Below are 55626 nucleotides of genomic sequence, written 5' to 3'. Positions count from 1 at the left end.
GCTCCCCCATCTCTCCTATCAAGCCATCACCATTCCTCCATCCACATTAAACACCTGCCCAGTAATGTAAGCTGCCGCTTCATCTGCTGCCAAAAATCGCACCATTCCAGCAATGTCCTCTGGCTTACCGTAACGACCCAAAGGAATATACTTAACAATGTCATCGGACTTGAGATCGCTGGTCATATCTGTTTCAATAAATCCCGGTGCTACAGCATTGACGGTAATGCCTCGAGACGCCAACTCCTTTGCCACCGTTTTGGTAAACCCGATTACCCCTGCTTTAGCCGCACTGTAATTTGCCTGACCGGGATTGCCCATCTGTCCTGCTACGGAAGCAATATTGATAATGCGACCTGACTTTTGCTTGAGCATCACCTTACTAGCGGCTCTAGTGCATAAAAATACGCCAGTTAGGTTTAGGTCAATGACTGCCTGCCAATCCTCAGGTTTCATCCGCAACAGCAGAGTATCACGAGTTATACCTGCATTGTTCACCAGCACGTCAATTCGCCCAAAATGTTCCAAGGTTTGATTAACCAGGGCTTCGACTTGTTCTAATTTAGAGACATCTGCCTGAGATGCGATCGCATTTCCCCCAGCATCCGTGATTGCCGCGACTACCTGTTCGGCGGCACCACTAGAACTAGCGTAATTAACAACCACCTTGGCTCCTTCTGCTGCCAGTGCTAAGGCAATAGCACGACCAATGCCTCGCGAAGCTCCGGTAACGATGGCAACGCGATCGCTTAAGCGATCTCGAGGTATCTGCAATACGTCCATAAAACATCCTCTTTCAATGGTTTGCGAATAGCCAGTCATTATCAAATCACAGAGATTATCTGCTCTAAAGGCAGTAACAGCTCTATTGGTAACTTGGGTATGAGGTCAGCTCTAAGCATTTTGCACTAGAATCGAGCAAAACGAACTAACCAGTGTTATTTTTATGGCAGTTAAAAAGCAGTTCTCCAGCTTTCAAGAGTTAATCTCTGGCTCTGATTTACCCGTGTTGGTTGATTTTTACGCGACATGGTGTGGTCCGTGTCAAATGATGGCTCCTATTCTCGAGCAAGTGGGTAATCAGCTCAAGGGTCGCCTGCAAGTGGTAAAAATTGACACCGATAAATATCCCCAGCTTGCATCTCAGTATCAGATTCAAGCCTTACCAACCCTGGTTCTTTTCAAGAATGGTCAACCCATGGAGCGCCTGGAGGGAGCCCTATCTGCCGATCGACTCATCCAGCGGTTGCAAATGTTGCTTTAAAGGGTTTTAAAAGAAAAAAGCGACCGGATCTAGCGGAGAGGGGCTAGAGGTAATACTGCCCCTCGACTGAACCCTAAAACGATATGCTACAGCTAGGTGAAAGGGTAAAACGTTGATTGTACAGAACATCATTAGGGTGGCTGATTAATACTGACTGCAATGGTGCAGCAAATATAGCCAGAAAAGTAGCCACTTAGAATCCCTTCTTTTCAAAGAGGGGAGATGTCAAATTCTGAAAGTACAACTTCCCTATTCCGGTTTTGATTCAGCCTGATTAATTATGCAAGTTTATCTTGATTACAGTGCAACTACACCGCCTCGCCCAGAAGTTATTGCTACCCTGCAAGAGGTTCTCACCTCCTCGTGGGGAAATCCTTCCAGTCTGCATGAGTGGGGACAGCGTTCGGCAACCGTTGTGGAACAGGCGAGAATGCAGGTAGCGGCGTTGATTAACGCCCCAGCCGAGTCTGTAATTTTTACGTCGGGTGGTACAGAGGCAGATAATCTGGCAGTGATGGGAGTAGCGCAAGGGTACAAATTACCCCATCATATTGTTATTTCTAGTATAGAGCATTCTGCCGTTGCCGAACCTGTGCGGTTATTGGAAACCTGGGGGTGGCAGGTGACACGGTTGCCTGTGAATAGTCAGGGACAAATAAGTCTCTGTGACTTAGAGGATGCGTTGCAACCGAATACGGTGTTGGTGTCAGTGATCTACGGTCAAAGCGAAGTGGGTACGCTACAACCGATTCAGGCGTTGGGTCAGATAGTGCGGGAACGGGGTGTCTTGTTCCATACGGATGCAGTACAGGTTGCGGGACGCTTACCGATTGATGTGCGGCAGTTGCCTGTGGACTTGCTTTCGGTATCGAGTCATAAAATTTACGGACCTCAAGGGGCGGGGGCGCTATATGTTCGTCCGGGTGTGGAGTTGGTGTCCCTGCTGTCCGGTGGGGGGCAAGAATTGCGACTGCGATCAGGGACACAGGCAGTGCCAGCGATCGCGGGATTTGGTGTGGCGGCGGAATTGGCGGCGGCAGAGATGGCAGTGGAGACGCCTCGGTTAATGGGATTACGCGATCGCTTATTTGACTTGTTGGCAGATACACCTTACTTAAAGCCTACGGGTTCTCGGTTACACCGTTTGCCTCATCATGTCAGTTTTTGCGTGATTGCGAGTGGAAAGAGAGTCACGGGTAAGACGTTAGTCCGGCAGTTAAATCTGGCAGGGATTGGGATTAGTGCGGGTTCAGCTTGCCACAGTGGGAAGCTGAGTCCTAGTCCGATTTTGTTAGCCATGGGTTATGGCGAGTCGGAAGCGTTAGGGGGGATTCGTCTGACATTAGGGCGGGAGACGACGGAGGCAGATGTGGATTGGACGGCGATGGTGCTGAAGCAGGTGTTGGGGAGGTTAATGCCGGAACGGGTATTATCGGGAGTTTGATTGAGGAAACTTTCCTAAAAAAGGCAGGTTTAGTAACGTTATCTATGTTTCTCCCGAAAGGTGATCTATCAAACCTGCCCCTACAACCTTGCTCCTTTATCCCCCCGTACGAGTTGGGACAGTTACTGCTACGATTTGCTATGCTAATTGATAGTTGCTGGTGTAGCTCAGTGGTAGAGCAGCTGATTTGTAATCAGCCGGTCGCAAGTTCAAATCTTGTCACCAGCTTGTTAGACTACCTTTTTTAGCTTTCTTCGCCGAAAGCGCGACACCATAGCGGTACTCGGCTTGGTGTCGGGATGGATAGGCTCCGAAGCCGACACTGACTCTTCGAGTACAGTGTCGGAGCTGTCACTTAAGCCAGGTATTATAAATGATCAAGGCACACAGACTGGGAGAAAAATCACGGTATACACACGCCCCCTAGCTCGTCTGATTGAGCAACTGCAACGCTTACCCGGAGTTGGTCCTAAAACAGCCCAACGACTGGCGCTGCATATCCTCAAACGCTCAGAGGAAGAAGTCAAAGCCCTCGCACAAGCCTTAATTGAAGCTAAACGGCAAGTAGGCTTGTGTCAGGTTTGCTTTCATCTGTCTGCTGAACCAGTTTGCGAAATCTGCCGCAACACCAATCGAGACAATAGCACGATCTGTGTCGTCGCCGACTCCCGCGATGTGATTGCCCTGGAAAAAACCCGCGAGTATCGCGGTAAGTATCACGTTCTCGGCGGCGTCATCTCTCCTATGGAGGGGATAGGACCGGATCAACTGCATATTGAATCTCTGGTGCGCCGAGTTAGCCAAAATAAGACTGGGGAGGTTATTTTAGCGATTAGCCCCAGTGTCGAAGGTGAGACAACAACTCTGTATATCGGTCAATTGCTGAAGCCTTTTACGAAAGTGACTCGAATTGCTTTTGGTTTACCCATGGGTGGCGATTTGGAATACGCCGATGAGGTGACATTAGCACGGGCATTGGAAGGACGGCGAGAGTTGGATTAAGGAGTGGGGAGTTGGGAGGAAAACTTAGTGTACCTCACGACACGAGGAAACGCTATATGAAGGCGATCGCTCCTTTGGGTTTAGGGCAATAAGTCCCGCACATTTAAGCGACTCACTTCACGTCCTTCAATGACAACCGCAACTTCATCCGATAGGCTGTAATTTTGGCACTGCTGATAGGTTGGTTCTGAAGCTAACTCGATAGGTTCTGTATAAACTTCTAGTTGTTGTTCAGGAAGGTTTATGATCCAATAAACCTGAATGCCTGCACGGGCATAGATGCGTTTTTTAAAGGTGCGATCGCGCTCTAGGGTAGAGTCTGCAATTTCAACAACCAAGGCTATATCTTGCGAACCGGGATGGCGATCAAGATAATCACGAGTATTGCCTCGAACAATGACAACATCCGGCTCTGGCTCACTATTGTCTAGAGTAATGGGTTCTTGGGCATCGACGTACCACCCTAAAGGCACAATGTCTTCCAACGCATTTCGAGTCAGTTTTGTCGCGGCACGGTGGGGGGGATTTTTGGGCATTTTGTAAATTATCCACCCTTCGAGCAGTTCCACTGGATCGTCTTCGGTTAAGATACCAGAGCGAATCATCTGGTGGTACTGAGCAACACTGAAGCGCCAAACGGGTTCGGTTGGTACAGTTGGAGTTTGTCTAAAGTTTGGTGCGTTGGATGGAGTGGAGACAGACATGAAGTTACTGCCTGCTACTTTTGCTCTTTATCGTAGCACTGAGGGGTGATCAAGTTATTGCTTCAGTTGCTTTGTGAGTTTCCCGCCTTTAAACTAAACAACAAAAACTGTGTCACCTGAGCGTTGCTAAAATTATTATCGCTAACTAACACTAAACTCTGACTGCCATCCGGCAGGCGAGGTCCGAGGGTCATACCCTCCAGGTTATCTAGATAAATACCCAGTTCACTTAAATCCAATAGCAACTTTTTCTTCACCGGATCAACTCTAGAAATGTCACCCTTGAGACTAGCAATATTAGACGTATCTGTTGCTCCACTCATCACAACTTGAAAAATCTTGGCACCAGCACCAAATAAACCATAGCTGCGCTCTAAACTGAGAAAGCGCCCCTCCGTATCTAAGGTAACTAATTCAGTTAACCCATTATCAATCGCACCCTTGGGAGCTGGATTCAGTAAGTAAAGATGTTCGGCAACTAGCGTCGGCGGCGCGATATTGCCAATTAAATAGTGCATCAAACGAAGGCGGGGAACGTTTTCAGAATCCGGTGGCAAGCTATCTTGAAATAGGGCTGATTCCGTAGCGGTAAACAAACGAAAAGGATCACCACTCGCTGCTGCCAAGCTGAGAGGTTCAAAGGTCAAGGACTCGAAGCCCAAGTTCTCCTGAATTCCACGAGGCGGTTGTTCCTCCTGCGTAGTATCATTGGGCAGATACCGCTCAGGAATTCTTAAGCTTTCCTGCTGCTGTCCAGTTTGGCGGTCAAACTCCCGGATAAAGGGCGTAATTTCCTGACTGGGAACCCCTTCACTAGAGACAAATACTGTTCCCCTCGGTGATAGGGCAATGCCTTCCGGGTCAATGCTTCCTTTTGTATAGGTTTCGCCATTCTCGTTTTTAAGAAAAGTAACGTTTTCAACCTCTACATTTTCAATGCCAATTTCTCCAGTATCCCGGTGGTCGATGGAAAGCTTGAGCGTGTAAAATCGAGCCGGGGCTAACGATGAGCGGTCATCAGAAAGAGCCAAGAAGCGATCGCTTTTTCGGTCATAACTCAACGCCGACAATCCCCCAACCTGCGTATCCTCGAATGTCATCTTGGGTAACTGGTACTCCCCCAAGAAATTGAGGGAAAGGTCGAGAAAGGTGCGCTGTTCTGCGGTTCTGGCTTGGGAGGAGCCACAGCTAGTAGTCAGAAACGTTAAAAAAGCGATCGCAGCAACCAATAATAGGGAAAATAACAGGCGAGATGCTTGTAACCTGGAGCGGTTAGGATTTATCAGTTGAGTCATGAGTTCTGTAGAGGGGTCGAGTTTGGGTCGGTAAGCTGTTCCACCTCTAGTTTGCATTATTGTTGCTGTTAAAACTCTTGTGGAATAGATATCTTGCCTATCCTAATCGGTGCAAGTTCAATGGGGAAGGCTGATTGACTGACAAAAGTCCTTTGCCCTCACCCTAAATCCCTCTTCCGCCCCAGATAACAGAAACTTTGAAGCGAATTCAATCGTCAATTTGGGTCTGAATACTACCTAAACTACTATTGAAATTTGTAATGAAATCAATTCAGGAAGCTGTGCATTTCAAACAACCCAAACTTCTGAGATGGGGACAGGTAGCATTTTGGACTACCGCACTCTTGCTGTGCTTCAATGCTGTAGCACTGGCACAATCCAATGAAACGGATAAACCCAATCCCCTAGAACTAGATGCCACCTCTGATCCCCTGCTACCCAACCCGCCAGTCGAGCGCCCCCTAAGCCCCTTAGAACGCCGTAATCTAAGGGAAGATTTAGATGAACTCAACGCTCAAGCCGCAGCCGAACTCAGAGCTGGCAATCGGGAAACAGCCTTTGACATCTGGTATCGAGAAATTCGACTGCGGCGAGTACTAGAAGGTTCAATTGGAGAAGTGAAAGCCTTGGGGCGTGTTGGGGAAATTGCTTGGAGCAAAAATTATAAGCCAGAGGTACAGCTTATTACAGCACGCCTGGAAACCATTCAGCAGGAAGAACAGACCCAGGGAACTCTTGATCAGCCCCTTTTAAATGCGTTGGGTGAAGCTTACCGACAAATGCGCGTTCCAGGACAAGCCCTGGCAGTCTACGAGCAAATTCTAGCAGATGCGCGTCAGCAGGGCGACACCACAGCCCAAGAAGAAACCCTTAACACGATCGCTCAATTGCACTTGGCTTGGTTCGACTACCCGAAAGCTGCCGCCACCTATGAGGAACTGCTAACAATGGCTCAGGCGCGGCGCGATCGGGTTGCTGAAGTTGAGTACCTACAGGAGTTAATTAATGTCTACAACCAAGCTAAGGAACCAGAGAATGCTCTGCGGATGAAAGAAAGACTGATAGAAAGTTACATCAACCAGCAAAACTACATTCAGATACCTGCATTAAAAATCTCCATTGGTGCCGACTATGAAGTGCTAGATCGAGTCGATGAAGCATCTCAAAGTTATCAAGAAGCCTATGCCCTAGCTTGGTCTGTCCAACAGTTTGCCTATGCCAGCGATGCTTTAGAAAAACTAGCATTACTCTATGTAGCTGATGATCAGCCGGAGTACGCCCTACAAGTTTACGAAACTCTAATCACCGTAGACCAGTATTCCTACGATTTCTATGGTTTGATGAATACTTACGACCAAATGGGTCAGATTTATCTGAATCAAGAAAACTATGCCAAAGCCTTAGCATCCTTTCAAAAAGGATTGGAACTCGCCCAATCTTTGAAGTACCGCGAAACTCATTTTGCTCGTCAAATTGAGCGAGTGAATCAGCAAACTTTACAGTGAATTTAATTCTTTTTTAGCCCTTTTTTCAGGATGGGCGTCCCGCCCATTCCACAATTTACAGTATAAAGATTTTCTTTGTAGGGTAGGAATTTTGCCTGCCCGGTGGTAGTTTTGCTATCATGACTAACTTCCATTTAAATATCTCTTCCTTACCTTGCTGACTATACTCTTCACTCTTAATTTTGTAAGCCGTATATTCGTTAAGCTTTTGATAGGGAATGGACACTGTTTTTTGTGGTTAAAGAAGTTGTTGATATCATCCAAAATGACTTGCAACCGTTTAACAATAGTCTCAGCCCGATACTCTGCAATACACTCTTCAGTTATTGTCAAAAATGCTGAATTGTCAAGCACTTTCAAGATGCGTTGAATATCATACTCTTTTGAATATCCAGCAATTTTATAGCAATTAAATCCGGGGTCTAAGTAATCAGAGAGTCCACCATTGACGCTAGAAAAAACTTGACAACCACAGGCAATGGCTTCCATCGGTTGCAAACCAAACCCCTCACTAACTCTCTGTTGCGCCCAGTACTCTGCGGAATCGTAGAGATAAACCTGAGCCCGATTGAAGAGTCCTGGCAAATCATCTACATAAGAATCAATAACTCTAACGTTACAATGGTTTTGTAATGCTGGAATCAATTCCTGAATTAAATACTCCGACGATTTTCGATTTTGAACTAAAACATCAATATCTCGTTCACACTTTAAATTTTTAAAGTCATCAGAAATTTGATTGGGTAAATGATAAATAAGGGAATGGGGTGATTTTTGTCCCCAGTATCCCATAGTATTTCGACTCACTGTAATAATAGGAATACTGGCAGGCAGATTGAATCGATAGCCTGCGCTATGGGCGTGGTAAACAACATTATAGGGCTTTAGTTTAGCAACCAGTTTGGGAATATCGAATCCCCAGCTAATCACAAAAATAACATCATCTAAATTTTTAGTTTTGAGCAGGTCATTGAGAAACAGAGTGTCCTTTTCTCGGTGGCGGTACGTCACGACATCAGCACTACAGACTTGTTTGGCAAGATTGAGTGTTTTTAGCTCTGCCCATAAACCACCACAGGCGAATTGACCAACTGTTCCGGGGACTAGGAAGTAAAGTTTTCTCAATATAACTCTCCTAAATAGACTTGTTACGGGAATGGGGAGTGGGGAGTGGGGAGTTGGGAGTGGGGAGTTGGGAGTGGTGATTAAAACTGGACATTTGCAAGGAGTATAATGTTTCCTTTGTCCTTACCTATCATTCTTAACTGTTTGTTTCTGCGATCGCTAACGAGACGATAAAGGTTGTTCCCTTGGTGGAGTTACTGTCAAGAGTACCCATTGCTATTTGCCTATTTTGTTGAATCCAGGTTGATTGGGCGGGACTCAGCACTTTGATTTCACCGTGCATTTGTTCGATGAGTTCTTTGGCAATTGCCAAACCCAAACCACTACCGGGAATGCTCGTGAATGCTTGAACTCCCCGATAATGTCGCTCAAACAGATGTTCTAAGTCTTGGGGCGCAATACCAGGACCGGTGTCGCTAATCGCGATCGCTATCCTTTCAGTATCAGTGATTTGTCTGCCGATACTGACTTGGATATCAATCTGTCCGCCTGCTGGCGTGTATTTGAGGGCGTTCTCGATTAAATTATTCAAAACTTCCCGTAACCCTCTAGCATTGCCGCGCACGGGGGGTAAATCAGTAGGGATTGAGATGTGCAATTCTAGATCCCGTTCTTGAGCGATCGCTGTGGCAGACAAAAGCAGGGGTTCTAAAACATCGTTGATGGAAAAGGACTCTATATTTAAGCTTTTGCCAGCCAGGAGGGGTAATCCTGACTGGGTTGTTTCTGCTCGATGGGGACTATCTTCTCGTGAGTGTTCTAAGTCAGGGGTTAGAGGCATTTTTCTGGCTTCAACGGGGACTGGGGTAGCTTCAGCCGTCGCTTCCGGGGGGAGTGCCAGTGGCTCTATATCGGTTTGAGTCATGTCCAGACATTCGTCAAACTCTTGCAGCAACTCTTGCAGGCGATCGCTCTCTCGCACGATACTAGAGGCAACTTCACGGTTGTTATCTTCAGGTAACAGGCGCTTGATCAGCAACTTGCCGAATGTCCGCAAGGCAGTTAGGGGGTTACGAAATTGATGCAAGATATCGTCAAGGACATCTCGTTGTCGTGCTTGCAGGTTTTTAGTTTGAGTGAACTGCTGCTCATACCATACTCGCCGACGCTCTAGAAGGTAAGCGATCGTTAGGGTCCGAGCAATGCGTTCAATGGTTGTCTGTTCTCTCTCGTTCCACGGTCGGTCTTCACGAGCTGTCACTAGCACCCCCATCACCACACCTTCATGCATGAGGGGCAAAACCATTTGGCGCTGTCGGCGATCTAATGGATCACCATCCCACTCCGCTGACGTTGAATCCACCTCGGGTTTATTTGCAGATATCTGAGGAAGCAGTCGGGGAACTGGTTTCGACAATCGGGGTAGGGTGTCAATGTTACCCATTTGTTCGGGTAGCACCAAATCACTCTCATCTTCTTCCCACACACTAGCGGCTTCAGGATGTACCACAATCGGAATTAGTTTGGGTTGCGCTCCCTCTACCAGTTCTTCGGTGGTTAAATACACAGCACTCAAGGCAGCTCCTAAACCTTGGGTGAGTACTGTCACCTGCGACTGACACAGGGCTACAAATTCCGAGCTAGCAGGAGTGAACATGAAAACGTTTAATGCAGGACAGGATTCTTGCTGGGAAACCACAATGGCTTCTTTCTACTATAATGTCGGAATTGTTACAAAACTGACCATGATGCAGGTGTCTTCAATTATTGAGCTTGTCAATCAACCTGTACCGTGAGAATGAGACGACTTTACCAAAGTTTACGGTAAGATAGGTGAGTTTGCTTCAACAATTTTCGATGAAATGCTTTCAGAGCATCCATTTCAAGCCATAGAATGAGTTAAAAGCGGCTGGTATCTTTTATGAATTTATGTTAAGTTAATTAAAAGTTTGTGTTGCAAAATCTGGACTTATCAAGTGGGGAAATTACTTTTGTGTTTACCTTTGAGGCACTTTAGAACTGTGTAACAAACCCTGAAAATAAGTTGATATTTTGGAGTCAAGCCGATATACTTACGACGGCTTTTGTAACTATCATTACAACTGTCAGCAGAAAGAGGAGGTAAAGAGGTTGGCAAGAAGACGCAAGCGCAAGAGTCGCCGCCGCCAAGAGGGGCGCAAGATCCTGGAGCACGTGCCTCAGTATAATATAGAGAGCGGTGAAGATAAACCGGTGACAGCAGCACGGAAGTATATTCAATCAGCAGGAATTATTCCACCTGCTTTGCTGCTAGTTAAGCGAAATGAGCATACCACAGACCGTTATTTCTGGGCAGAGAAAGGTTTATTTGGAGCTCAATATGTCGAAGAAAATCATTTTCTTTTCCCGAGTCTGCGGATACTTGACTCTCCTGGGGAAAAGACTGCAGTCGCTGCTGGTAGCCGCTTATAGATAGCTGAACTTACTGACAGGCGCTTTTTATAGATATAGGCAATTCATCTCACTCCCGCAAGGGGGCGATGGATTGCCTAAATGCTATGTGGGGGAGTGGAGGAGCCGCCGATTTTAGGTAGGGTGGGCAAAATTTCTAAGGCTGAAATGCTTAGGCTATCTTTAGTTACTTTTGCCCACCTTACAGTATCTTGGGGTTCATTGTCAGTGCTGCAAGATTTGACTCAATTAACTCTGACTAGCAAGGGATTCTCTAGCTACAGCAGGAACCTCTACTGACGGATTTTTTCCGCTCAACCGATCTAAAATCTCTATCACTTCGCGCTCAAAGGCAACTTGAGCACGGTTAGTTCTGCCACCAGCATAAAAGCGATCGCCTTTTTGCAATGCCCAAATCTGAGAATGGGAAACATAGCTCATAATTACCCCCACCATCAACAAACCAAAGCCTGTATAAACCATCGGAATACCTGGGTCAGCTTTGATTTGTAAGCCCGTGCTACCAATAATATCCTTAATGCGCAGAGTAATACCATTGACTTGGGTTGCCATTCCTGGACGCACAGTAGAAACCAACTTACCCGTGGTATCGTACACTAGTAGAATTCCCTGCAAGTCTTTTGCCAGCACCGAGACTCCTTCACTCAAATCCGGTTTTATCGGCACCCACGTTCCCCAAATACGCCCTTTACCCCCCGTATCGAGTTGTGCCATGGGTAGCTGGAAAATAGGACTGTTGTTCAACTGCACTTGCACGCCAGCAATTCCCCAGTCCGTTTGGTAGAACGTAACCCCTTTATAACGCAGGGGTTTGTTAACGTAGATGGTTTGTTTGTCAACTTCCTGTTCTTGATCATCCAGAACCGATAAGTCGGAGTAAAATTGGTCAATTCCTCCTTCTGGCGTGTAATCAATCCAGAAGCGATTCACTCGTACTGACCAATCTTTAAGAATTTTCGGCTTTGCCCAAGGACCTGCATCAATAATATTTTGCACTTGAAAGGTTTCGCCACTAGGAACCAGTTCTTGAGCGATAAATCCAGTCATGGCTCCCAAAATTGCTCCTGCCAGGATAATCAGCATACTGGCATGGACAACAATCGGACCAATACGCCCGATAATTCCCTTACGGGCATAGAGGGTATCTCCTTCTCGAAACACACGATAGCGGCGTTCTTGCAGCAATTTAGATAAGGAATCAATAGAACCCGTTTCCAGTTCAGCACTAAGGGCAAGTTTCTGAAACTGGCGGGGTTCGGTGTAATACTTCCAGCGGCGTGCCGCTTTGAGGGCGGGAAACTGACGGGTGAAGGTACAGGCAGTGAGGCTACTGCCAAACAAGATAAGAATTGACAAAAACCACCAAGTGCGGTATACGTGGTCTAGTCCCAGCACTACGATAACTTTCCAGCTTAGGAAACCAAAGAGGGCTGGATGTTCTGGATAATTCCCTTGATAGAACGCCAGGGATTGACCTTGTTCAAGTACCGTACCGCTGATGCTAAAAAGAGCGATCGCCAACAACAGCACGATCGCTAGTCGCAAATCCGCTAGTACTGACAGCAGTTTACGTCGGAACAGACGTCCCATCTGGGTTAAAGAAGAATCTTCTAAAGTCATTTTATTTTTTAAAAAATTCCGGCAGGAATTCGAGACAGTAAAGAAAAAACACCAAATCCCACTAATAAAGCACCACTAGCGGGAGTAATCCAACTCGACCACTGGCGCAACTCCAATAACTTCTTGATTGAAGCCGTAAAGGTTCCTGCCACAATCAAAGGGACAACATAACCTGCTGTGTAGGATAGCAGCAAAATGCCACCTAAAAGCAAATCCTGCGTGGTAGCAACCCAACTTAGAATCGCCGCTAAAACCGGAGTACTGCAAGGGGAAGCGACTAAACCAAATGTCAAACCCAACAGATAAGAACGCACTCCTTGGGGCCAGTCTTGGGAAATCCACTCCATCCCCCCAAAGGAAGGTAATTGTAAGGGCAAGGCTTCCAGCAAGTTCAGCCCCATAATAATCGCAATCAAGCTGACGACTATAGGTAAACCGAGTCCAATTTGACCATAAACTCGCCCCACCGATGCCGCTAGAATTCCTAACCCTGCTAGTGTTGTTGCTAATCCCAGTGCAAACCAAGTGGACTGAGTCGCCGCTTCTTTACGGTTTTGGGTTTCGTAGCCGCCGATATAGCCAATGGTGATTGGCAGCATGGATAGCATACAAGGGGTCAGGCTAGTCAGCAACCCAGCCGCAAAAATAATGCCGATACTCAATCCGCTGAGGTGTGTTAGTTGATTGTCTACAAGGTGCTTGGCAAATTGTTCGAGTTCGTAAATTTGAATTTGCAGTGTTTCGATCATGCGGCTGGTAAATCCTGGAATGCCCGTTTTGCTTGCATTTTAACGCAATAGGGACTTGCTTTCAGGAATGGGGGATCGGTGCGGAACTTTATCAGCCAATAACCCCAGACTGTAATCTATCCGTCTGGTGCCGTTCTCGTATTTCACTTTAAGTATGGTACAGATTAAAACATAAACTTTTATCGTTAAATCCCTGATATGTCTGGTGTCCTAAAAATCAACATTACCGAATCCCCCGAAACACTGCATACTCTACTCGCTAAACAAAAAACGGCTCAGGGCAAGGAACGAATTCAAGCCTTGTATCTTCTCAAAACAGGACAAGTTGAAACCATACAACACCTAGCCCTAGTTTTGGGCAGGGCGCGGACAACTGTGCAGCGATGGTTGCGACACTACCGTCAGGAGGGTTTAACGGGTTTGCTGCGTGTGCAAAAGAGCCCCGGACGTCCTCCATCTCTACCAGATTGGGCTGTGGAACGTCTGCGTCAAGAACTCACTTCAACGCAGTTTACCAGTTACAACGATATTAAAATCTGGTTGGAAACTAATCTGGGAGTTGAAGCCTCTTACAAGGTTGTACACTCGGTCGTTCGTTATCAACTACAATTTAATTTGAAACTTGATAATATGTCCCCTGGCAGTAAAATTAAGTCGTGATGCAGTCACTCTAGCTGTTTTGCAACCGCGCCACCAATTCAGCACGCGCTGACACATTCAACTTCCTAAACATCCGTTTCAATGCTTGCTTCACGGAATTTTGAGTAATCCAGAGTTCAGCACCAATTTGTGCATTTGTCAAGCCCTTGGCAACTAACTCAGCAATTTCCCGTTCCCGTGGAGTCAGGCAACTTCCTGCCAGGGACTTCGGTTTTGGGGGTTGCGATCGCAAGGTTGCTAAACGGGATGATAAATGTAGGCACAGTCCCGTCAAGTCAGCTAAGTCCTTGTAATCAAAGGCGGGTTCCTCACTGGCACGAGCAAAATAAACACCACCCATCAGACGACCCCCACTAATAATTGGACCCATCATGATATGCTCGTGGTCATAGTGAGCGTAACAATTCTGGTACAGTTCCGATTGTTTCCAAACTTCTGGAGAGAGTACTAGGGCTTCATGTGCCGGAGCATGGTGTTCAATAACATAGCGCAGTACTGGATCGATTCGGCGACCGAGTTTATTGTAGCGCTCGACAAACCCATCAGAATCCGATCCCCCTTGCATTTGCACTTCAGCCGATTGGGATTCCTCATTCAGCAAACACAACCCCCAATACTGCGCGTCAAAATGCTTACCTAATGCATCCATCAGGTGCAGGCGGAGTTCCTGCTCATCACGAGCATCTGCGATCGCTTGAAAGAGGGTATGTAGAGAATTGGTCATTAACCGATTAAGCACCATGAACTACGAAAATCTTTTTTCCCACTCCCCACTCCCTAGTTTCAAGACGGTAGTGTACCCACTTGGGGTCTATACGGGTTTAAGTACTCCCTACTATGCTAGTTTACAGCAACGAAAAAGCTCACCAAAACAATAGGAGAGACCCATGGTAGCCATACAAACATCCGCTCGTGATTTCTTTCGGGCAGCTTATGAAAACCGCTACACCTGGGATAAGAACTTCCCTGGCTACACCGCAGACATTACGTTTAAGCAGGATGAGCAAGTTTTCACAGGCAAAGTTCGCGTCAACCCAGATATGAAGGCTGAAGTCTTTGAGGTAGACGACGAAGAAGCCAAGCAAGCCATTCACTCTCAGCTATGGGAAACCTCAATTCACCGCGTCCGTCGCACCTTTGAAGAAACCCACGGCAAGAACACCTTTTCCTTTGGGGAAACCGATGAAACCGGTGCTGTGGAAATCTTAATGGGGGGTAAAGCTGAAGGTGATAACTACAAAGTCCGGGATAATGAAGTATGCCATGTCCACCGTCATATTCATGGCGTTGTAGTCACCATTGATACCTTTAGCTCTCACAAAACAGGGGAAGGTTATCTCTCTCACCGTTACGATTCTGTCTACCACGACCCCAAAACGGGCGAACAAAAGGGGGGTAAGAGTGTGTTTGAGGATGATTATGAGAAGGTAGGGGATTATGTAATCCTGACACGCCGAGAAGTTCGCACTGAGACAGAAGGGAAAACGTCTGTTCAGGAGTTTATCTTCTCGAATGTGGAACTCTTAGAGTCTGCCAAAAAATAAATGATGGGGTTGGCAAGAAAGGAAAACCTAACTCCCCAGCCTGCTTCCTACTTCTCCCTAACCCTCTCCTACTCTTGAGAGGGAAAAGGAAAAACTTTGGTTCTTGGAAGGGGGAGCATTCGATCTTACACCCCTCTCCTGTTAGGGGAGGGGTAGGGGTCAAACAGCTAATTGCAACTGGCTTCTGCCGTGAGCGTAAGCGTTACCCAACGAAGCTATTTTTTGATACACTTAAGGATTAGCAGCAAAATTCCGCAGTACCCACTCAACATCTTTACTCATTTTGCCCCATAAAAAGCCGATTCACTCGTCTCAGGTTTGACTAGGGCTGTTTTTGGAATGGAGTAGGGTAAGTTTAATCGAATATATTCAAAAAAATGGGGTTTTGTTTTCGTGAAACATCTTTGGTTGGTGGGTATTGCGAAGGTTGATTGGGGGAGGGTTGGTGTGTGGAGTAGGTAATGTCTATTCTACAAGAGGAGCGATCGCACTCGGATTTATGAAGTGATCTAAATCACAAGATGCTCGCAACTCTGTCACGGTATCCCTGTGAGTTTTGAGGAATATTAAGAAAAGCGAGTTTAGTGACAGTAGTGTATGCGGTGTCCAATTCTTCTTCCTGGCGCTCTCTCGGAACTATTTGCCCAAGCCACCAGTTCTGGCTACATGACTAAAGCTGATCGCTACGGACTGATGGCAGCGTTATTAGAGGACGAATTAGGTAACGAAGAGAGATTTATTATCGATAGACTACTGCGGGCGGTAAAGCGAGGGCGGTTGAGGCTAGCTGATGAATTATCCGCTGTGACAATGGAGACGGCTATATCCTTTTCGGCAATAGTCTTAGCAGGGGGACAGAGTTCTCGCATGGGGCAGGACAAAGCTTTAATACCGTTTCAGGGTGTGCCGTTACTACGACAGGTTTGCGACGTTGCCCTCAACTGCACCGATGAGGTATTTGTAGTTACCCCCTGGCTGGAACGATATCAGGACGTTATCCCAACTCGGTGTCAAGTTATTCGGGAAGTTCCTCCTCTTGGAGAAACCCCATCCCAAGGTCCTCTGTTAGGATTTGCAGAGGGACTAAAACGGGTAAAAACCCATTGGGTGCTTCTGTTGGCTTGCGATATGCCTCACTTGCAAACCAAGGTTTTGCAAACTTGGGCGAAGGAATTACCCAAGACATCTAACGATACTATTGCTGTGTTGCCGCGACACCCAAAAGGATGGGAACCCCTGTGTGGGTTTTACCGACGCCAATCTCAGCCCCTGTTGACTCAGTATATTAATCAGGGGGGGCGCTCGTTTCAGGATTGGTTGGCGCAGCATCGAGTCAGGGAACTGTCTGTGAGCGATCGCAAAATCTTGTTTAACTGCAATACTCCAGAGGAGTTGGGTGCCTCTCTTTGACTCACTAAATAGATAGGCGGGAATAAGCCGAACTAAGTTGCCAAACGCAAAGATGCCCCAAACCCTGACTAAGGACAAATGACGACCTTTACCCGTTAACTTTAACCCGTGCCGATCTACTCATTAAAACTGATAGCTTACACTAAAGTGAAACCCCTCATCTTGAGCATTTTCGCCGCGATCATCCAAATCTACAAAGGGAATCCCATAGTCGAGGCGGAGATTTAAGTTGGGGATAGGTTCCCAAAGTAATCCTAATCCTACACTGGCTAAGAATGTCTGATCGGGTTGGTCATTGGGATTATCGGGATGATTCCAAACCGCGCCTAAATCGACAAAGGGCGCAAGTTGAAACGTAGGTAGTCCGTTTTGATTGCGTTCCAGTGTAATCCGATCTTCAACAGAGAAGCGAAAACCGTTGTCCCCAGAACGGGCGTTTTGCCTGTACCCTCGCAGCGTTTGTCCGCCACCGATTACAAATTGTTCAGAAGCGAGGAGAGAATCTGGGGTGAGTTGCAAGTTGGCATCAATAATTAATAGATGATTCTCGCCCAGAATTTGTACCCGTTGCACTTGACCCAACCAACTAAAAAAGCGACTATCTGGAATGGGTGAATCATTAGTCGTGGCGTCAAATAAGCCAGTGCCGATGCTAAATTGCGATCGCAAACTCCATGCACCCTGGATATCCCGTTTCAAATAGTCTTGTCCAAAGCGGAAGACACTGGTGCGACTCACCCCATCTTCATCGGGTCCAATCCCAAAGGGAGTGGGTAGGCGGTCAAAAATAAAGGTTTGACCATCTCGGTAACTAAACCCTAAAGATAGGGCAAATTCTTCTCGTAGGGTACGAATTAACGGTTGACGAAAACTAACTTCATAAAGTTCGGTTTCCCCTTCGATATTGAGAGCATCAAAGGGTTCTTCGGTAATTTCATTTCTGTCAATAACGGTACGCAGTTGCAGAGTGCCGTCTTTCGCATTCAGGGGAACCCGATAGCTGAAGTCAAATAAATCAGAACCGCCTGTGGTGGAACGGTAATAAGCACCAGAAAGCGTATCGCCAATTCCGATAAGATTGCGATAACCGAGTTGAAACCCTAAGCGTTCTGAACCAATACTAGGGGGGGAATAGTTATCAATACTGACGTTTCCATAGAACGGATTTGCTTCTTCAACTTGCACCACGAGAATACTTTCACCCGCTTCCGCACCCGCTTCTAAAGTGGCGTTTAGGGTGTCAAAAAGGGGATTGGTTCTCAACAGTCGCAATTGCTCTTCGAGTTCATCAACACGTAGGGGAGTACTGGTGGCGGATTGAATCCGTTTACGGATGTAGCTTGGCTTAAGTCGTTCGGTTCCGTCTATCTGAATTTCTGCTAAACGCCCTTCAATCACCTGAATCGTGACAACGCCATCGGTTACTTCTTGTTGCGGTAAAATTGCTGTCGAGGTAAAGTATCCAGCATCACGATAAAGTTGTGCGATCGCATCCGTGGCATTCTGAAGTTCTTGGATCGTAACAGTGCGTCCTTCCAAGGGTTCAATAATCGGATTGAACTCTTCTGCACCAAAAACAGTACTGCCAACGACTTCGATACTGCTAACATTTATTGTCGTTTCGGTTGGTTCAGAAGGGGGCGGTTGAATCGGTTCTTCACGAGTGGGTAAAACAGGTTCGGTTTCAGCGGGTTCAGAAGGGACGGGTTCGGGAGTGGGTTGGAGAAAACGGTCTTCGTTGGGGTTGGGTTGTTGGGCGAATTTAAAGGCAGGAAAATGTTCGATGTGTTCGGGTAAAGTTAGGGGAGGATTTGCCAAAGCGTAACCCTGTTCGAGTGTTGAAATCAGGGTAAACCCCCCAATGAGTAATAATTTAGTTTGTATCATCTCACTTCTCTTACACCCTGTCTTGAGTTATGCTAATTCAAGTCAAAATTGCCCGTGAAAGTCTTTTTTTGCTTTTCTTTTACGAATTATCCGCAAATCGTTGTATATATTCCTCAAAAGGAAGACGTTGCTCAGGTTTTAATATCTCTCGTATCGCCATTCTCCGCTCAAATTGCAACTGGGAAATTTGCGATCTTAACCCTTCAACATCATCGTACTTTTGGCGCACCTGAGTTTCTGAGGCGTCGGCGCTGACGATTAATGTTTCTAGTTCTTGTTGCGCTTCGTTCCATTCCTCGTAGAGGGGTTCAATTAAGGGACTAAATTGGCGGCGGATTTGATTAAGTTGAGCAATTTGTTCCTCGGTTAATCCTAATTGTTCTACGATTTGCGAGGGATCAGGCGGCGTGTACGTCTCTATCCTTTGGGCTTGCGACTGGCGTGGGATAGGTTTGGATTCAGCTAAAGCGTTAGCAGGAGTTAGGGTAAAAGCTAAGATTGTGATTGCAGAAATATGACGTAGCCACATAATTATTTTTTACCTCAGAAAATTATGGCTGGCTTATACTTAATTGGAATGGCACTGATATTAAGCATTTTTGGATTGCCAAAACCCTTGATATACCGTAGCCAAAATTTCAGCCCCATTCTACTTAATTGTGGGCAAATGATAGTATTGGTGGGTTACGGCGGACACCCGATTAAAACGTTATCTTCCTGATGAAGTATCCGCCTAACCCACCCTACAATAAATTGATTTTTTATTGATCAATACTCTAGAAGAAATCAATTTATCCCCAAAACATCAGGGATTTACTTTTTCTTCTTCGCAATCAACCCCATTTCTGGCGCTAGAACAATATCTTGGATTGATTTCTTGTCCTATATCAGTTTGCATTTGATTAATGACGGCATCAGATATCCGTTGGTGTGTTATACCAATAGCATCCTTAGTCTTCACCGCTTCCAGGAAATTATCCCAGTGGCGTTGAGTGTTTACCATCGCCTCTAGTCCTCTATTTCTGTTGAAGTTATTTGCCCTTAGTGAATCTTGTACGATATTACCTGTCCATTCAAGTATCGGGTCAACTTCGCTGGGCTGAAGTGTCAGTGGTAGACTTGGCGAGGTTCTATTAATCGATTGTATGGCTGGATTAACAACATTATTGACAACTGGACTAATTGACGAATCCGTCGAACCAATATTGATGGTTCTCCCATTGTCTCCAATGATTTTTGTATCCGTTGTATTAGTTCCAGAATTTGCCGTGTCGGAGTCAGAGGTGTCAGCATCAGTTTCAGGAGTCTCTCCAGGGCTATCCGTCTCACTACCCGTGTCTGGAGTGTCTGTATCGGTTCCAGGCTCAAGAGTATCTGTTGTTCCGGAATCTATAACAATTACTCCTCCAGGAGTCTCCCCAGAAGTATCAGTGTTTGGAGTTTCTGGATTAGTTCCAGGAGCAACAGAACCAACAATAATCAGTTCTCCAATCACCTCAATCGGTCCTCCAATCGCCTCAATCAGTAATTTAGAAATTTCTACATCAACTAAAGTCACGCGCTCTCCTAAAAAGAGCATCTTAGAAGCATCAAAAGTTCCAGAAACAACAGCCGTTCCACTTTCTGTCGGAATTGGCTGATTTGAAGCTGTTAACCAGACTTGACCCTGATCATCAACTTGAATTTCTGTGGCTGGAATGAGAGTTCCACCTGTGACTAACTGCGCCAGACTTGCAGGAGAGATATCACCAATCCCGTTATCATTAAACTGTGCCACATCCAGCTTTAAACCCAGCGCCATTCCGTCTTGGTTAATCACCACCTGACTGGTTCCGGGCACAGAGGCAACAGTAATATTTCCCCCTGGTGCAGAGAACGTCCCTGTATTAATTACTTGTCCAGCAGCAACCGTCAAACTTTGCCCCTCACCCACAGCCAAATCCCCTGCATTAACAATGCTCCCTGGCTGTTCCATGGCAAAGGAAAAATTAGTGGGAGAACCCATGAGCGTGTTATAACTATTGTCACCAACGGCGTTAAACTGACCGCCCTCAAAGCCGATACTACTAGCTGTCGTGGCGGTAAAAGCAGCCGGAACATTTAAACTAGCATTATCTCCAAAGACAATTCCAGCAGGGTTCATCAAAAAGAGGTTAGAGTTCCCACCCGTAACCTGAATTAGCCCATTAATCAGGGACGCTTCTCCACCAACAACCCGACCTAAAATGTTGCGAATTTGCGGGTTGGAGAGGAAGTTGGCGGTTTCTTCTTGACTCAAACCAAATTTCTCAAAGCTGTGGAAAAGATTGCTCCCATCTCCAGAAAGTAGGCCGCCATCAATGATAAACTCCTGACCGTCTTGGGTAACAATCGTTCCCGCCCCATCAGGCGCAATCTTTATCGATTGGGCTGAAGTTGGTTTATTGCCAACGCCTAGAGAAAGTAAGGCTGTAGCAATTGAAATGGAAAATCCGAGTTTCTTGAGGTTTGACATCCTGAATTCCTCAATTCAGTAGAGCTTTCAGCTATCAGGTTTAATTATGGATCAATTATAGTTATTGCTTTACTTCGTCGTCAAGTATTAATCGTTACTTTTGATGGATTGATAGGCGATCGCTGGTTAAGTTTCTAGATCAATAACTTCAATACTCTTAACAGATTTTAAATTAAAAAATATAACTAATTATTTCGTTTGTCGCCCTATAAATTGTTTGTTTTGACAAACATTTTGACAAACAAAGTTGAGGAATTGATTCAATTTGTAAACGTCACCAAGCAAAAGGTTGTGGTGCTGTAGGGCTATTCCGCTACGGGGAAGAGTGCTTTGGTGTCTTGCTAATACCAGGGTTAATAGCAACCGCCCGGTATTATATCATAAGTAGGCAGGCGATCGCATCTGCCCTAATCCGGATTTATACCCATTGGGTGAGAATATGAAGTGTTGTTATATAGAAAGGTCATAATCAACCTTTGCTAGTCTTATAAGTACATCCCTTCCCATCACCCCTACGAAAGCAACGATGTCTGGTAACGCTTCCCCTCTTATTCAAACGCTGAACCCAGAGCGCTGGGTCGGGTTGAGCATGGACTTCATCGGGGCAGGCTGTGCGGGGCTTTTGGTCAAAAACGGTCAGCTTGTGCGGAAGTTGAAGCCGGGGCGTCACTTCAGTTTTGCTGTCCCCTTCTTTGAAAAATGCGAACTGGTTTTAGTTGATACAAAGATTCGCAACCTAGAGATTATCTCTCAGGGAGACTTCCTATCCCGCGACCAATACCTCCTCAATATCTCCCTGAACGTGATGTATCAGGTTGTCGATGCCAAACGAGTCGCACTGGAACTATCCGAACCCATTGCCGCCCTCACTAGCGCCGTTAAAGATAGTCTAGGTGTGGCAGTGGGGCAACTATCGGTAGAACAGTTGCTCAATCAGGGACGGGTACAAGTCCGCCAGTACTTGCTCAACCATGCCGAAGTATCCTACGCCTTGGGGTTTGCCCTAGAAGATGTGCGAGTCGGCGATATCAGCTTCCCCCAAACTCGCGGAATTATTCGTCAAGTGGAAGGAATGAGCGCTCGCCAGGAAGCTGAACAGCAAGCGGCACTGAAAATGCAAATTGCTGAAGCCGGTCGCCCCGTAATACCTCCTCCCCCCGTGCAGCAGGTGAATATTGTCTCCAGTTCTAAACCCAACGCCAATACCCCTGCTTTCGGCGCTACCTTAGATGCCAATGCTATAGCCGGAGAATTGCCGACTCAAGTCGAACTGCCAGGGAAAAAGAAACCCCTACTTGCTCCCACTATTATTGCTGACAATACAGGGGAAACCGTAGCCCGTCTAATACACCGCTTATCCGGTGCAATTTTCATCTTATCAGCCACCCCCTGCACCATTGGACGGGAACCCAGCAACACCCTCGTCCTCGACGATGGCTTATCCTCCCGCCACCACGCCCGTATTGTCCGACAAACTGACCTACAGGGCAATCGTCGATACCAAGTTATTGATGTGGGTAGTTCCAATGGCACCTTCGTAAACGGAGAGCGACTAGCACCCAATCAACCCTGTTGGCTGAATTCTGGGGATGTCATCCGCGTCGGCATTCAGGAATGGATGCTGGAACAGGAGTAGAGCTGGTTGACTGACAAAACTTGTGAGCAGTTACCCCGAAAGCCCTCACCCTTGGGGACACGAAGAGAATAGCTCGGCTCCCCTCTCCCCAAGGGAGAGGGGTTGGGGGTGAGGGCTGTACTTCATCAGTATGAGAACCGCTATAACGTCTCTACATCTGTATTGATGTAGATTCAAATTTTGCTTTCAGACCTAACCTGGGAACAAAAGCAACGACTTATTGTCTGGAGTTATTTATTGGTAAGCAGTCATGGGTTGCTTTTAGCGATGATACCAAATCTGGTTTTATGGCTGACAACTAAAAGTCGCGGCTATAGGAACAAATTCCGCCTGTGCGGGCTAGAGGATGAGGGCGATGTGCAACCCGAATTTGACATGAATCTTTTAGTTTGAATAATCATGTGACAGTTAAATAACAGTCTACTGGTTAGTCATAGTTTTATGTTTTAGTGTTAGCTAAAAACGGCTAATTGACTCAATTTTAATATAGTACTAATCATAACAGTATTGAATTCTATTATAAAATTATTTTCTCAAGAAATAAAATCCTAGCTTACAATATCCATCTTGACCTCATTCAATAGGGTGAAGCTTATCGCTTAAAAAAATATCCAATCAATTGGAACCTTTTGTTTCTTTTCAACGACTTTAAAAATAACAACGCAACACTACACCCTAACCCTTGAGGCAAGTAATCATGAAACCTACAATCAAATCTGTTGTTACTCTTTCTGCTTTAGCTGCTACGGCGATCGCTCCAGTTTTACTATCTGCTGATATGGCTTCAGCGAAACCAACTGGAACAGATGCAAACTATATTGGTGCTGGAGTATCAGCCGGTGTCGCTAATGGCGGACAAGATGGTGATGCTGCTACTTTTGGCGGTAACATTCAAGGTAGAATTACCACTTCAAAAGCTCCTGTTTCTCTGCGTGGTGCTGTCCTGTTCAGCGATGACACGAGCGCAATTATGCCCATAGTTTCCTATGACGTTCCTGTCACCAATAACGCCAACCTTTATGTTGGTGCTGGCTATAGTTTCGTTGAGAAAGATGGAGAACCTACTCCTCTAGGTAATAATGATGCTCCTGTTGTCACCGTAGGTGGTGAAGCTCAATTTGGGCGGAATATTGTTGTCTACGGTGATGCCAAATGGGGTATTGACGCTTATCAAAATAGCCCCGCTGATGCTCTCAGTTTCCAAGGGGGTGCAGGCTACCGCTTCTAATCAAGAGTACAGTTTGATGGCTGTGCATTGAAGGGGAGAATTTGATGCGATCGCTTACTCATTATTAGTTACTGTAGGGACACGGCATTGCCGTGTCCTAAAACCATTTTTGCACTCTCACCCCTACACGCCATTGAAGATGCTCAAGGGTAATCCCTTCATAAAAAGGGAGGAAATCTTTACCATACTCTAAAATTATTATCAGTTCTTCCGAAGACAGATAGATACAATTGAAGTAGAACCGAGGCGGAAAGCACCTTGGTTCAATTAAATTATGAGGTTATGACAATGACTGCTGAACTGAGCCAAGTTTTATGGTTTATCTTGATTGTTTTTATTTTCTCCACAGTATTATCTCCCCTGTTGTGTTGGATTCTCCCCAATAGAACTCGCAAAACCCTGGCATAGTAAGGTGTAACGTTTCTCTGTCTGGTGAAGTATAAAGCCCTGGATTTCAGGGAGTAGGGAGTAGGGAGCTGGGGAGCTGGGGAGCTGGGAGATGTGACTCTTCTACCCATCTTCCCCATGGAATATCATAGAAACTTTAGCCCACCGAGAGACGGTGGGTTAATTATTGAGAGGGAGCGATCGTAGAACTATACAGCCCAGCTAATTCCTGTTTATCATACTGCTGAGAGATGCGCCTGGGTATTACCCCCCGAACCCCAGGTAAAATTGTCAACGAAAAGTGAGACGATAGTTGATTGTCACGACTCAGCAGTGGGGAACCCCGATTGGGACAAAGCCCATGTATAAAAAGCTCAAACAACTATTGACTGCAATAATAGGAAGCCAGGGTGTGACTAGCAGCCCCTCACCTGGAGATGGGGTAAATACCTCTATTGCCTCGCTCCCTGTTCAATTCAGCTCCACCTCACCACAAGCTGAGAGTCAAGTAGAAAGCCAAATCCAGGAAAGTACGGCCGAATTAAAGCAAATTAACAAGCAACTGCGGTGTGAAATTGCTTACCGAAAGCAGGTAGAACACGCCCTGCGAGAGAGCGAAGCTAAGTATCGAGAACTGGTTGAAAATGCCAATAGCATTATTTTGCGCTTAGACATTCAAGGCAGCATTACTTTTTTTAACGAGTTTGCCCAAACCTTCTTCGGTTATTCGGAAGCAGAAATCTTGGGATGTTCGGCAAACGGCAGTATTATCCCAGAAACAGAAACCTCTGGCAGAAATCTGACGACTCTGATCCAAGATATCGTTCAACAGCCGGAGCAGTACCGCTATCATGAAAACGAAAATATCCGTCGTGATGGCAGTCGAGTTTGGGTGGCTTGGACGAATAAAGCTATTTTCGACCCTAGGGGTAAGGTTAGCGGTATCCTCTGCATCGGCAATGATATCACCGAACGCTATCTTACTCAGGCAGCACTGGAAGTTGCCAACGAAGAATTAGAGCATCGAGTTGCAGAGCGAACGGCGGCTTTAACCCAGGCGAACGAGCAGTTGCGCCAAGAAATTGCCGAACGCCAACGAGGGAGGGAAAAAGAACAGCAGTTAATTGCATCCTTACAAGCGGCTAAAGGTCAGATGCAAGCGGTTTTAGATGCAGTGCCGGGGTGCGTTTCTTGGATTCGCTCTGATTTGAAGTATGAGGGGGTTAACCGCTACCTGGCTGAGATGTTCCAACTATCACCGGAGGATTTTATCGGTGAGGAGTTGGGCTTTAGGAATTCGGCAGCAGGGTTTAAGGCATTTATCACCCAGTTTTTTGCTAGTCCTGAGCGGGAAGCTTCTATAGAACTAGAAACCCCGGTTAACGGTATTTCACGGCACTATTTGTTGGTTGCTCAGAAATACCTTCAAGGTGGGGCGGCTGTCTGCGTTGGCGTTGATATTACCGAACTCAAGCGCACGGAAGAGGCATTACGGTTTAGCGAGGAGAAGTTTGCCAAAGCCTTTCGCTGTTGCCCCAACTCGATGACAATCAGTACCTTAGCAGAGGGGCGCTACCTGGAGGTGAATGAAACGCTGTTGCAGTATTTAGGCTATGAACGTGAAGAGGTAATCGGTCGGACGGTTGAGGAGTTGAATATCTGGGTTCATCCCGAAGACCGCGATCGCATGGTACAACATTTGCAGCAGCATGGAGCGATTGATAACGAGGAGTTTGAGTTCCGCACCAAGTCGGGTGAAATTCGAGTGGGTTTGTTATCAGCAGAAATTATTACCCTTGGGGATGAACCCTGCCTCCTGGCACTTAGCAATAATATTACCGAGCGCAAGCGAGCGGAAGCCCAATTGCGGGACGCTGCCCAACGCGATAGCTTATTGGCAGAAATTGCTGCTCGCATTCGGCAATCCCTCGATTTAGATGAAATTCTCAATACGACCGTACAAGAAGTCCGCCAATTCCTGCAAGCTGACCGAGTTGCAATCGCCTACATGGATGGAGAAATGCAGGGGAAGGTAATAGCTGAATCGGTAGACTCTCAATGGCGCTCCTGTCTGGGCTTAACCGTTAAGGGGGATAGCTACTTGCAGGAACTGAACTCGCTGTTTGAGCAAACCGATGCCCAGATTATTGAAGATATCCGTTTAGTTGAGGATAAAACACCCGAACGCGCTGAATTTTTAAAACAATTTCAAATTAAAGCCGCTTTGGGTGTTTCTATTGTTGTGGATGACCAAATGTACGGTATGTTGGTTGCTCACCAATGTAGCAGTCCCCGTCGCTGGCAACCGTTGGAAGTTGAGTTGCTGCGAAGTTTGGCGACTCAAGTGGCGATTGCCATCAAGCAAGGGCGACTGTATCAGCAGCTATCGGTACTCAATGCCAGTTTAGAATGCCAAGTGGAGGAACGCACTGCTCAACTTCAGCAAAAAATGCAAGAACTGCAAGAAATTAACCAATTAAAAGATGTTTTCTTGCACGCCGTATCTCATGACCTGCGCACACCTGTAATGGGGATGTTAATGGTATTGAAGAATTTGCTCAATACTTCTTTGCCATCGGTCAGCGATTCTTTGTCGAACCCAGGACAAAGAACAATCCTAGTACCTCGTTCTATTTTAGAGCGAATGGTTCAGAGTAGCGATCGCCAACTTAACCTGATTAATTCTCTGCTTGAAGTTCACGCTAGCGAACGACACGGCATTTCCTGTCAGTTAGAACCCCTATCCTTAGGTCAATTTGTTCGGGATGTGGTTGCTGAGGTGGAGCCGTTGTTACGGAAAAATCAAGTAACTCTGGAGAATTTAGTGCCAGAGGACTTGCCATTGGTAAGGGCTGATGCGGCTCAACTGTGGCGGGTGTTTGAGAATTTGATTGCCAATGCCATGAAACACAACCCACCCGGAATTAACCTCACTATTAGCACTAAGGTAGAAGGGGGGAAAGTTCGTTGTGCGATCGCAGACAATGGAGTGGGCATGGAGCAAGCGCAGTGCGATCCCCTTTTTGAACTCTACTATCGAGGGGCTTCCGCTCGCCAGTTGAGTGGTGTTGGTTTGGGGTTGTACCTCTGTCGTCAAATTCTCGCAGCCCACGGAGGCAAAATTGGTGCGATTAGTTCTCCTGGGAGCGGTACAACGTTCTGGTTTACGTTGCCCCTGCATCAAACTTGACCCAGAATCATAACAAAATTTTAAAAGTTTAGGAGTTTGGATTGAAAAGTAGGTATCGTTCCCTACTCCCGTTCGGACTTCGGCGTGACCCTTCGACAGGTCTTACCCTAAGCTTGCCGAAGGGCTCAGGGCGGAGACGCTCAGTGTTCACTGAGGCTTCTCGAAGTGTCGAACGCTGATGCTCACGGCAAAAGCCTACTCCCCAGCAACCCTTATCCTGCCTACGAAATACTTCCCGCTTCAATCCTACTGGTTGAGGTAGAAGCAAGCTGTTGATTAACCTTCAGTTGAGTGCTATTCAGCTTCAAACCCAAACGGTTAACAATCAAGCTAGTCTCCATCAAGGTTCTAGGCAAACAGATGCAAACTAGAGCGCTCAACAGGCTTATTACCAAGCAGTCAACCATATTTTTACCTCTGCTCCCTACTGTTCTTAATTACCTGTGTTGGCAATTAATTTCTCTCGTTTATTAATTATCGGGGTAAATAGCAGAAAACAGGCAACGGCAATGGTTTAAGTTCATTGTAGATGTGATAAGATTTTATTATTATTCGGTGAAATCAGGGAATCGATAGTACTGCTTTTTTGATCTGTCCTTCATCTACCAGGGTATCAGTCATGCGACTTCAGAAAACTGGACTTATTGCCCTCATCACGTTCTTCGTGGTTATTTCAACACCGTTGCTGCTCGCTCAAACAGCGTCATTCTCAACAAGCCTTTCAACCAATATCCCTAGAGTAGAGTACCAAGATATTCAGCCGTTGCCCCCCCAGGAAGTTGATGCCATCGTACAGTCAAACTCGTCGGTATTGACTCTCGATCTGGATATAAGCGATCGCTTAAATAAGGTTCAGTCATTGAATAATCGAGGGCTAGCTCTATATCAAGACAATCAGCTAGAAGAGGCTGAACAAACATTGGGCGAGGGCATTCGGGTTTGGGAATCCTTACCACCTGGATTGGATGAAAATGATGCTGATTCACTATCAATCTTGGAAACCGAGGCTACTACCTACCGCCTTTTGCAAAAAGTCCTAATCGCCCAGAACAAAAGTGATGCCGCTTTAGAAATTGCAGAGCGGAGTCGGGCTAGAGCATTGTTGGAATTGTTGGCGGCTCGTTCCCCGAAAGTTCCTAATGCGGCATTGACTATTACTCCACCGACGATTGAGCAGATTCAAGACATTGCCAAAGCGCACAATTCTACACTGGTGGAATATTCTATTATTGACGAGTATTCTACTGAACTCGGTCAGGCTCAGGAATCAGAACTTTATATTTGGGTGATTCAGCCGACTGGTGAAATAACCTTTCGCAAAAGCGATCTGAAACTGCTATGGCGGAAAGAAACGACGACACTGGCTGAGTATGTGGGCAGTATTCGTCAATCTCTGGGTACATTACTGTGGGGTGTTGATAGTTTTGAGGGCGGAGAGGTTCGACCCTTTCAGCAACTGTATCAAGTTTTAATCGAGCCAATTGCTGACCAATTACCCACTGATCCAGACGCTCATGTTATCTTCATTCCTCAACAAGCTTTGTTGATGATTCCCTTTGCTCCTCTCCAAGATGAGTCCGGGAAATACTTGCTCGAAAAACACACGATTTTGACGGCTCCTGCGATAATAGCACTGGATTTAACCCATCAAGCTAGGCAACGCATCCCAGAATCCGTTGAAGAATGGTTAGTAGTGGGTAATCCTACCCCAATGCCTTCTGAGTTTTCCCCGCTACCGCAAGCAGAACGGGAAGCAGAAGCGATTGCCGCTCTTGTCAAAACCCAAGCAATTACAGGCAAAGTGGCGACGAAACCAACCATCGTTGAGCAAATGCTTTCTTCACGAGTGATTCATCTAGCGACTCACGGCATATTAAATGAAAAGCAGGGATTAGACAGTGGGGTGGCTTTTGCACCGACGAGTACGGATAACGGTTGGCTAACGGCAAAAGAAATTTTGGATTTAAAACTCACCGCCGAATTAGTGGTTTTGAGTGCTTGCAATACTGGGCGTGGGCGTGTCACGGGGGATGGATTCGTTGGGTTGTCTACCTCTCTCATTTTATCGGGTGTCTCTAGTGCGATCGTCTCTCTTTGGTCAATTCCCGATTCACCGACAGCCTTCTTGATGACGGAATTTTATCGCCTTCTCCAGCAAAATCCTGACAAAGCCCAAGCGTTGCGGCAGGCGATGTTGGCAACGAGGGAAAAACATCCTGCTTTGCGGGATTGGGCAGCATTTACATTGATTGGGGAGTCGTGACTGGTTAGTTATGGGTGGATAATCGGATGAATAGCTATTTCTTAGGAAAGCAATAAGTAGGTCGGCACAATTAAAGTTAACAGGTGAAGGTCGTCATTGGTCATTGGTCATTGGTCATTTGTCCTTGGTAAAGATTTCAGCCATCTTCACATTTAGCAACATAGCTTAGTTTATTCCCACCTACTTACTTACCCTCAATCCAAAACTTATCTATCCAATGACAGGTTTTCCCCAAACACCAGCAAAGGACGAGCCCATGCGGAGCGTTCATACCACCAACTTCCCCCAAATCCTAACTCAATTGGGGATTTCCCTCGTCGTCTATACCTACCAAGGGGGTAAACTAATTGTCCTCCGCGCTGATGGAGAACACATTAATACTCACTTCCACATCTTCTACCCGTTTTTCTTGTCTCTGTACCCTCGACTTTGAGTGCTGCTTGGCGACTAACAAAACCGCTGCAACCAAGCTGCTTTGTGAAAAATCCGAGTTAAGCCTCTGGCTCCTGTTTGCGCTTTAGCACTGAACCTACACCAAAAGCACTAAAAGCCAAGAAACCTAACGTAGAAGATGGTTCGGGAATGGGTCTGGGACTAGGGGGAGTTTGTTGCGGGTTGAGATTGAGATTGTTAAACTCACTGGTTTCACCGCTTCCAAGAATGTCAACCGCAGAAAGGATTTTTCTCCCACTACTCGGTATAAAAGGCCACATCACCGCTGTGGAAATATTGATGTGTCCTCCGTTTAGAGTTGTGGTTGGTATCTCTGTACCGGAGAAAGGGCGTGGTGTCTCGACATCAATATCGTTATCAAATCTTGTGTCGGCGCGAAAACCTGAACCCGAGTTGAGAATTCCTAACCCGTGTCCGATTTCGTGCAAGGCGACAGTAAACAAATCAAATCGACCAATAGCGTCACCAACGGCATTGCTGTAGATGCGTCCAGTATTGACATCACCTCCCCCTAGGTTCTGCGTAAACTCTGTAAATGCCAAATATTCCTCGTTCTGATTGGGAGTAGGATCTAGAAACCAGCGACTAGAACCATCGTTGTCAAAGCGAATGATGCCTTCTATATCACGGGAAGGAATTCCACCTCGACGGCGAGGACTGTAGGTTCCTAAAAAACGGCTGAGTGGAGTCCAGCTATAGTTAATTGTTAAAGTATGGTCATCCAGAATAGCCTTTTCCCACAAGTCGGCAGCAGCATTGAAGACATCAACTAAGTTGCCTCCTCCTGTCGCATTTATGGGGGAGCTTCCCCCGGTAAAATTGCGAATAATGGTTATAGCTTGAACTTTTGACGTTGTTGATAGTAGAGCAGATACAGAACCTAGCGTAGCGAATGTAAATAGCTTGATTAGTCGTATCATTTTCAACATCAGTCCTCGGTGAATTTTTGGTACAACTCGTTCAGAAAAAAAGCCGATGCCTCTGCTAATGTCGCCGTAGTAGTAGCAGCAGGAGTTGGGGTTGATAGCACCTTTTGCTGTGTTGCCAGTAATAAATAGTGCTGTTAGTTACTGTCCCGCGACTTCAGATGCCGCAATGTTAAAGATGCGGGAGTTGTTATTCCTGCTAACACTCCGCAGATTAGCGCCGGGTTTGAGAATATTTACCGAATCAGTAATATTAAGCTCTCCAGTCGTAAGGGTGATGGTGCTGGGAAAACTGCTGATGTCAAAGAAAATCTCATCTGTACCCGCTTGGGCGTTAGCATCAGAGATGGCATTACGCAGACTGCCCATCCCTGAGTCAAAAAGGTTTGTAACTGTAAAAGTAGCCATTTACCTATTCCCTAAAGTATCTTTGAAAAGTTCATAATCCGGTTTCACCCAGAAGTCAGAGTACTATTGATTCCCAGGAAAAAATCCAACAAAAATCGTCTTCATGAAATCTTTAATAAGTTACTTTTTATGAATATTTATAGTTGTAAACACTTATTACAATGTAAAGTTAACGCAACAAATTCCCTAAAGCTCTGATAGAGGTAAAATCAGCCAAGCATCACTTTTATTAAAAACACTTTTATAGCTATATGTACATTAATATTTATTTATTAACGCCTGGTAACGACGTAAATACGTTCGACTCATCAAAAAAAGTTATAATGAAGTTCTTGCTCTGGAGAGGACTTTACTTCACACAAACTTCATAAAAGCTATTCACAGATGCGATCGCACTAACTCAAACCGTTTCAGGGTTTCGGTAAAAGTAGCCATTTATCGACCCGTATTAGGCGCAAAACGTGCTTTCCTATCTTCACCAACAGTCGCTTCAAAGGTTGACCCTTCCGCTTCCACACGCAGCGTCCCCGTTTTCCAACCCAAAGAAATCGGTGCTTTGCCGTCAGAAGGCTTGTAGAGTTCAAAGTGGTTAAACCAGTCATGTTCAACACCGTTACGAGTCAGCCTTGGTAATTCATTTGGAGAATTGTGAGTAAGTTTGAGGCGATTACCCATTGCCCCAGTAAACTGTACTGTACCCGTTGAACTATCACTCAAATCTAACTGACTTTTAGCTTTAACGGCTTCTTTAAATGCCTCATAACTCCCGTGAGACTGCGGTTCTCCCACTTCCAAGGCAAAGCCAGCGTAGCCACTTCTTGGTGTAATGGCTTTCAGGGTTTGTTCCTGACTGTAAAACTTAGCAAATTTCTCATCCGGGATGTCAACATTAACGTAAAAACTGAGATTAATTGGATGAACAGCTAGCCATGTTTTCTCTAACTCAAAGAACCAAATACCCTCTTCAATCTCAGCCTTAGCCGTCTTGGGTAACTGGAAGAAAAACGAATTATCTGATGCAGGTCGTAACCAGAGCAACCCATTACGGTATTGCCCAATTTGGTCGCCTGGGTTTTTTCCAGGTCGGACGCGATCGCCCCCGGTATTCGCCACAAAATAATCGACACCCCGTTGCGAGTTGTACGCCATCAACTTAAACGGTGCGACATCACCATCACCGAACTCTCCAGCGATGCTGCCCATTTGGTAAGTATGACCGAAAAAAGTGGTTTCCCAATAGGCAGGTCGGTCTTCACCTCCAGGTTTCCAATTTTCGTAGATGGGTTTAGTGGCTAACAGTTCAACGGGCTTTTCAAACTGCTTTCGTGCTAGTGCTACAACTGCTAGTGGGGGACGGTAGGCACTGGTAATGGCGTGAATTAAATCTCGTTCGGGTTCGGGGTTGGGAGAGGTGACATCGCCAAAGTAAAGCCAGAACATCCGGGCGGCATCGGCACCATACACAACGTTGCTGGGTCCTTGGTCGCGCTTATTCGGTCCGCCAAAACCCCCTCGGTAATATTTCACCGCTGCTGCTGCTGAGAGCCAATCTAATGCCGCTTTCCCTAATTTTTTCACCTCTGGGTCTTTGGCAAAATCGTAAAGGTTCAGGTATGCGGCAAAGGTATGACCGTGATAGGTTTCTGAGTCCCATTCACCCATACCAATGTTATAAAGTGCCCAGACATAGCGCTGAAGTTTCTGCTTGTACAGCCGTCTAGTTTCTTCATTGCCCGTTTCCTCTGCCATCAGATAAACCGCTACCTCTCGCATTGCCCGCAAGTTGTCGGTATTGCGCCCATCCACCCAGCCACCCCGCACGTTAGGACCCCAGCCATCACCACTGTCATCACCGTTGCCATAGATAGGGTGAGGGCGATTGAGGGGGTCTTTTTCCGTCCACTTTTTGGCACCCTCAAACATTTGTTTTTTGTATGCTGGGTCGAGAAATTTGCCGAAAAAGAAATATTTTCTAATTTGTCCTTTCAGAGTAAAGGAATAGTAGTAATCAATGCCGTTAGTATGTTGATTATCACTGGCTTGAGCATCTGCCGATTGCAGAAGCTCTAGCGCTTTCTCACGATTACCTGCCAGAAAATCAAACATGGCATAGGGATAAGACCGCTTTTCATTTTCGCCGGTAGTATTGCCGTACCCTTCACCTGCAAAGTAGGGAATTACCTCATTAGCCCGCTGCCAAAATCCGGCTTCTAATTCGGAAGTCCAGAAGTTTTTATATTCTTGAGCTACAGGTAATGGCTCAACCCGAATCAGTTTATCTGTAGAGGTGTTATCTTGTTGCGTTTCTTGGGCGGGTAGGGTGGAAATAAATCGGGATGCACAGCCAAGAACGGCGAAGGTTAGGAGAGAAATTGCGAATGAGTAACGAAAAATAGTAAGGTGTTTCATTTGTAATATTAGTAATTAGTAATTACTTCCTTAGTTCCTACTCCCCATCTCTCCCCCGCTCCCCTAAAAAGATTCTACAAACCCAGCAGCATTTTTATGCCCTCCCCCCCCATACTGCTTGGCAATGGCACTAACATCAAAATCACCAACAGAGCGCAAACCCCAATGGCGCTTACCATTTTTTCCATCTAGATAGTAAGCGGAGAAGGGGGCATCGGGGTATAACTGGCACAGGCGATTTCCCACTTCTGAACAGAAGACAGTAGCATTCACGCAGGGAATCCTATAGCCTCCAATTTCCCGCCACTGTACCTGCTTGCATATCCGTTCAACGATTTGATTCGTTAACTTTAAAATAATTTTTCCTTCCGTTCTCAGAGTGGTGATTCCTTCCGCATTGGCCAATTCATCCCATACCTGAAACTCTAGGGGATAAGCCCGTAATGCACTCGTTACTTCTCGACTATCTTCTAGTTTAAATTGCCATAAATCCCGGTCTTGGATGTATAATAAAAACTCTGGGGGTGGAACTGTCTGGCTGTGAAAGTATTCCCAACTTAAAATGGCTCCTGACTTTTCCATGTCGAAGGTAGCTCGCACAGCATTTTTGTTAAGTAAGAAGGTTTCTAAATTTTTAGATTCAAAGACGGCTAGGGCTTCTTGTGCCGTTTTGTGATGGTCTAAAACCGTCACTTGTTGCACTTGTTTGCCCATTTTTTCTAAGGTGAAACGATTATAGCTAAAGTCGAGAATGTAAACAGTGGAGCCAGGTTCTAGTTGAGGCGGTGGCTCTCCATGTTTGACTGGAATATAGTCAGCTTGGTTATTGAGCGCTTTCCAAGCTGCCCAAGCTGCACCAAATCCGTCATAACAGTTAGCGTGATAGAGAATGTAAATCTTGGAATGGGTCATAATTTTATTCTGTTCATGTGAATAGTTATCATTTTCTGCCTTACTTAATTCCAGAAATTATCGTAACTGGGTTTTAGTTATCAATAGTTTGACTCCCTAGAATCACAATAACTTCATCTCCGCCATTATCATCGATCAGTGCCTGTCATTGCCTGCTATACTGCCCAAGGGATGTGTTGAAAAACTAGTAATTCCATGATTGACTACTCCACCACAATCTCGACGATTATCGAGCAAGCTAAAATCTCCGAAGATGCTTTACCCATCCGGAACAAGGAGTGCCGCTCGAAATTCTTTTTCCACCCCCATCCTACTCCAAAAGTTTGCCTGTTCTTCCACGGATTCACCGCTGGTCCCTACCAATTTGAGCCTCTGGGAAAAGCCTTGTTTCAGGCAGGTTATAACGTCTTAGTTCCCTTGATGCCCGGTCATGGAGTTGCCGGACATGACAACGGCGAGAATCCTCCTCCCTTACCTACAGATATTCAAGTTTACCAACAGTTTGTGCTGGAGTGGTTGCAACAAGCTATACCCTTAGGCAAACAAGTAATCCTGGGAGGATATTCCATCGGCGGTACCTTGGCAGCTTGGTTAGCTCAAAACTCTCCCCAATTTATTGAAAAAACTCTACTCTTTGCACCCTACCTAAGCAGTAACACGATTCTCATAGATTGGTTGGTACAAATTCTCCCCTTTTACTATGAATGGCTCAATAAAGATAATCCCGGAAATTTTGGCTACGAGGGCTTTTGCATCCCAGCATTAGAAGTCTTATTAGATTTGGGGCAGGAGGTTCTCGATCGCGCTGAAATCATGCCTGCTACCCCAATATTAATGGTTTCTAGTAAGAGCGATCGCGCCACCAATCTCCAGGATCAGCAAGATTTATTTGAAGCTGTCCTCAACCATCAGCCGCAATCCTGGTATTATTGTTTCAAGGGAGAGTTAAATATTCCTCACACCATGATGACTGAAGCGGAGGGAAATAAATACCTCAGTTTACTCCTAGACGTAACTAAAGCTTATGTGGACAGCCATCAAACTTGGACAGAAGTCCAAGAAAAAGGATTACCGCTTTAATTAGCTATTAGAGTTACTAGAAACACGCACGGCATAGTGCGCGGGCTTAATTTTTTTTCCATAACTTTTAGCATATACTTTTGTGAATTCTGCCCCCAAAAATAGAATTTGAGCCGAATAAAAAACCCAAGTCAAAATAACAACTAAGGAACCCGCTGCACCGTAGGCAGAACCCACGCCCATTTGACCTAAATAAAACCCCAGTAGTGCTTTGCCAATCTCAAACAGTACCGCTGTGATGATTGCGCCTACACCAACATCCTGCCAAGCAATTTTGGCATCAGGCAAAACTTTATAAACCATCGCAAATAGCAGGATAGCAAGTCCGAAAGAAATGAGAAAGTTGAGAAATTCCCATAAGTAACTGAAGCCCGGTATTAAGTCCCTAAAATAATTGTTGATAATCGCTAAAATTGCACTAACTACCAAGGATACGAGCAGTAAAAATGCAACCGCCAACACCATCGAAAATGATAAAATACGTTTGCGCAAAAAGAGCTTGATTGAGTTTCCGGGCTTTAGTTTTACCTCCCAAATCTTATTCAGTGACGTTTGCAGTTGAGCAAACACGATAGTTGCGCCGAACAGAAGGATGCCGATATTGAGCAAGGTGGGGAAAATACCTCCATCTGGCTCGATATTGCTAGTATTTTCAATCGCAACCTGAATGAATTCAGCCGCATCCTTACCGACAACCTCTTGAATTTGCCTTACCAGCTCCCCTTGAGCTGCCTGTTCCCCAAATACTGCTCCAGCAATTGCGATCACAATAATTAAAAGTGGTGCCAGAGAAAAAACAGTGTAATAGGCTAAGGCGGCTGCCATTAGCGAGGCTTGATCCTTCTGCCATTGAGAAAAGGTTGCTTTGATCAACCTCAATATTCTTCTCATCGAAAACTGATTCTTGAGTTCGCTGTTGATTCATCATGCCATTTTTGGCGATGAAAAGCCTTTGCCTTGAGAGGGATGAAGGGGGTGGGCAGGAAGTGGAACCAACAAACTCTCTATCATAAAGATTGTCGCTTGTTGCCACGCCAAACAATGCCAGACGATCTAGACACCAACCTAACTCACCCCGACTCCCTGCAACTCTCCCTCACCGCTATGCGGGAACGGGAACTACACAGACTCCGCAACAGCCTCAGACTGGGACAGCAAAATATGGCAGATTGGCAGGGGGGACAACTAGCAGTCTCGGCAGTACCCGGTGCCGGAAAGTCTACAGGAATGGCAGTAGCAGCCGCGATCGCTATTGCTCGTTACCAACTCCACGGCAAGCGTCAACTCGTCGTCGTCACCTTCACTCGTTCTGCTGCTGCTAGTATCAAAGCAAAAATTCGTGGCTATCTTAAGCCTTTATATTTACCACAAAATAGCTTTGTTGTCTATACCTTGCACGGTTTGGCACTCAATATTGCCAACCGTCATCCCGAAGTATCGGGCATTAATTTAGAGAATGCGACGGTGGTAACACCCAATCAAAGCCACCGCTTAATTCGGACTTGCGTGGAACAGTGGATTGCCGCTAACCCCCGCCGCTATTCCACCCTGCTGGAAGGACAAAGTTTTGACGGGGAAGAAACCGAACGGCTGCGGCGACAGTCGGTGCTGCGGACGGAAGTACTGCCAAACTTGGCTTATACGGTTATCCACGAAGCGAAAAGTTCTGGGTTACTGCCAGAGGATTTGTGGCGCATTAGCGACTTGGTAGCTGATCCTTATGACATTTTAGCGATCGCAGCCGGACTCTACAACCAGTACCAAACCCTGACGCGATCGCGAGACTTTATCGACTATGACGATATGATTCTAGCGGCACTGCGCGTCTTAGAAAACAATACCATCCGCCAACTGTGGCAGAACCAATTCTTTGCCGTCTTTGAAGACGAAGCCCAAGATTCTAGTCCCTTACAATACCGACTGCTGCAAACCCTCGCCGCTGATCCAAATAACCCCAACGTTCCACCCAATTTAATCCGAGTCGGCGACCCCAATCAAGCGATTAACTCCACCTTTACCCCTGCTGACCCGATTTATTTTAATTGGTTCTGCCAAGAGTGCAAAACTCAGGGGCGTCTGGCAACCATGGATCAAGCAGGACGCAGTACCTCTATTATTATCGATGCTGCTAATTTTATTTTAAACTGGGTTAATCGCACCTATTTTAAAAACGACGATTCATCCGGTCTTCCCTTTCGCCCCCAAATTATTCGCCCTGTTCCTGGCGACGACCCCCAACCCGAGGCTAACCCGATTCCAACGGGTCATGGTTTGGAAATTTACACGCCTAGAGATATTTACCAAACTGTCGAACTGATAGGCGAACGGGTAGTAGAGTTATTGACCCAAAATCCCGACCATAACGCGGCTGTATTAGTGCGGGAGAATCGACAAGGGACGTTTGTGGCACAGAAACTGGAGTATCTCAAACGCCAGCACGGAATCGAGGTCTATGATGTGCAAACCAGCGATCGCCAATCTCATATTCCCGGTGAAATCCTAGCACTCTTGCAATTCATCGATCGCCCCCATTCCCCCGATTACCTAAAAGCGGCACTTGATGTCCTAGTACAGCGCCAACTGATTCCCACCCAAGACCTCAACGCCCTTGCCACGTCCCCGGAACAATTCCTCTACCCAGGTCCCCTCGACCCAGCCCAAACACCCCCAGTACGTCAAGCGGCGCAATACTGCCGCAGCTTACTACGTGCCCGTTTAGAACTGCCTCATTATCATCTGATTTCTTTCCTGGCACTGACCCTAAAGTACGACCAATCGGAACTGGCAACGGCTGATAAATTAGCAGAACGGGTGGCAAAACAAACCTATGGCAGAAGTTCCATGCTTGCTACCCTATCCGCCCTGAATGAAATTGTCACCTCGGAACGCTTTGAACCTGTGGAAACCGAAGACGCTGACTCCCGCTATCTCCGCAAGCGGCAACTGACAATTATCACCATGCACAAAGCGAAGGGGCTCGACTGGGACTATGTGTTTCTTCCCTTTCTCCACGAAGATACGATTCCTGGTAGTCCTTGGGTGCCTACAGCCGCTCAATTTTTAGGAGATTTTACGTTAGCAGAAGTCGCTAGAGCGCAAATTCGGGCGAGTTTGCATCAGCAACCTTTACCGATGGCAATGGAGGCGTGGGAACTAGCCGGATATTTAAAGATGGCGGAGGAGTTTCGTTTATTATATGTGGCGATGACCCGGGCGAAGCGTTTGCTGTGGATGTCTGCGGCTGAGAAGGGACCGTTTCGTTGGAATACGTTTAGCGTTAAGACATCGGATAACTTACAGGTCAAAAAGCATTGTCCGGTATTGCCAGCGTTGAAAAATCGGTTTCCGGAATCGGTGGTTTCCCTATCTGCGATGCAAAGTTGAAGCGTGATATCTCAGTTAGAGTGTCCTATTTTACAATCTTTGCTGAAATAATAAAATCTTAAATTATAATAAAGTTACTCGTTTTTGTCTTTTTTGAAACAGGTCACTGATAGAGCATTTCGTATAACAAGTAAGACCTGTGTATTACGAAAAAAAATTTGAAAATTCCCCAGATTTTTTGAAGAATCCTAACGATGATTACCATTCCTGGCTACCAAATCATAGAGCAAATCTATGAAAGTGCTAATTCCTTAGTTTATCTAGGAATTCGAGAACAGGATAAGCAAGCAGTAATTCTCAAAGTACTCAAAGAAGATTATCCGACAGCTTCAGAACTCACTCGCTATAAGCAGGAGTATGAAATTATCCGAAATCTAACTATTGATGGAGTCGTTAAGGCTTATGCTTTAGAACCTTATCAGAGAAGCTTGGTTATTATTCTGGAGGATTTTGGGGGTCAATCTTTAAAACAATTGATGAATGACAGTGTAGGGGCAATTCATGAATTGCCCCTAGCAGAATTTCTGGATATTGCCATCAAAATAGCTGAGATTTTGGGACAGATTCACAGCAGTAATGTCATCCACAAAGATATTAACCCTGCCAATATTGCCTATAACCCAGAAACGGGACAACTTAAAATCATTGATTTTGGCATCTCTACCCAATTAAGCCGTGAAAATCCTACTCTAAAAAATCCCAATGTTTTAGAAGGCACATTAGCATATATGTCCCCAGAACAAACGGGACGGATGAATCGGGCTTTGGATTATCGCACGGATTTTTATTCATTGGGTGTTACTTTTTACGAATTGCTAACTGGAAAGTTTCCGTTTGAGACAACAGATGCATTGGAATTAGTCCATTGTCATATCGCTAAACAACCCATACCACCTAAAGAAGGCAGAAGGGAAGAAATTCCTCAAGCTTTGTCAGATATAGTCATGAAGTTGATGGCAAAGACGGCAGAGGAACGGTATCAAAGTGCTTGGGGAATTAAAGCCGATTTAGAAGAATGTCTCCATCAATTACAGACAAAGGGAGAAATTTCCGACTTTCCTTTGGGGACTCAAGATATTTCTGACAAGTTTCAAATTCCCCAAAAACTTTATGGACGTGAAGCGGAAGTTGAAACCTTACTAGCAGCATTTGAGAGAGTAGCACGGGAAGAAGACACGGGGACACGGGGACACGGGGACGCGGAGATTGGCCAATCCAAGATTGAATTGATGCTAGTAGCGGGTTATTCCGGTATTGGTAAATCAGCATTGGTTGCCGAAATTCATAAACCGATTACCGAAAAACGCGGCTATTTTATCTCCGGTAAATTTGACCAATTTCAGCGCAATATTCCTTACTCGGCTGTCGTTAATGCCTTTAAGGGATTAATGCGGCAACTGTTAACCGAAAGTGAAGCGCAACTAACTCAATGGCGAGAAAAATTGTTAGCCGCTGTTGGTAAGAATGGGCAGGTAATTATTGATGTCATCCCGGAAGTAGAACTAATTATTGGCAAACAGCCACCCGTACCTGAGTTAGCACCAACTGAGTCGCAAAATCGCTTTAATTTAGTTTTCCAAAACTTCGTCCGAGCCTTTTGTACAAAAGAGCATCCTTTGGTTATCTTCCTGGATGATTTACAGTGGGCAGACTCGGCTACACTCAAGTTGATTGAATTGATGATGATAGATAGCGAAACACAATATTTGTTCCTCATTGGGGCGTATCGGGATAACGAAGTCAGCCCCACACATCCTTTGATGATGACGCTTGAAGGCTTGCAAAAACAAGGGGCAATTGTCAATTCGATTACTTTAGCACCGTTAGCATTAGAGCATATTAGCCAACTCATTGCTGACACTTTACATAGTGACACTGATGAGGTCAAACCTTTAGCCGAATTGGTGAAGCGAAAAACTGGCGGCAATCCCTTTTTTGCTAATCAATTTCTCAAAACATTGCACTCGGAAAACTTAATCACGTTTCACCTCCCTCAATCCCTCCTTACTAAGGGGGGAAGTAAAGGGGGGTTCTGGCAGTGGGATATTTCCACCATTGAGGCACAAGATATTACTGATAATGTGGTGGAGTTGATGATTGGCAAGTTGAAGAAACTCCCAGAATCGACTCAGCATGTTTTACGCTTGGCGGCTTGTGTCGGTGCTTATTTCGACTTAACCACCATTTCTATTGTTTGTGAAAAATCCAAAGAGGAAATTTTTCCAGACCTAGTGATGGCAATTCAGTATGGGTTAATTCTACCTACATCTGAGTTAGATACTCAACTGTTAATTCAGAATTACAAGTTTCTACACGACCGAGTTCAACAAGCAGGATATGCCTTGATTGATGAGGCGCAAAAAATAGTAGTTCATTTACAAATTGGTCGGCTACTGTTGCAGAATACAGATCCGGAAGCCCTATCAGAGGAGATATTTGAAATCGTCGATCACCTCAATCTAGGTATGGGGGTAGGCACGGGAGCACTACCCCTACATATCTGTCAAGAAGAACGAAATGAAATCGCCAAATTGAATCTGATGGCAGGCAAAAAAGCTAAAGCTGCAACAGCGTATGTGGCAGCCGTTGACTATTTGAATACAGGACTAAACCTGCTAAATGTAGATAGTTGGCAGAGTAACTATGACTTAACTTTAGCGCTACACCAAGAAGCCGCAGAAGCAGCATATCTCAATGGCGACTTTCCCGAAATGGAACAACTGGCAGAAGAAGTACTAAATCGTGCTAAAAGTGTGCTGGATAAAGTAAAAGTTTATGATGTAAAAATTCAAGCTGCTGGTGCACAAAGTAAAATAAAAGAAGGAATTCAAATTAGCCTGATCGCACTGACACAATTAGGGATAAGCTTACCAGAAGATCCGAGCCAGTGGGATGTTCAAAGAGAACTCGAAAAAACGGCTTCACTCGTTGCGGCTCAAGACATTAAAGATTTAATTAACTTACCTTTAATGACCGAATCGGAGAAGCAGGCAGCCCTACTGATCTTTTCGAGTATAGTTGCTAGTACTATTACAGCTTCGCCAGCACTGTTTATACTTGTGATATGCGAACAAGTGAATATATCTATCAAATATGGCAATTCATGCTGGGCTCCATTTGCTTATGCTTGTTACGGATTAATTTTGTGTGGGGTCGTTCAGGACATTGATTCTGGTTATAGTTTTGGTAGATTGAGTTTAAAGTTAGTTGAATTGCTAGATATCAAGAACATCAAGTGTAAGACATTGCAGGTGTTTGGAGCCTTCATAATCCATTGGAAAGAGCATTTCAAAGAAACACTACCTATTCTGATTGATGGCTATCAGAGTGGAATAGAAATGGGAGATTTTGAATATGCTGGCTATTGTGCATTTTTCAATAATTTTCATTCATATTTTATCGGTAACGAACTTACTGAGCTAGAACAAAAAATATCGACCTATCGTAAAGCTATTAGTCAACTAAGGCGGGAAAGACCTTTTAATTGGCTCTCAATATTTTTGCAGGCAGTTCGTAACTTATTGGGTCAAGAAGAAAACCCCTCTCTATTAAGGGGTGATGCTTGCAATGAAGAGCTAGCATTCCCCCTTGCCCTTGAAAAAAATGACAGGACTGAGTTGCACTACTTATATCTAAATAAGATTATCCTCAGTTATTTATTTGGTGATTATCGTCAAGCTGCACAAAATGCTGTTTTGGCAGAACAGTATTTGGATAATGTGACAGCAATGATGGTTGTGTCGCTTTTCCATTTCTATGATTCTCTAGCTCATTTGAGCGTATTTACTAATGCTTCAACCTCGGAACAAGAGGCTTGGCTCGATCGCATTAATTCCAACCAAGCAAAAATGCAGAACTGGGCGAATCATGCCCCAATGAATTTCTTACATAAATATCATCTAGTTGAAGCAGAAAAAGCAAGATTTTTAGGACAATTTTGGGAAGCGCAAGAGTTTTATGAAAAAGCGATTTCAGGCGCTAGAAAGAATGGATTTATTCAAGAAGAAGCCTTGGCTTACGAATTAGCCGCCAAGTTTTATCTAGAGCGCGGCAGGGAGAAGTTTGCCCAAACTTATATGAAAGAGGCACACTATAGTTATAGGCGCTGGGGAGCAAAGGCAAAAGTTGAGGATTTAGAAGCCAAATATCCCCAGCTACTACCGAAATCCTCATCTACCAAAAGTATTACCTCCACCTCCACGACAACTATCAAGTCTACAAGTGGTAGTCAGTCAGTATCAGTGTTAGATTTCGCCACTGTAATGAAGGCATCCCAAGCCATTTCCGGTGAGATTCGATTAGATAAACTACTAACAAAACTGATTACGATTATTTTGGAAAACACAGGAACACAATCTGGATTTTTGCTCCTAGAAACGAATGGAGAATTGTTCATCGAAGCCGAAGCACAGGCAAATGGTCAAGTTACTGTCTTGCAATCCATGCCCATTGAATTTGTCAAACCAGATGGAGAAATGCCCCTGCTGTCCTCAGCCATCATTAACTACGTCGTTCGGACTGGGGAAAATTTGGTCTTGGATGATGCTATGCACAAGGGCAACTTTACCAATGAACGTTATATCAAAAAATATGGCGTTAAATCTGTTCTCTGTGTCCCCCTGCTCAACCAAGGACAACTGAATGGTATTGTTTACCTGGAGAATAATCTAACTACCGGAGCGTTTACATCTGATAGATTAGAAGTTCTACAACTATTATCTGGACAAGCTGCGATCGCAATTACCAATGCCAAGCTCTACGCCGAGGTGAAAGAAAGCGAACGACGGTTGACGCAATACCTAGAAGCCATGCCTGTAGGTGTATCTGTCCACACTCCTACAGGACAACTCCACTATGCCAACCAAACAGCACAACAGTTACTCGGCATCAACATAGCACCCGAAGCCAAAACCGAGCAAATCGCAGAGGCTTATCAAGTTTATCGTGCCGGAACCCAACAGGTATATCCCAACGATCGACTACCCATCGTGCGTTCCTTGGCAGGTGAAACAGTCAAAGCTGACGATTTAGAACTTCACCAACCCGATAAAACTCTACCCTTAGAGGTGTCTAGTACGCCAATTTTTGATGAAAGGGGTAAGATTGCCTATGCCATTGCCGCTTTTCAAGACATCACCGAGCGCAAACAAACAGAGAAGTTCTTAGCTGACTACAACTGCACCTTAGAAATTCAAGTCGCCGAACGTACCCAAGCACTTGCCCAAGCAGTCGAAGAACTCAAAACAACCCAAAATGAACTGATACAAAAAGAAAAAATGGCTGCTTTGGGACAGTTAGTCGCAGGCATTGCCCATGAAATCAATACTCCCCTCGGGGCAATTCGTTCCTCCGCCGGAAATATTACTAAATTCTTAGACCAAACCCTAGAACAGTTACCCACACTGTTTCAATCCCTCTCAACAGAAGACTCCGCCAGTTTCTTAGCCTTACTACAACGCTCACTACAACACCAATCAACATTCTCCACTAAAGAAGAGCGTAAATTTAAAAGAGCTTTAAGACGCGAACTGGAAAGTTCAGAAATTGATAATGCCGATATCATGGCGGAGAGGCTGGTGATTATGGGGATTTCTGACGAAATTGATGCCTTTGTGCCTCTGTTAAAAAAACCTGACAGTTTTAAAATCTTAGAAATCGCCTATAAACTTTCTGAATTAAAAAGAGGCACAGCTACTATTAATACTTCCACAGACCGAGCCTCGAAAGTGGTGTTTGCATTGAAAACCTATTCCCGTTATGACCAGTCGCGAGACAAGACAATAGTTAACCTTAGCGAAGGAATTGAAACGGTCTTAACCCTCTATCAAAATCAACTCAAACAGGGAGTTGATGTCATCAAAAATTATGCCGAAATTTCACCTGTACCCTGTTATCCTGATGAACTGAATCAGGTCTGGACAAACCTCATTCATAATGCCTTACAAGCAATGGATAATCGAGGCACGTTAACGATTGATGTTACTCAAGTTGACCAGCAGGCTAAGATTAGCATTACCGATAACGGCTGTGGGATACCTGAAGAAATTCAAGCGAAAATATTTGAGCCATTTTTTACCACTAAACCCGCTGGTGAAGGCAGTGGCTTAGGGCTGGATATTGTCAAAAAAATCATTGATAAGCATTCCGGTAACATCACTGTAGACAGCCAACCGGGTCGGACTACATTCCATGTTTTTATCCCAATTCAGCCTGATGAATAGTAGTAGCAGACTACCAACACTAATGACCAATGACTAAGGACGAATGACTAATGAGTAAACCCGTTATTTTATGTGTTGATGACGAAAAAGCCGTATTACAGAGTCTCAGGACGCAACTGATGGAAGCCTTTGGAAATGACTACGCCTATGAAGCGGCTGAAGATGCTGATGAGGCTTTAGAGGTCATTCATGAACTCAGCGAGGAGGACATGAGCATTATTCTAATTGTCTCGGATTGGTTAATGCCTGGGATGAAGGGGGACGAATTTCTCATCAGAGTGCATCAGCAATTTCCCAACGTAATTAAAATTTTGCTAACGGGTCAAGCCGATGAATTAGCCATTCAACGGGCAAAGGATCACGCGAATCTCCATTGCTGCTTATTTAAGCCTTGGTCTGAAGCAGAATTAATAGAAACCCTTAAATCAGGTTTAGAGCAACTCCAATAAAAAGTTTGAAGTATGAAATTAACGAACAAAAATGACCAATGACTAATGACAAAAAACAAACCAACCATTATTTGTGTCGATGATGAGGCAACTGTACTTAGAAGCCTCAGAGCAGAACTTCAAGAAGCGATCGGCAATAATTATCTAATCGAAATTGCTGAAGGAGGAGAGGAGGCATTAGAATTAGTTCAAGATTTGTTAGAGGATGGTGATGAAGTCCCCTTAATTATTTCCGATCATATTATGCCGGATATGAAGGGAGATGAGCTGTTAAAGCGCGTTCATCAACTTTCTCCCAAAACCCTCAAAATCATGCTGACTGGGCAAGCGGATATTGAAGCAGTAGGAAGGGCAATTAAGTATGCCAAATTATATCGTTACATTGCCAAGCCTTGGCAACCTGAAGACCTAAAGTTGACCGTAACTGAAGCCATATATAGCTATCTTCAGGATAAAAATATAGCTACCAAAAATGCTGAACTTAAACAATTAAACCTGGAACAAGCAGCACTAATCGACAAACTTGATGAGAGCGAACAGAAGTATCGTTCCATCTTTGAAAATGCGCTAGAAGGCATCTTTCAAAGTAATTCTGACGGGAGCTATCTCAATGCCAATCGCGCCTTAGCTCAAATTTACGGCTACGACTCACCGGAAGAATTGATGGCAACAATTACCAATATTCCCGAACAACTGTACGTCGAACCCCACAACCGTACAGAGTTTCTTACCTTAATGCAAAACTACGGTGAAGTTTCTAATTTTGAGTCAAGAGTCTATCGCAAGGATGGCAGTATCATCTGGATTAGTGAGAGTGCCCGCACTGTCTGTGATGCTGATGGATTACTGTGCTACTATCAAGGCTTTGTTGAAGATATCACCGCTCGTAAACAAGCTGAAGCTGAACGAATGAAGTTTACGAATGAACTGTATCAACTCAATCAAGCCTTCTCACGCTTTGTCCCCAGTCAATTCCTCCAGTTGTTAGACAAGAAAAGCATTGTCGATGTTCGCTTGGGCGATCAAGTGCAGAAAGAAATGTCGGTGCTATTTTCCGATATTCGTGACTTCACCACCCTATCTGAAACCATGACGCCGGAGGACAATTTTAAATTTATTAATGCCTATCTTTCTCGTATGGAATCAGCAATTATCGAAAATCAAGGCTTTATTGATAAATACATTGGTGATGGGATTATGGCACTGTTTAGTGGCAGTGCAGATGAGGCTGTGAATGCGGGAATTGCCATGTTGCAATGTCTCACCGAGTATAATCAAAAGCGGGTTAAATCCGGCTATAAACCCATCTCTATTGGCATTGGTATCAATACAGGTTCTTTAATGCTAGGGACAGTCGGCGGAAAAAACCGGATGGACAGCACAGTAATTAGTGATGATGTTAATTTAGCCGCCCGATTGGAAAACCTGACAAAAGTATATAGGGTATCCCTGTTAATCACTCACCAGACTTTGGCTCGTTTGCAAAGCCCCACAGAGTACAGTATCCGCTTCATCGAGCGCGTACTTGTTAAGGGAAAGTCAAAAGCTGTGGCAGTTTTTGAAGTTTTTGATGGGGATAATTCTCAAGTTAAAGAAGGCAAGTTAGCCACAAAAGCTATCTTTGAAGAAGGGTTGTTCCTCTATCATCAGCAAGCAACGAAGCAAGCCGGACGACGATTTGAAGAAGTATTGAGCCTTAACCCACAAGACACAGTGGCTCAAATCTATCGGTTGCGCTGTCAGCCGCAACCAGAGACAGCAAGATGCGATTGCGTTAAGTATACCGTTTGAGCGGGCGATCGCTGCCGTGTAAACCCTAACTAGAGATAGAATATCTTAATTAAGGCTTACCACTCCCCATCAAGTAAAGCAGCGCCATCCGCACCGCAACACCACTCGTTACCTGTTCAGAAATTAGGCTAAATTCCGGGTCATCCATTAAATCAGAACTAATCTCAACACCTCGATTAACGGGTCCTGGATGTAATACTTTAACCTCAGGTCGGCAGAGTTTCAAGCGATCGCGGGTAATGCCATAACGCTGGTGATATTCTCGCAAACTCGGCAGCAGGTGGGCACTCATGCGTTCCTTTTGCAGCCGCAACGTCATCACAAAATCAGCATCTTTGAGGGCGGGTTCGATATCCCAGTGGACGAATAGCTGGCGATTTGGGAGTTCTGTGTTCTTATTCCCTTTAATCCCATTCCCCACTCCCGTTCGGCTGACGCTCACGGCGGAAGCCCATTCCCTATTCCCCACTCCCCATTCTGCAAACAACTTAGGCAGGAGTGTCGGGGGTCCAGCGAGATGCACTTGGGCACCGCTAGCCGTGAGACTCCAGATATTGGAACGAGCGACTCTGGAATGGACGATATCGCCAACAATGGCAACTTTCTTATCCGCCAACAGCTTTAGACGAGGATATTCAAAGTCTAAGAGAGACGTAATCGTAAATAAGTCTAGCAATGCCTGAGAGGGATGTTCGTGTTGCCCATCCCCAGCATTGAGAATACCCACCCGAACACCCAGTCGATCCATTTCATCGGCGATCGCATTCGGTACTCCTGCCTCTCGATGGCGAATCACCATCATATCCGCACCCATTGCCAAATAGGTTTTGGCGGTATCCAGAATGGTTTCGCCTTTCGTCATCGACGACGTTCCTGGCGCAAAGTTGAGGGTATCTGCACTGAGACGCTTTGCCGCTAGTTCAAAGCTACTGCGAGTGCGAGTTGAGGGTTCAAAAAATAAATTAGCAACAACTTGACCTTGTAATGCTGGAACTTTTTTAGTTCGCCGGGAGAGAATTTCTCGACAACTAGCAGCCGTTTGCAGTACGCTGTCGTATTCGGCAGGTGTAAAGTCAGCCAAGGAAAGAATGTGGCGGCGAGTCCAGGTGGCAGTAGCCATAGGGGTTAATTGTGAATTATAAAGGAGTTCCACAGACAGCTCATGTTGCCTGTCCTACGGGATAATTCCATGGGGATTAACTCAATTGAGCTACAACCTGATTTTGCAATAAGAGTTGCTCCGTCAGCAAATCCTCAACCCCAATCCGCAAAGAGCGATCGCTATCCACCCAAAACTTAACTTTAATGCGATCGCGTCCTGGACTTCCAGGCGGTGTGAGTTGGGCAATAGTTCTGGCACCCTCTCGATCATTCAGGGGTTGCACACTCGTTTTACCCCCACCTAACTGCCGAGTCACTAAGCGATCGCCTTCAAAATACACTTCCGTCGCCCCCGTATCTGCACCCAACTCCCCGACAATAAGTTCAATACTGGGTTGATTGTCCACAGATGCCCCCAGTACCAATTCCACGGGGTTAGGCATGGGGTAAGGTTGTCCGGCTTTAATAATCGAATGCCAGTTGTGGCAATTATTGCGCCTGTCCCAATAGCGGACGCCGTAGCTATGGTAGAGGAAATCCTGGATTTCAATCCCTTGTGCCAGTTGCAGAGCACCTTGAGCGATCGCTTCAAAGGGTTTCTCGCAACGAATCTGATCCGCGTCGAAATACTGGCGCACCCAATCTTGAACAGCCGGGATTTTCACCGTCCCCCCGACTAACAGCACCGCATCAATATCAGATACTTCGATACCACTGCGCCGCGCTTGTTGCAAGAGTTGGGTCATTCTCTCATCTAGGTTCTCATAAAATTGATGCTTTCTGAGGATTTTTTCAAACCCCTGGCGATCGAGTTTGAGTTCGTAACTCTCAAAGGTTTCGTCATTAAAATAGACTTCCGTCGCTGATTCCTGCTCAGATAGCTCAATTTTCAGGCGTTCTGCCAGTCGAGTGGTTAAGGGCGATCGCATTAACCCTTGCGTCTCCGCAAAATAATCCACCAACCAGTGATCAATATCCGAGCCTCCCAGATTCTGCCCTGTTTTTGCCAATACGCGAGCAATTTTTGGCTTCTGTCCAGAACTGTCTCCCAGTACTTTCTCACCCCACTTCAGAATAAAGCCGAGGGGTTTCGTCGTCCGTTGAGCCTCTTGATCCAACCGCACCAAGGATAAATCCAGAGTCCCCCCCCCAAAGTCAACCACTAGCAGGGTTTCCCCTTCAGCAATTCCGTAGCCCAACGCGGCGGCGGTGGGTTCATCCAATATCCGGACTTGTTCCACGGGTAGGGACTGGCAAACCCCCGTCAGCCAATGCCGATAGGCTTCAAAGCTATCCACGGGGACGGTGAGAATCAGGGATTCAATGGCGTCTGACTGAGACGGTGAGAGTTTCTCAATAATCTGGTTCAGGAACCACTGCCCGACTTGCTCAAACGTTATCGTTTGTCCATCCAGTTCGGGTAGAAATCCTTGAATATCTGTCCCAATCCCGCGTTTGAAGCTGCGGAAGAAGCGGGGGTCAGAGTTGAGATCTAAACCGCGATCGCGCACGGCTTGACCCACAATAATATTACTCTGATTCGCATCCTCAACATAAACCAAACTGGGAATTAAAGGCGGATTGGCACCCAGTTGCTGGGATAAACCGGGTAAACTTATCGTTTCTGGTTGCTGGGTGGCGGCATTCCAGCGCGTGATTACAGTGTTGCTCGTGCCAAAATCAATGGCGTAGGACGCACTCCTAGTTGTAGACATGAGTTCGGTAGCTGTCAGCGATTTATCGGTAAGCGATCGCTTCTCTCCATTGATAGTCCCCCAAGAATAAAGATTCTTCCTTCTATTCCCCCCTTAATAAGGGGGGCTAGGGGGGTGATGCCAGAGTTGAGTCAGAGGAATGAGCGATCGCTACTTGTAACAGATCGTACTAGACCAGGCTGGCACCCATAAGTGACCCGTCAAAAACAGAGGCACTCAAAACGGATATCTTTGTGTAAGTCAATGGGGTAGAAAGCTTAATAATTTAACCCCTAAAATGAGATAGCCTACCCTAACTGCACGACCTCCGATACTCATGACTGCAACGGACAGCCCGAAAACCTTGCCCTTACCTCCCGGTACTTTCGGTCTACCTGGGATTGGCGAAACTCTTGGTTTTCTATTCGATCCTGATTTTGCCATTAAACGGCAACGCAAGTATGGCTCAATTTTCAAAACTAACATCTTAGGGCGACCAACTGTTGTCATGGTGGGGGCAGATGCCAACCGCTTTATCCTCTCTTCCGATATGGATTGCTTCTCCTGGCGCGAGGGGTGGCCCGATACATTCAAGGAACTATTGGGAGAGTCACTATTCGTCCAAGAAGGGGAGGAACACAGGCGCAATCGTAAGTTATTAATGCCAGCGTTTCACGGCAAGGCGTTGGCAAATTATTTAGAGACAATGGATAGTCTCATCCACGACTATCTCAAAAAATGGGAACATCTGGGTACGTTCACCTGGTTCTCCGAACTCAAACAGATGACATTTGAGATTGCCAGTATCCTCCTCGTTGGCAGTAAACCCGGAGAAAATATAGCCCAACTATCGCAGTGGTTTGCACAACTGACATCAGGTTTATTTGCCGTACCTTTGCGCTGGCGCTGGACGACTTATGGTAAGGCATTGGCAGCAAGGAATCAGTTATTAGCTTACATCGAACAAGCGGTGCGAAAGCGACAGCAAGAACCTGCCCAGGATGCTTTGGGGTTGCTGGTACAGAGTCAAGATGAGGAGGGAAATGCCCTCTCTATGAATGAACTCAAAGCCCAAACGCTACTGCTGTTATTTGCGGGACACGAGACAACGACATCCATGTTGACATCTTTGGCTATGGCACTCGCGCAGCATCCAGATGTGTTAGCCAAAGCGAGGGCAGAACAGCAGCAATTCGCAACAGAGGGTGCTATCACCTTCGAGCAATTGAAGCAAATGCCGTACCTAGAACAGATATTGCGGGAAGTCGAACGCCTTTATCCTCCCATTGCTGGTGGATTTCGAGGAGTGGTGAAGTCCTTTGAGTATCAAGGCTACCACGTTCCGGCAGGTTGGCAAGTTCTCTATCGCATTCAAGGCACCCATCAGGATAGTGAAGTCTATACCAATCCCAAGCAATTCGATCCCGATCGCTTTTCACCCGAACGGGCAGAACACAAGCAACAGGAGTTTAGTTTAGTCGGTTTTGGTGGCGGACCCCGCATTTGTTTGGGACTGGCATTTGCTCAGATGGAAATGAAGATTTTTGCCGCTCATTTACTGCGTCATTACCATTGGGAATTACTGCCCAAGCAAAACCTAACAATGGATGCTATCCCCACTTTACATCCTCGTTCTGGGTTACGGGTAAGGTTTAGTAAGCTTTAATGCTAGGGTTCACAGGGACGATGAGTTATTTGCGATCGCTCTATTGCTCTGGCGTTTTCGGCAAATACGAGGCTTAATATGTCAAAAAATACCGCGTGAGACAGCAGACACCACGAGTAAACTTCAATTCAAATTAGGAGTTCCCAAATCCATTGATGCTTTGCCCCAAATCCCCTTACTTCAAGCCTTGCTTGTCAACGTTGCCTTACTCAGTCTTTTTGCGATTCAACACAGCGTTATGGCACGACAGGAATTTAAAAAATGGTGGACGCAATTTGTTCTAAAACCCATTGAACGCAGTACCTATGTTTTGTTTTCAAGTTTGTGCCTCATCCTGCTCTTTTGGCAATGGCAACCGATGGGTGGAGTGGTGTGGAACGTGCAAAACCCAACCGGACGTGTCATTCTTTTCTCATTGTTTGGTTTTGGATGGCTGCTTGTGTTAGTCAGCACCTGATACATCACGATTGCTTTCTGTCACCAACAGAATAGTTTTTTCTGGATCAATCATCCAGCCAACCCAGTTAGAAAATGAAGATCCTAGGGCGATATTAATTGCACCAGGAATGTGCCCACCACCGAAAGCGAGAATTGAGCGAGTATCGATGACGATAGTAATTTCAGCATCCATCTTTTGCTGAAATTCCGAGGGCGATAGGGGGTGTAACGTTGGTAGGCAACCTTTAATAGGCGCACCCTTAGCGTTGACGTTCTTGAGGCGGAAATAATAAGTCGGTGCCTCTGGCATACCCTTTAAAATCCAATCCACAAATTCTTGTTCAGTTCGCTCTTGAAAGGCTTCGCTAAAAATTCGTTCGTTACCAATGGTACTTTGTTTGCGATCGCGCCATTTGTAAATAAATATCCACATCCCGACGCGGATCGATAACGGCTGCCACACCGGCTTTGTCATCTCCAATTAAGTACGAAAGTTGGGCAAGTCCTTCGGTGTTAATTTGCTCTAAGACTAGTGCCATAAGGCTTTCTCCTTACAGGAATTCAACTGGCTTTTGAATGGGATGAAATGTAGTGCTTAAAGAACTCTTTCATCTGAGGAGATTTGTCACAATCAAAGCCAAGTTGCTTACCCTTTTCCATTGCCTCCTCTGCCGTCATTCCCTCTTGGGTAGCAACATACATCAGTGCCATTGCCCCCGAACGCATTCCGCTCTTGCAGTGGAGTAAAGTGGGTTTAGGAAGTCGGTCGATTTCCTGGAGTACTTTGTCAGCCAGTTCATCACTCATCGCATCTGGCTTGACGGGAATATTTGTGTATTCAAGTCCTGTAGATTCTGCCTGCTGCTGCTCATCACTCGAAAACCCCTCTTCGTCCGGCGATCGCAAATTTAAAACCGATTTGATTCCTTCTTGTCCTGCCTGTTGCAACTGCTCTGAAGTTACCTGATTAGTCGCTACTATTAGCTGTTCGTTAATCTTCTGAGCATTTTGCATACAGTCTCGCCCTCTTCCTTACGGCTTTACATTAAAAACTTTTAGAGAGAAGTGCATCTATCTAAAGAAGTAGCCTTAGTTTATGACTGATGGGCTAATGCAAGTTCATTTTATTTTAATTCCGCTACATTTGAAATCTGAGATTCCTGATCTTCATGATTCCCTTGACTTTTATTCGCCAAAGCACCACACAAAAACTAGCAAGACAACCACTAATGTTAGAGAAGAGAAAGGCTTCAAGGAATTTAAGATATCCAAGGGAAACAAAACGAGAACCTCTGAAAAAAACCAACTGACAATTAGCAGTAGGGTAATTAAAATAACTAGGGGCATAGGTAACTCACGCTGTAATGAATACTACAATTCTTCAATAAACATCATTTGGACGCTGGGAGGGTTCTTTCTGCCTGGGCATCACCAGCACCTTATCAACTCGATTGCCATCCATGTCCATCACTTCAAAGCGCAATCCTCCCCATTCAAAATGCTCGGCAGCAGCGGGGATGCGTCCTAAGTGAGTAATGACAAAACCACCTAAGGTGTGATAGTTGCCTCGCTGCTCTCCTGGTAACTCCTCAATCTTAAAAAGCCGCCGGAACTCGTCTATCGACAGCATCCCATCCACTAACCAGGAACCATCTTCCCGTTGTACCGCTTGTACTTCATCTCGATCATCAACGGAGGGAATATCACCGACTAGGGCTTCTAAAAGGTCGTTGAGGGTTACTAATCCCTGAATGACACCGTATTCATCTACGACCAATGCTAGATGGGGTCCCGATTTCTTGAACAGCTCCAACACTCTTAGTGCTCGCGTACTTTCGGGTACAAATAGGGGCTGTTTGAGACAGGCAGTGAGATCTAGAGGATGACCGACCAGACATCGACCCAGCAAGGTTGTCACCTGCACGACACCTAACACATTATCAATGCTGCCTTGACAAACCGGAAAGCGGGTATGAGAGCTGCCAATTATCTTGTTGCGGTTCACCTCTGAGGTGTCATCCAAGTCCAGCCAGATGATATCTGGACGGGGCGTCATCAAGGCACTCACTCGCCGATCTCCCAAACCAAAAACCCGCTGAACAATGTCCTGTTCAACTTCCTCAAACATTCCTGCGTCAGTTCCTTGCTGGATTAAGATTTTGATTTCTTCCTCCGTAACTTCCGGCTCCCTGGAAGGTCCGATACCCAAAAGGCGCAGCACCATATCGGTAGAGTAACTTAACAGATGAACTGCCGGAGCCGCAAGATTTGCCAAAAATCGCATCTGCGAAGCGACACCTGTAGCAATGAGTTCCGGATTATTTAACGCTAGTCGCTTTGGAACCAGTTCTCCGAGGACAAGGGAGAAGTAGGTAATGATCAAAACTACAACAAACAAAGCGATCGCTTCGGCATTGGCTGCTAAAAACGGAATGGCTTCCAACTGGGTTGCCAATTTGTTAGCGATAGTGGCACCTCCAAACGCCCCTGCCAAGATACCGATTAGGGTGATGCCAATCTGAACGGTAGACAAAAACTGATTCGGAGAATGGGTGAGTTCTAGTGCCGTGCGAGCTTTAGCATTTCCCCGGTTGGCTAACTGTTGCAAGCGTACCTTCCGTGCTGAGACAATCGCCATCTCTGACATGGCAAAAATACCGTTCAACAGGATGAGCAGGAAAACGAAGAAAAGTTCGCGAGTGAGAGAGGACATTTATTTAATCACTGATGTTCGGGGAGAAGTACCCCCAACTTTCTAGTATCGAGTATCAAAGGGGGGCGAACATCATCGTGTCGTGCCCTTTCTTATTCCAGTGGGGTGTAGGGTGTAGGGAGACAAGGGGACAAGGGAGATGTTACTATTCTCCCCATCCTTTTTTCCCCCCAGCTCCCCCGC

42 protein-coding genes and 1 tRNA gene are annotated in these 55626 nt (G+C 45.7%); 21 read left to right on the top strand and 22 right to left on the bottom strand.

The window, feature by feature from the left end:
- Nucleotides 1-18 precede the first annotated feature (18 nt).
- Nucleotides 19-783: a 3-oxoacyl-[acyl-carrier-protein] reductase gene (gene fabG / locus IQ257_RS08855; protein ID WP_193881495.1), complete on the bottom strand. Its 765-nt coding sequence runs from the start codon at nucleotides 781-783 to the stop codon at nucleotides 19-21.
- A gap of 163 nt (nucleotides 784-946) precedes the next feature.
- Here fabG and trxA point away from each other — a divergent pair, with 163 nt between their 5' ends.
- From trxA to recR, 4 genes are all read left to right on the top strand, one after another.
- Nucleotides 947-1264, top strand: a complete 318-nt coding sequence (gene trxA, locus IQ257_RS08850) for a thioredoxin (protein WP_193881489.1) — start codon at nucleotides 947-949, stop codon at nucleotides 1262-1264.
- Between the two features lie 280 nt (nucleotides 1265-1544).
- Nucleotides 1545-2708, top strand: a complete 1164-nt coding sequence (locus IQ257_RS08845; protein WP_193881487.1) for a cysteine desulfurase family protein — start codon at nucleotides 1545-1547, stop codon at nucleotides 2706-2708.
- Nucleotides 2709-2864: 156 nt separating this feature from the next.
- Nucleotides 2865-2936 (top strand) — tRNA-Thr (locus IQ257_RS08840).
- A gap of 120 nt (nucleotides 2937-3056) precedes the next feature.
- Nucleotides 3057-3710 carry a recombination mediator RecR gene (gene recR / locus IQ257_RS08835; protein WP_228060548.1) on the top strand — a complete coding sequence of 218 codons (654 nt, stop codon included), beginning with the start codon at nucleotides 3057-3059 and terminating at the stop codon, nucleotides 3708-3710.
- Between the two features lie 80 nt (nucleotides 3711-3790).
- On the opposite strand, the gene IQ257_RS08830 is transcribed toward recR, so the two are convergent.
- Together IQ257_RS08830 and IQ257_RS08825 are read right to left on the bottom strand one after the other, a co-directional pair.
- On the bottom strand, nucleotides 3791-4414 hold the full coding sequence (locus IQ257_RS08830; RefSeq protein WP_193881485.1) for a Uma2 family endonuclease: 624 nt from the start codon (nucleotides 4412-4414) through the stop codon (nucleotides 3791-3793).
- A 62-nt stretch (nucleotides 4415-4476) separates the two neighbouring features.
- Nucleotides 4477-5709 carry an esterase-like activity of phytase family protein gene (locus IQ257_RS08825; protein WP_193881491.1) on the bottom strand — a complete coding sequence of 411 codons (1233 nt, stop codon included), beginning with the start codon at nucleotides 5707-5709 and terminating at the stop codon, nucleotides 4477-4479.
- Nucleotides 5710-5969: 260 nt separating this feature from the next.
- Between IQ257_RS08825 and IQ257_RS08820 the strand changes: the two genes are divergently transcribed.
- Nucleotides 5970-7214, top strand: coding sequence for a tetratricopeptide repeat protein (locus IQ257_RS08820; RefSeq protein WP_193881482.1), 1245 nt, complete (start codon nucleotides 5970-5972; stop codon nucleotides 7212-7214).
- A 123-nt stretch (nucleotides 7215-7337) separates the two neighbouring features.
- On the opposite strand, the gene IQ257_RS08815 is transcribed toward IQ257_RS08820, so the two are convergent.
- Both IQ257_RS08815 and IQ257_RS08810 read right to left on the bottom strand, forming a co-directional pair.
- Nucleotides 7338-8339, bottom strand: coding sequence for a glycosyltransferase (locus IQ257_RS08815; RefSeq protein ID WP_193881479.1), 1002 nt, complete (start codon nucleotides 8337-8339; stop codon nucleotides 7338-7340).
- A gap of 136 nt (nucleotides 8340-8475) precedes the next feature.
- Complete coding sequence (locus IQ257_RS08810) at nucleotides 8476-9978, bottom strand: ATP-binding protein (protein WP_322744256.1); 1503 nt, start codon at nucleotides 9976-9978, stop codon at nucleotides 8476-8478.
- Between the two features lie 431 nt (nucleotides 9979-10409).
- On the opposite strand from IQ257_RS08810, the gene IQ257_RS08805 reads away from it, so the two are divergent.
- Nucleotides 10410-10730: a DUF3155 domain-containing protein gene (locus tag IQ257_RS08805; protein WP_193876552.1), complete on the top strand. Its 321-nt coding sequence runs from the start codon at nucleotides 10410-10412 to the stop codon at nucleotides 10728-10730.
- 228 nt (nucleotides 10731-10958) lie between these two features.
- On the opposite strand, the gene IQ257_RS08800 is transcribed toward IQ257_RS08805, so the two are convergent.
- Nucleotides 10959-12350 (bottom strand): cytochrome c biogenesis protein, encoded by a 1392-nt coding sequence (locus IQ257_RS08800; protein WP_193876554.1) that lies wholly within the window; start codon nucleotides 12348-12350, stop codon nucleotides 10959-10961.
- A gap of 8 nt (nucleotides 12351-12358) precedes the next feature.
- Entirely contained in the window at nucleotides 12359-13099 is a 741-nt protein-coding gene (locus IQ257_RS08795) for a cytochrome c biogenesis protein CcdA (RefSeq protein ID WP_193876556.1), read from the bottom strand.
- 198 nt (nucleotides 13100-13297) lie between these two features.
- On the opposite strand from IQ257_RS08795, the gene IQ257_RS08790 reads away from it, so the two are divergent.
- Nucleotides 13298-13759 (top strand): helix-turn-helix domain-containing protein, encoded by a 462-nt coding sequence (locus tag IQ257_RS08790; RefSeq protein WP_193876558.1) that lies wholly within the window; start codon nucleotides 13298-13300, stop codon nucleotides 13757-13759.
- Between the two features lie 10 nt (nucleotides 13760-13769).
- On the opposite strand, the gene IQ257_RS08785 is transcribed toward IQ257_RS08790, so the two are convergent.
- On the bottom strand, nucleotides 13770-14483 hold the full coding sequence (locus IQ257_RS08785) for a helix-turn-helix transcriptional regulator (protein ID WP_193876559.1): 714 nt from the start codon (nucleotides 14481-14483) through the stop codon (nucleotides 13770-13772).
- A gap of 163 nt (nucleotides 14484-14646) precedes the next feature.
- Here IQ257_RS08785 and IQ257_RS08780 point away from each other — a divergent pair, with 163 nt between their 5' ends.
- Both IQ257_RS08780 and IQ257_RS08775 read left to right on the top strand, forming a co-directional pair.
- Nucleotides 14647-15303 carry a DUF3386 domain-containing protein gene (locus tag IQ257_RS08780; protein ID WP_193876561.1) on the top strand — a complete coding sequence of 219 codons (657 nt, stop codon included), beginning with the start codon at nucleotides 14647-14649 and terminating at the stop codon, nucleotides 15301-15303.
- A gap of 597 nt (nucleotides 15304-15900) precedes the next feature.
- Entirely contained in the window at nucleotides 15901-16713 is an 813-nt protein-coding gene (locus IQ257_RS08775) for a molybdenum cofactor guanylyltransferase (RefSeq protein ID WP_193876563.1), read from the top strand.
- A gap of 123 nt (nucleotides 16714-16836) precedes the next feature.
- On the opposite strand, the gene IQ257_RS08770 is transcribed toward IQ257_RS08775, so the two are convergent.
- The 3 genes from IQ257_RS08770 to IQ257_RS08760 all read right to left on the bottom strand — a co-directional run bounded on the left by IQ257_RS08770 (nucleotide 16837) and on the right by IQ257_RS08760 (nucleotide 21094).
- Nucleotides 16837-18600: a ShlB/FhaC/HecB family hemolysin secretion/activation protein gene (locus tag IQ257_RS08770; RefSeq protein ID WP_193876565.1), complete on the bottom strand. Its 1764-nt coding sequence runs from the start codon at nucleotides 18598-18600 to the stop codon at nucleotides 16837-16839.
- 79 nt (nucleotides 18601-18679) lie between these two features.
- Nucleotides 18680-19129, bottom strand: coding sequence for a Spy/CpxP family protein refolding chaperone (locus IQ257_RS08765; RefSeq protein ID WP_193876567.1), 450 nt, complete (start codon nucleotides 19127-19129; stop codon nucleotides 18680-18682).
- A 276-nt stretch (nucleotides 19130-19405) separates the two neighbouring features.
- Nucleotides 19406-21094: a filamentous hemagglutinin N-terminal domain-containing protein gene (locus tag IQ257_RS08760; RefSeq protein WP_193876569.1), complete on the bottom strand. Its 1689-nt coding sequence runs from the start codon at nucleotides 21092-21094 to the stop codon at nucleotides 19406-19408.
- Between the two features lie 526 nt (nucleotides 21095-21620).
- Between IQ257_RS08760 and IQ257_RS08755 the strand changes: the two genes are divergently transcribed.
- From IQ257_RS08755 to IQ257_RS08735, 5 genes are all read left to right on the top strand, one after another.
- Nucleotides 21621-22730 carry an FHA domain-containing protein gene (locus IQ257_RS08755; RefSeq protein ID WP_193876571.1) on the top strand — a complete coding sequence of 370 codons (1110 nt, stop codon included), beginning with the start codon at nucleotides 21621-21623 and terminating at the stop codon, nucleotides 22728-22730.
- 697 nt (nucleotides 22731-23427) lie between these two features.
- On the top strand, nucleotides 23428-23958 hold the full coding sequence (locus IQ257_RS08750) for a hypothetical protein (RefSeq protein ID WP_193876573.1): 531 nt from the start codon (nucleotides 23428-23430) through the stop codon (nucleotides 23956-23958).
- 799 nt (nucleotides 23959-24757) lie between these two features.
- Nucleotides 24758-27535, top strand: a complete 2778-nt coding sequence (locus IQ257_RS08745) for a PAS domain S-box protein (RefSeq protein ID WP_193876575.1) — start codon at nucleotides 24758-24760, stop codon at nucleotides 27533-27535.
- A 619-nt stretch (nucleotides 27536-28154) separates the two neighbouring features.
- The gene (locus IQ257_RS08740) at nucleotides 28155-29798 is read left to right on the top strand and encodes a CHAT domain-containing protein (RefSeq protein ID WP_193876579.1); all 1644 of its coding nucleotides are present in this window, start codon (nucleotides 28155-28157) and stop codon (nucleotides 29796-29798) included.
- A gap of 256 nt (nucleotides 29799-30054) precedes the next feature.
- Nucleotides 30055-30231 carry a TIGR03032 family protein gene (locus IQ257_RS08735; protein ID WP_228060544.1) on the top strand — a complete coding sequence of 59 codons (177 nt, stop codon included), beginning with the start codon at nucleotides 30055-30057 and terminating at the stop codon, nucleotides 30229-30231.
- A 58-nt stretch (nucleotides 30232-30289) separates the two neighbouring features.
- Here IQ257_RS08735 and IQ257_RS08730 read toward each other — a convergent pair whose 3' ends face one another.
- The 4 genes from IQ257_RS08730 to IQ257_RS08715 all read right to left on the bottom strand — a co-directional run bounded on the left by IQ257_RS08730 (nucleotide 30290) and on the right by IQ257_RS08715 (nucleotide 34906).
- Nucleotides 30290-31180, bottom strand: a complete 891-nt coding sequence (locus IQ257_RS08730; RefSeq protein ID WP_193876581.1) for a hypothetical protein — start codon at nucleotides 31178-31180, stop codon at nucleotides 30290-30292.
- A 138-nt stretch (nucleotides 31181-31318) separates the two neighbouring features.
- Nucleotides 31319-31585 carry a hypothetical protein gene (locus tag IQ257_RS08725; protein WP_193876583.1) on the bottom strand — a complete coding sequence of 89 codons (267 nt, stop codon included), beginning with the start codon at nucleotides 31583-31585 and terminating at the stop codon, nucleotides 31319-31321.
- Between the two features lie 435 nt (nucleotides 31586-32020).
- Nucleotides 32021-33994: a hypothetical protein gene (locus IQ257_RS08720; RefSeq protein WP_193876585.1), complete on the bottom strand. Its 1974-nt coding sequence runs from the start codon at nucleotides 33992-33994 to the stop codon at nucleotides 32021-32023.
- A 63-nt stretch (nucleotides 33995-34057) separates the two neighbouring features.
- Nucleotides 34058-34906 carry a DHH family phosphoesterase gene (locus IQ257_RS08715; RefSeq protein WP_193877540.1) on the bottom strand — a complete coding sequence of 283 codons (849 nt, stop codon included), beginning with the start codon at nucleotides 34904-34906 and terminating at the stop codon, nucleotides 34058-34060.
- A gap of 195 nt (nucleotides 34907-35101) precedes the next feature.
- Here IQ257_RS08715 and IQ257_RS08710 point away from each other — a divergent pair, with 195 nt between their 5' ends.
- Complete coding sequence (locus tag IQ257_RS08710; protein WP_193877537.1) at nucleotides 35102-35986, top strand: alpha/beta hydrolase; 885 nt, start codon at nucleotides 35102-35104, stop codon at nucleotides 35984-35986.
- Here IQ257_RS08710 and IQ257_RS08705 read toward each other — a convergent pair whose 3' ends face one another.
- Complete coding sequence (locus tag IQ257_RS08705) at nucleotides 35987-36859, bottom strand: YihY/virulence factor BrkB family protein (RefSeq protein WP_228060543.1); 873 nt, start codon at nucleotides 36857-36859, stop codon at nucleotides 35987-35989.
- 168 nt (nucleotides 36860-37027) lie between these two features.
- Here IQ257_RS08705 and IQ257_RS08700 point away from each other — a divergent pair, with 168 nt between their 5' ends.
- The 4 genes from IQ257_RS08700 to IQ257_RS08685 all read left to right on the top strand — a co-directional run bounded on the left by IQ257_RS08700 (nucleotide 37028) and on the right by IQ257_RS08685 (nucleotide 47831).
- The gene (locus IQ257_RS08700; protein WP_193877533.1) at nucleotides 37028-39370 is read left to right on the top strand and encodes an ATP-dependent helicase; all 2343 of its coding nucleotides are present in this window, start codon (nucleotides 37028-37030) and stop codon (nucleotides 39368-39370) included.
- Between the two features lie 194 nt (nucleotides 39371-39564).
- Nucleotides 39565-45591, top strand: a complete 6027-nt coding sequence (locus IQ257_RS08695; RefSeq protein ID WP_193877531.1) for an ATP-binding sensor histidine kinase — start codon at nucleotides 39565-39567, stop codon at nucleotides 45589-45591.
- Nucleotides 45592-45641: 50 nt separating this feature from the next.
- The gene (locus tag IQ257_RS08690; protein ID WP_193877529.1) at nucleotides 45642-46040 is read left to right on the top strand and encodes a response regulator; all 399 of its coding nucleotides are present in this window, start codon (nucleotides 45642-45644) and stop codon (nucleotides 46038-46040) included.
- 45 nt (nucleotides 46041-46085) lie between these two features.
- Nucleotides 46086-47831 (top strand): PAS domain S-box protein, encoded by a 1746-nt coding sequence (locus tag IQ257_RS08685; protein ID WP_193877527.1) that lies wholly within the window; start codon nucleotides 46086-46088, stop codon nucleotides 47829-47831.
- 49 nt (nucleotides 47832-47880) lie between these two features.
- On the opposite strand, the gene IQ257_RS08680 is transcribed toward IQ257_RS08685, so the two are convergent.
- Nucleotides 47881-48951 carry an aspartate carbamoyltransferase catalytic subunit gene (locus IQ257_RS08680; RefSeq protein WP_193877525.1) on the bottom strand — a complete coding sequence of 357 codons (1071 nt, stop codon included), beginning with the start codon at nucleotides 48949-48951 and terminating at the stop codon, nucleotides 47881-47883.
- A 76-nt stretch (nucleotides 48952-49027) separates the two neighbouring features.
- Nucleotides 49028-50647: an Hsp70 family protein gene (locus IQ257_RS08675; protein WP_193877523.1), complete on the bottom strand. Its 1620-nt coding sequence runs from the start codon at nucleotides 50645-50647 to the stop codon at nucleotides 49028-49030.
- 316 nt (nucleotides 50648-50963) lie between these two features.
- Here IQ257_RS08675 and IQ257_RS08670 point away from each other — a divergent pair, with 316 nt between their 5' ends.
- Nucleotides 50964-52292 carry a cytochrome P450 gene (locus tag IQ257_RS08670; RefSeq protein WP_193877521.1) on the top strand — a complete coding sequence of 443 codons (1329 nt, stop codon included), beginning with the start codon at nucleotides 50964-50966 and terminating at the stop codon, nucleotides 52290-52292.
- 160 nt (nucleotides 52293-52452) lie between these two features.
- Complete coding sequence (locus IQ257_RS08665; RefSeq protein ID WP_228060542.1) at nucleotides 52453-52749, top strand: hypothetical protein; 297 nt, start codon at nucleotides 52453-52455, stop codon at nucleotides 52747-52749.
- Here IQ257_RS08665 and IQ257_RS08660 read toward each other — a convergent pair.
- The 4 genes from IQ257_RS08660 to IQ257_RS08645 form a co-directional block, all read right to left on the bottom strand.
- Entirely contained in the window at nucleotides 52735-53163 is a 429-nt protein-coding gene (locus tag IQ257_RS08660) for a rhodanese-like domain-containing protein (RefSeq protein ID WP_228060541.1), read from the bottom strand. The genes IQ257_RS08665 and IQ257_RS08660 overlap by 15 nt on opposite strands.
- Entirely contained in the window at nucleotides 53111-53269 is a 159-nt protein-coding gene (locus tag IQ257_RS29940; protein WP_228060540.1) for a hypothetical protein, read from the bottom strand. Before IQ257_RS29940 ends, IQ257_RS08660 begins: the two co-directional genes overlap by 53 nt.
- A gap of 22 nt (nucleotides 53270-53291) precedes the next feature.
- Nucleotides 53292-53744, bottom strand: coding sequence for a beta-lactamase hydrolase domain-containing protein (locus tag IQ257_RS08655; RefSeq protein ID WP_193877519.1), 453 nt, complete (start codon nucleotides 53742-53744; stop codon nucleotides 53292-53294).
- Nucleotides 53745-54111: 367 nt separating this feature from the next.
- The gene (locus tag IQ257_RS08645) at nucleotides 54112-55443 is read right to left on the bottom strand and encodes a hemolysin family protein (protein WP_193877517.1); all 1332 of its coding nucleotides are present in this window, start codon (nucleotides 55441-55443) and stop codon (nucleotides 54112-54114) included.
- Nucleotides 55444-55626 lie beyond the last annotated feature (183 nt).

Origin of the sequence: Coleofasciculus sp. LEGE 07092, assembly GCF_015207375.1 — a bacterium.
Classification (GTDB): domain Bacteria; phylum Cyanobacteriota; class Cyanobacteriia; order Cyanobacteriales; family Coleofasciculaceae; genus LEGE-07092.
The sequence above is the reverse complement of the archived record's forward strand: the minus strand, read 5'-3'. Positions and strand labels throughout refer to the sequence as shown.

Bases quoted from the DNA above. Each gene is read 5' to 3' on its own strand.
- fabG (WP_193881495.1), bottom strand. From the start codon at position 783: ATGGACGTATTGCAGATACCTCGAGATCGCTTAAGCGATCGCGTTGCC.
- trxA (WP_193881489.1), top strand. From the start codon at position 947: ATGGCAGTTAAAAAGCAGTTCTCCAGCTTTCAAGAGTTAATCTCTGGC.
- IQ257_RS08845 (WP_193881487.1), top strand. From the start codon at position 1,545: ATGCAAGTTTATCTTGATTACAGTGCAACTACACCGCCTCGCCCAGAA.
- IQ257_RS08830 (WP_193881485.1), bottom strand. From the start codon at position 4,414: ATGTCTGTCTCCACTCCATCCAACGCACCAAACTTTAGACAAACTCCA.
- IQ257_RS08825 (WP_193881491.1), bottom strand. From the start codon at position 5,709: ATGACTCAACTGATAAATCCTAACCGCTCCAGGTTACAAGCATCTCGC.
- IQ257_RS08820 (WP_193881482.1), top strand. From the start codon at position 5,970: ATGAAATCAATTCAGGAAGCTGTGCATTTCAAACAACCCAAACTTCTG.
- IQ257_RS08800 (WP_193876554.1), bottom strand. From the start codon at position 12,350: ATGACTTTAGAAGATTCTTCTTTAACCCAGATGGGACGTCTGTTCCGA.
- IQ257_RS08795 (WP_193876556.1), bottom strand. From the start codon at position 13,099: ATGATCGAAACACTGCAAATTCAAATTTACGAACTCGAACAATTTGCC.
- IQ257_RS08790 (WP_193876558.1), top strand. From the start codon at position 13,298: ATGTCTGGTGTCCTAAAAATCAACATTACCGAATCCCCCGAAACACTG.
- IQ257_RS08785 (WP_193876559.1), bottom strand. From the start codon at position 14,483: ATGACCAATTCTCTACATACCCTCTTTCAAGCGATCGCAGATGCTCGT.
- IQ257_RS08780 (WP_193876561.1), top strand. From the start codon at position 14,647: ATGGTAGCCATACAAACATCCGCTCGTGATTTCTTTCGGGCAGCTTAT.
- IQ257_RS08775 (WP_193876563.1), top strand. From the start codon at position 15,901: ATGCGGTGTCCAATTCTTCTTCCTGGCGCTCTCTCGGAACTATTTGCC.
- IQ257_RS08770 (WP_193876565.1), bottom strand. From the start codon at position 18,600: ATGATACAAACTAAATTATTACTCATTGGGGGGTTTACCCTGATTTCA.
- IQ257_RS08765 (WP_193876567.1), bottom strand. From the start codon at position 19,129: ATGTGGCTACGTCATATTTCTGCAATCACAATCTTAGCTTTTACCCTA.
- IQ257_RS08760 (WP_193876569.1), bottom strand. From the start codon at position 21,094: ATGTCAAACCTCAAGAAACTCGGATTTTCCATTTCAATTGCTACAGCC.
- IQ257_RS08755 (WP_193876571.1), top strand. From the start codon at position 21,621: ATGTCTGGTAACGCTTCCCCTCTTATTCAAACGCTGAACCCAGAGCGC.
- IQ257_RS08750 (WP_193876573.1), top strand. From the start codon at position 23,428: ATGAAACCTACAATCAAATCTGTTGTTACTCTTTCTGCTTTAGCTGCT.
- IQ257_RS08740 (WP_193876579.1), top strand. From the start codon at position 28,155: ATGCGACTTCAGAAAACTGGACTTATTGCCCTCATCACGTTCTTCGTG.
- IQ257_RS08735 (WP_228060544.1), top strand. From the start codon at position 30,055: ATGCGGAGCGTTCATACCACCAACTTCCCCCAAATCCTAACTCAATTG.
- IQ257_RS08730 (WP_193876581.1), bottom strand. From the start codon at position 31,180: ATGTTGAAAATGATACGACTAATCAAGCTATTTACATTCGCTACGCTA.
- IQ257_RS08725 (WP_193876583.1), bottom strand. From the start codon at position 31,585: ATGGCTACTTTTACAGTTACAAACCTTTTTGACTCAGGGATGGGCAGT.
- IQ257_RS08720 (WP_193876585.1), bottom strand. From the start codon at position 33,994: ATGAAACACCTTACTATTTTTCGTTACTCATTCGCAATTTCTCTCCTA.
- IQ257_RS08715 (WP_193877540.1), bottom strand. From the start codon at position 34,906: ATGACCCATTCCAAGATTTACATTCTCTATCACGCTAACTGTTATGAC.
- IQ257_RS08710 (WP_193877537.1), top strand. From the start codon at position 35,102: ATGATTGACTACTCCACCACAATCTCGACGATTATCGAGCAAGCTAAA.
- IQ257_RS08700 (WP_193877533.1), top strand. From the start codon at position 37,028: ATGCCAGACGATCTAGACACCAACCTAACTCACCCCGACTCCCTGCAA.
- IQ257_RS08695 (WP_193877531.1), top strand. From the start codon at position 39,565: ATGATTACCATTCCTGGCTACCAAATCATAGAGCAAATCTATGAAAGT.
- IQ257_RS08690 (WP_193877529.1), top strand. From the start codon at position 45,642: ATGAGTAAACCCGTTATTTTATGTGTTGATGACGAAAAAGCCGTATTA.
- IQ257_RS08685 (WP_193877527.1), top strand. From the start codon at position 46,086: ATGACAAAAAACAAACCAACCATTATTTGTGTCGATGATGAGGCAACT.
- IQ257_RS08680 (WP_193877525.1), bottom strand. From the start codon at position 48,951: ATGGCTACTGCCACCTGGACTCGCCGCCACATTCTTTCCTTGGCTGAC.
- IQ257_RS08675 (WP_193877523.1), bottom strand. From the start codon at position 50,647: ATGTCTACAACTAGGAGTGCGTCCTACGCCATTGATTTTGGCACGAGC.
- IQ257_RS08670 (WP_193877521.1), top strand. From the start codon at position 50,964: ATGACTGCAACGGACAGCCCGAAAACCTTGCCCTTACCTCCCGGTACT.
- IQ257_RS08660 (WP_228060541.1), bottom strand. From the start codon at position 53,163: ATGTGGATATTTATTTACAAATGGCGCGATCGCAAACAAAGTACCATT.
- IQ257_RS29940 (WP_228060540.1), bottom strand. From the start codon at position 53,269: ATGGCACTAGTCTTAGAGCAAATTAACACCGAAGGACTTGCCCAACTT.
- IQ257_RS08655 (WP_193877519.1), bottom strand. From the start codon at position 53,744: ATGCAAAATGCTCAGAAGATTAACGAACAGCTAATAGTAGCGACTAAT.
- IQ257_RS08645 (WP_193877517.1), bottom strand. From the start codon at position 55,443: ATGTCCTCTCTCACTCGCGAACTTTTCTTCGTTTTCCTGCTCATCCTG.